We start from the raw sequence: 54,830 nt of genomic DNA, 5'->3' as shown, positions 1-54,830 counted from the left end.
AAGGCCGAGAAGATCGTCAAGGACGAGCTTCTGAAGGCTCGCCCGACCTACGGCTTCCTCGGCGAGGAAAGCGAAGAGATCAAAGGCACCGACGGCGCGCATCGCTGGATCGTCGATCCGCTCGATGGCACCACCAACTTCCTGCACGGCATTCCGATGTTTGCCGTTTCGATCGCTCTTGAGCGCAACGGCGAAATCGTCGCAGGCGTGGTCTTCAATCCGGCGACCGACGAACTCTACACCGCCGAGCGTGGCGGTGGCGCATTCCTCAACGATCGCCGCCTGCGCGTCGGCGCCCGCCGCGTCCTGTCGGATGCCGTCGTTGCCTGTGGCGTGCCGCATCTCGGCCGCGGCAATCACGGCAAGTTCCTCGTCGAGTTGCGCCATGTGATGGGCGAAGTTGCCGGCGTGCGCCGCATGGGTTCGGCCTCGCTCGATCTCGCCTACGTCGCTGCCGGCCGGTTCGACGGCTTCTGGGAAAACGGTCTCTCGGCCTGGGATATCGCTGCCGGCATCCTGCTGATCCGCGAAGCCGGCGGCTACGCAACCGATTGGGATGGTGGAGCAAACGTCGTTGAAGGTGGCGCAGTGGTTGCCGGCAACGAGTACATCCACAAAGCGCTTATGGAAGTCATCAAGCGCCCTATCCCTTCGAAGTAGGACCTCATCAAAACCGACTGTTGTAAACACACGGTTTTCTGTCCCGGCATACTTCAATTCGGCACAATGTTGCTCTAGTCTCCCGATGCTAGCAATCCGGAGGCTGCGAGACCATGGAAAATGTGAATGCGGCGGAGTTCGGCTCGACCGAAAAACCGAGCGGTACCTATACGTACAAACTCTCCAGCCCGATGTCCTTCCTCTGGACGATGCTCCTGTTTCTGGTGATCGTCGGCTTCATCGCCGCGATCCTTTTCAGGCAGACGCAGACGGCGTTCATGCACAATCCCGGCCTCAACGGACTGATCCTCGGCGTTCTCGCCGTCGGCATCATTCTGGTTTTCAATCATGTTCTGGCGTTGCGCCCGGAAGTGCGCTGGTTCAATTCGTTCCGCGCCGCAGGCAGCGCCGACAAGGTGAACCGCAATCCGCGGCTGCTGGCGCCGATGCGGGCGCTGATCGGTAACCGCAAATCCACGGCGACGCTGTCGACGACGGCGCTGCGCTCGATCCTCGATTCGATCGCCACACGCCTCGATGAATCCCGTGACACCTCGCGCTATCTCATCGGCCTGCTCGTCTTCCTCGGTCTGCTCGGCACCTTCTGGGGCCTGATCGGCACGATCGGCTCGATCAGCAACGTCATTCAGTCGCTGGATGCCGGATCGAACGGATCGGGCGATGTTCTCGCCACCCTGAAGGAAGGCCTGTCGACTCCGCTGTCGGGCATGGGCCAGGCCTTCTCGTCCTCGTTGCTCGGCCTTTCCGGCTCGCTGATCCTCGGCTTCCTCGACCTGCAGGCCGGCCGCGCGCAGAACCGCTTCTACATGGAGCTGGAAAACGCACTGTCGTCGGTCACCGACGTCGGCTCCGATGTTCCCGTTGCCGCCGCGCTCGATGCACCCGCCGGATCGTCCGAAGATGTCCGTGCGCTTTCCGATTATCTGAAGAAGGTTTCGGAAGAAGGGGGCGCGGGCAATCAGCGCTCGGTCGCCGCGATGGCGAGCCTCGCCGAAGGCATTCAGGGCCTCGTCAAGAACATGCGCAACGAGCAGCAGATGCTGCGCGACTGGATAGAGGCGCAGCAGGACGAGGCGAAGGCGATGCGCCGCACGCTCGACAGGCTTGCCGAGCGTATCGGCGGCCAGGAGCGCACCAGCTACCGCAGCAGCCAGACCGAAAAGAGCGAGGGCAAATAAGCCATGGCTCTTGCCAAGAACCGCCGCCGCGAGCGTACGGTCGACTATTGGCCGGGTTTCGTCGACGCGCTGTCGACGCTGCTGATCGCCATCATGTTCCTGCTGACGGTCTTCGTCGTCGGCCAGTTCATTCTCAGCCGCGAGATTTCCGGCCGTGACGAGGTGCTGAACCGCCTCAACAGCCAGATCAACGAGCTGACGCAGCTTCTGGCGCTCGAGAAGGGCAGCAAGCAGGATCTCGAAGATTCCGTTGCCAATCTGCAGGCTTCGCTTGCGGGAGCCGAGAGTGAACGCTCGCGGCTGCAGGCGCTGCTCGACGCCGGTTCCGGCGGGCAGGACGCCGCGCAGCAGAAGATCGGCGGCCTGACCAAGGAGCTCGACGAGCAGAAACAGGTCAGCGAACGGGCGATGAGCCAGGTGGAGCTGCTCAACCAGCAGATTTCGGCACTGCGCAGCCAGATCGCCGCCGTCGAAGCGGCGCTGCAGGCATCCGAGCAGAAGGACCAGACCTCGCAGACCAAGATTGCCGATCTCGGCCGCCGCCTGAACGTCGCGCTGGCACAGCGCGTGCAGGAACTCAACCGCTATCGTTCGGACTTCTTCGGCCGTCTGCGCGAAATTCTCTCCGACCGCGAAAACATTCGCATCGTCGGCGACCGTTTCGTGTTCCAGTCGGAAGTGCTGTTCCCATCGGGCAGCTCGGATCTGAACCCCGACGGCACGGCCGAGATGGGCAAGCTCGCCGCCGCACTTCTCGATCTCGCCAAGGAAATTCCGCCGGAAATCAACTGGGTGCTGCGCGTCGATGGCCACACGGATAATGTCGCGCTCTCCGGCAGCGGCCGCTACCGCGACAACTGGGAGCTCTCCTCGGCGCGCGCGATCTCCGTCGTCAAATACCTGATCTCGCAGGGTGTTCCTGCCGACCGCCTGGTGGCCGCCGGCTTCGGCGAGTTCCAGCCGATCGCGCCGGGTGATACGCCGGAAGCCCGGGCGACGAACCGCCGTATCGAGCTCAAGCTCACCGAGAAGTAAGTGTGGGGTGGCGTTTCGCCGCCCTGCCATCGCCCCAAATTTCAGAGAGTGAAATCCAGCAGTTGCGGCTGACGCCACCACTGCATAACCTTGGATTCGTGAATGCGGGGGAGGCGTTCGGGATGGAATGTGATGTGCTCGTCATCGGCGCAGGCCTGGCGGGATTGGTGGCGGCGGCCGAGGCTGCCGATCGTGGACACAAGGTTTGCATCGTCGATCAGGAAGGGGAGCAGAGCCTCGGGGGGCAGGCTTTCTGGTCTCTCGGTGGGCTGTTCTTCGTCAACAGTCCCGAGCAGCGTCGGCTGGGCATCCGCGACAATATCGATCTGGCGCGGCAGGACTGGTCCGGATCTGCAGGTTTCGACCGGCCGGAGGATTACTGGCCGCGGCTTTGGGCCGAAGCCTATCTCGAATTTGCCGCGGGCGAAAAGCGGTCCTGGCTGCATCAGCAGGGCATGCGCTGGTTTCCCGTCGTCGGCTGGGCCGAGCGCGGCGGCGGCATGGCGCATGGTCACGGCAATTCGGTGCCGCGCTTTCACCTGACCTGGGGAACGGGACCGGCGGTTCTGGAGCCGTTCATTCGCCGTGTGCGCGCGGCAGAGGAAGAAGGAAAGATCACCTTCGCCTTCCGCCATCGCGTCGACGACCTGATCGTCGAGAACGGCACAGTCGTCGGCGCCTTCGGCACCGTGCTGGTGCCCGACAATGCCCCGCGCGGCAAGCCGACAGCGCGGATGATCTCCGGCACCTTCCAGATCCGGACCGGTGCGATCATCGTCACCTCCGGCGGTATCGGCGGCAATCACGATCTCGTCCGGCGCAACTGGCCGCAGCAGCGGCTCGGACCTCCACCGGCTTCCATGGTCGCGGGCGTGCCCGCGCATGTCGACGGCCGCATGCTGGAGATCGGTGAGCGGGCGGGCGCCCGTGTCATCAATGGCGATCGCATGTGGCACTACACAGAGGGCTTGAAGAACTGGGATCCGGTCTGGCTGAACCACGGGATCCGCATCCTGCCCGGGCCGTCGTCCTTCTGGTGCGATGCGCGCGGCAACCGGTTTGCCGCCCCTGCCATGCCGGGTTTCGATACGTTGGGAACGCTGAAAGCGATCAGACAGACCGGCTACGACTACAGCTGGTTCATCCTCACCAAGGCGATCATCAAGAAAGAATTCGCGCTATCCGGCTCCGAGCAGAACCCGGATCTGACGGGCAAGGATATCAAGCTTCTGCTGCAGCGCCTCGGCAGCGAGCCGCCGGGGCCGGTGAAGGCCTTCATGGACAAGGGCGAGGATTTCATCGTCCGCAACACGCTGGAGCAGCTGGTCGATGGCATGAATGCGCTGACCGGCGAGCGGCTGCTCGACGTGTCGCATATCCGCCATCAGATCGAGGCGCGCGACCGCGAGATAGGAAACAGCTTCTCCAAGGATGCGCAGGTGACGGCGATCCGCGGCGCTCGCGGCTATATCGGCGACAAGCTGCTCAGAACCGCGCGGCCGCACAGGTTGCTCGATCCTGCCAAGGGTCCGCTGATTGCTGTCAAGCTGCACATCCTGACGCGCAAGTCGCTCGGTGGGCTGGAAACGGATTTGTCGGCCCGGGTAATCGGTCCTGATGGAAATGCGGTGCCTGGTCTCTATGCAGCGGGCGAGGTCGCCGGCTTCGGCGGTGGCGGCATGCATGGTTACAACGCGCTGGAAGGGACCTTCCTCGGCGGTTGTATTTTTTCCGGCCGCGTGGCCGGGCGAGCGGTATGAGAAAAGGCGGCAACCTTATCGGGTGCCGCCTTTGTCAGGATCAAGCCGTGGGCTTGGTCTGATCGTCAACTGTTGCGCCGGGCGCATTCTTCTTGATGGATTCAATGGCGCTCAGCGCGGATGCCTTGGCCTTGTAACCTTCCGAGCCGAACATCTGCTCGCCGTTAGACGCCTTGAAGCGGAAACGGAATTCGCCGGCCTTGTCTTTGTACACTTCAAACTTATACATCGAATGTCTCCCAAAATCAGGAAGTTGCCCCGGTAACAGCCGATAATCTAGAGCAAAAGTTGAGACTATTCCATCTGGATATTTGCGCCTTTTACGATTGGCTCCCACTTCGCCAATTCGGCCTTCACATGGGCGCCAAGCTCGTCCGGCGTCGAGCCGACGATGGTGGCGCTGAACTCCTTCATGCGGCCTGCGACGGCCGGATCCTTCAGCGCCTTGTTGGCTGACTCGTTCAGCTTGGCGACGACATCTGCGGGCGTATTGGCCGGGGCGAAAAGCGCGTTCCAGGTATAGGTCTCGTAGCCCGGAACACCTGATTCAGCGACCGTCGGAATGTCAGGGAAAGAGGGCGCGCGCTGGGCCGTCGTGACCGCCAGCGCCCGAAGCTTGCCGCTCTTGATATGGCCGGACGAGGAGGGGAGGTTGTCGAACATGATCGACACCTGATTGCCGAGAAGATCGGTCAGCGCCGGTCCGGCACCCTTGTAGGGGATGTGCTGCATCTTGGTGCCGGCCATGGCGTTAAAGAGCTCGCCGGAGAGATGCAGCGGCGTGCCGTTACCCGAAGAGGCGTAGCTCCACTTGTCCGGCTCGGCCTTCAAAAGCGCGATCAGTTCCTGCACGTTCTTGGCGGGCAGCTCCGGATTGACGACCAGCACGTTTGGCACGATGACGAGAAGCGAGACCGGCGAGAAATCCTTCTGCGGGTCGTAGGGCGTCGATTTCAGGATCAGCGGGTTCAGCGCGTGGGTGGCGACTGTGCCCATCAGGATGGTGTAGCCATCCGGTTCGGCGCGGGCGACATTATCGGCGCCAAGATTGCCGCCGGCACCGGCGACGTTCTGCACGATCACCTGCTGGCCGAGGTCCTCCGACATCTTCTCGGCGATGATGCGGGCCACCACGTCGGTCGATCCGCCGGCCGCGAAAGGCACGACCATCGTGATCGTACGATCCGGAAAGCCTTCCGCCATCGCCGTGCCGGCGCTGAGCGTGGCAAACAGCCCAAGGCCGAGCGCCAGGCTTGCCCGGCGGGTGAAATTGAAAAGCGCCATTCGATTCTCCTCCCAGAATTCAACAGCTATGCACCCGGCCGCGTCTGACCGGGCAGGAGGAGGTTAGGGCAGCGGGCTTTAAAGGCAACCACGGATGGTGCCGAAGCGAATTCGACTTTAGTCGCCTTGGAATGGGGGATTGATATTACATTTGCTCCTCCGATAACCATCTAGGGATAAAGCAAGTCTTCTGCCGCTCGCCCCGCGGGTGGCCCTCATGAGGTTTTGATATGCATCCGTCCCCCGATGCTCTTTCCATCTCCACTGCTGCCGAAGACGGCGCCTGGCCGCTGCGCCGCCGCCGTATCCTCGACTGGCTCGTCAACGAAACCCGCAGCGAACGCTTCATCGACAATATCTTCGTCGAGATGAACGAGCGGCTGATCGAGGCGGGCGTGCCGCTCGGCCGGGCTACGCTGCACTTCCGTACGCTGCATCCGCAATGGATGGGTGCGCGGGTTCTGTGGCGGCCGGGCATGAAGGACGCGAAGATCACCACCTTCGGCTATGGTGTCGAAAACACGCCGCAGTTTCTCAGCAGCCCGATGAACGAGATCTTCAGCGGCGCTTCGGAAGTGCGTCAGGACCTCGAAGGCGAGATCCGCAGCGACTATGCGCTCTACGAGGAACTGCGCGGCGAGGGGCTGACAGATTACATCGCCTGGCCGTTGGAGCACACGCTCGGCAAGCGGCATGTGGTGACCTTCTCCAGCAATGTAGCCGGTGGCTTCACCGCCGATCAGATCGCTTTCCTGCGCGATCTTCTTCCGGCGCTGACGCTGGTCAGCGAAATCCGGGTGAAGAATATCCTGGCGCGCACCCTGCTGCAGACCTATGTCGGCCCGCATGCGAGCGAGCAGATCCTGGCCGGCGCGACCACCCGTGGCAGCGGCAGCACCGTAGGCGCCGCGATCCTGATCTGCGATCTGCGCGACTTCACGACGATCTCGGACATGTGGCCGCGCGACGACGTGATCGAGCTGCTCAACGCCTATTTCGACGCGATGTCGGAGCCGATCGAGCGGCATGGCGGCGAGATCCTGAAATTCATGGGCGACGGGCTGTTGGCGATCTTTCCGCTCAGCAATCCCGATGCCTGCCGCAATTTGCTGACGTCGCTGAAGGAAGCCCGCAAGGCGATCAACGACCTCAACACGTTCAACGCCGAACGCGGCGTCGTCGAGCTCCGCTACGGCGTCGGCGTCCATGTCGGCGATGTCATGTACGGCAATATCGGCTCGCGCAAACGCCTCGACTTCACCGTCATCGGCCCGGCCGTCAACGTCGCCTCGCGGCTGGAAACCCTGACCAAGGACGTCGGCCAGCCGGTGTTGATCTCGAAAGCCTTCGTCGACATGGCCAAATGCGGCGCCGAACTGAAACCCGTCGGCACCTTCCCGCTGCGCGGTCTCGGCGAGCCGGTCGATGTCTTCACGTTTCCGGAGGGGTAGCTTACTTCGCCGCCGCCAGAAACTCTTCAGCCCCTGCATCGAATTGCAGCTTGGCGAGCTTGGCGTAGATGCCGCCGTGGCGGATGAGGGTTTGGTGGGTGCCTTCCTCGACGACGCGGCCCTGGTCCATGACGAGGATGCGGTCGGCCTTGAGGACGGTTGCGAGGCGGTGGGCGATCACCAGCGTCGTGCGGCCCTGCATCAGGCCGTCGAGTGCCTTCTGGACCAGCGTTTCGCTTTCGGCATCGAGGGCCGATGTCGCTTCGTCGAGGAGCAGGATCGGGGCGTTCTTCAGGATGGCGCGGGCAATGGCGATGCGCTGGCGCTGGCCGCCTGAGAGCGTGATGCCGCGTTCGCCGACCTCGGTGTCGTAACCGTTCGAAAGGCGGGCGATGAATTCGTCGGCCTGTGCGGCGATCGCCGCGGCGCGCACCTCTTCACGGCTGGCGCCGGGGCGGCCGAAGGCGATGTTGTTGTGGATCGAAGCGGCGAAGATCGTCACGTCCTGCGGCACGATCGCCATGCGCTCGCGCAGATCGTCAGGCGAGACGCTGCGGGCATCGAGACCATCGACGGAGATGCCGCCGAGTTGCGGATCGTAGAAGCGCAGCAGCAGCGAGAAGACCGTGCTCTTGCCGGCGCCGGAGGGGCCGACGATCGCTACGGTTTCACCGGGCACGACGTTAAAGGTCAGGCCGTGCAGGGCGGATTTGTCCGGCCGCGAGGGATAGGCGAAATGGACATCGGTGAATTCGACCCTGCCACGGGCGGGCATCGGCAGCGTTTCGGGCTTGGCCGGGGCTGAGATCGGGGAGACTTCGTCCAGCAGCTCGGTCAGGCGGTCGGCGGCGCCGGCGGCCTGCGAGAGCTCGCCCCAGACTTCCGAGAGCGCGCCGAGCGAGCCGGCGGCGATCACCGAATAGAGCAGGAACTGGCCGAGCGTGCCGGCAGACAGCGTGCCGGTCAGAACGTTGTGGGCGCCGACCCAGAGAACGGCAACGACGCTGCCGAAGATCAGGGTGATGGCGATGCCGGTCAGGAGCGCCCGCGAACGGATGGCGGAACGCGCGGCCTGATAGGCGGATTCGACGGCGGAAGCATAGCGGCTGGAAGCGGCATCCTCGCCGTTGAAGGCCTGTACGGTGCGGGTGGCGGCGATCGTCTCGTTGGCGAAGGCGGAGGCTTGCGCCAGCGTGTCCTGCGCAGCACGCGAGCGTTTGCGCACCGAGCGGCCGAAGGCGACGAGCGGGAAGACGATCAGCGGAATGGCGCCGAGCGCCAGGCTTGCGAGCTTCGGCGATGTCACGACCATCATGCCCATGGCGCCGAAACAGAGGATCAGGTTGCGCAGCGCCACCGAGGCGGTCGCGCCGACGGCGGACTTGATCTGCGTCGTATCGGCCGTCAGCCGCGAGACGATCTCGCCGGACTGGTTGACGTCGAAGAAGGAGGGGGAGAGGCGGGTGACATGCGCGAACACATCCTGGCGCAGATCCGAGACAATGCGCTCGCCGAGCGTGATGACGAAATAGTAGCGCAGCGCGCTGGCGATCGCGAGCACGACGGCCATCCCCATCAGCATGGCGAAGTAGCTGTTGATGAAGGTGCCGTCAGGCTGGGTGAAGCCGTGATCGATCATCCGGCGGACGGCGAGCGGTAGGGCGAGCGAGGTGACGGCGGCGAGTGCGAGCGCGACGAGAGCTCCGGCGACCATGCCGCGATAGCGCATGATATAAGGCGTCAACCGTCCGAGAGGCTTCAGCGACCGCGACTTCTTTTCCCCGCCCTGCACTGCGTCTGTCAAATCATCTCCAATCGCCTTCAAACCGTTGATCACCAGCTTGTTGGCACTTGTTATCCGGATGGCCTTCATGTATAGGCACCGCATCCGAATGGGAAGCCGTAGCCTTCGCGACTGCGGCTTCATTTATTCAATCGGTTCTCTTGCCGCAATGACATGCGTCAAATTGGACCCTGGCATCGCAGGAAGATTGTTATGAAGGCTGATATCCATCCCGACTACCACGTCATCAAGGTGGTCATGACTGACGGTACCGAATACGAAACCCGCTCGACCTGGGGTTCGGAAGGCGCCGTCATGAACCTCGAAATCGATTCCAAGTCCCATCCGGCATGGACGGGCGGCAACCAGCAGCTCATGGACCGCGGTGGCCGCGTTTCCAAGTTCAACAAGCGCTTCGGCGGCCTCGGCCTCTAATCGCTTCTGCGGTACTACGGAATTTGAAAAGAGCCCGGTTTCGACCGGGCTTTTTTATTGTCCGGATTCTGGATTAGAGCGTTTCCTGGTCATATTGAAGCATTCTGTTGGCTCAAACGGAGTCGGATGGTCGACCGGCTGGCGCGCGTCGTAGCCGGATCTAGGAAACGCTCTAGCCCGGAAATGAAAAGGCCGACTGTGCAGGGAACACAGCCGGCCGGTCTTTAAAGTATGGCAGTAGAAACTTAGTTGTTACCGAACGCCGTCTGCAGCAGGCTGAGCTGCGCCTGGACGCTGTTCTGGTTGTCGTGCACGATCGGTGCTTCCGACGGACGGTAGATTTCGCGGTCGAGCAGGGCGATGCGGTTCTGCAGGCGCAGCGAGCGCTCGACGAGATCGCGGAAGGATTCCGGCAGGTCGCCCCAGCCCGGAGCGTTGCGGTCGACGTTGAAGCCGTCGAGGCGAACCTTGTTCTTTTCAGCGAGAACCTGATCGCGGGACATCTCGCCGTTGTTGACGGCGCGCTGCAGGAGCAGCCAGGATGCCATCTGCATCAGGCGGGTGGTGAGGCGCATGGATTCTGCTGCGTAGAGGACGGATGCCATACGGGGCAGGACCTTCGAAGCGGCGCGGCCGTTACCATCGAGGTAGGCTGCGGTTTCTTCGACCAGCGACATGCCTTCTGCATAAAGCGTCTTGAACTGCGACGATGCGGCGGCGCGTCCTGCGAAGCTGATCGTATTCAAACCAAGTTCCGACATTCCAATGGTCCCTGTTGCACGCGTCTACATATGGTCAGGTAACGCCAGCCGGAAGTAAAAGTTTCAGCGGCGGGTCTTTATGTCTTTAAGATGGTATCATTACCCTAAATGCGCAAGGCGTTTCTTAAGAAAGGGTTAACTTCCACAGATTCGTGGTGAACGGCCGCGCAGGCAAAAAGAAGAGCCGCAAAAGCGGCTCTCAAGGTAAAACAGGGAGAAAAATCAGACCAATTCACCGCATGGAAAACTGTCTGAGATCCAGACGAAATCTGGATGTATTAAGTAATAGCTCGTAAAGCTTAATTGTATGTTAATACTGTTCTTGATTGAGACTTGCCGCGGCGCGTTTTGCGCTTGCCTGTGACTTTTTTCGGGCTTTTACGAGCGGAACAGGCCTTCGGCCGCAGCGCGCCCGGAAGCCTTCTTCGCCGACTCGGCTTCGAGTCTCGCGATCTCGCTTTTCAGGAGCTCGACGCGCTCCTTGAGTTCGCCGACGGACAGCAGCGACAGATCCTGGCCGATCTCGTGCGCTGTCTTCTTCTGTGGCCGTTCCTCGTCAAAGAAGCTCATGGGGCAATCCTCCTGCGTTGGCTTTTCAGCCGTACTTTACAGCAGGATCGCCGCTTTCGGGAGCCTTGCTGGAACCGCGGTCGGCAAGGGTCATGCTCTCGGGCGTGATCATCGGCGAGGTTGCCGTCGGGATCGTCGTATAGGCGTCGCGTTCGCTCGGATGGATGGCGGCGCGCAGGCGGCTGCGGATGATCGCGTAGGCGGCGATCAGGATATGCGCGATGGCGGTTACCAGGAACAGCGCGTGCGGGCTGACGACGGACATGACCGGGCCACCGATGGTCGGGCCGATCACCGTGCCGATGCCGTAGAGCAGCAGCAGACCGCCCGAGACCTTAACGAAATCCTCGGAGGAGGCGAAGTCGTTCGCATGGGCGACGGCGATCGGATAGAGCGTGTTGGCGACCGCGCCGTAGAAGACGACGAGGCCGATCACCCAGAAGGGGTCCGACGGACTGAAGACGACGATGAGGATGCCGGCGAGGGCGGCAAGCGCGGACATGGCGGCCAGCACATAGCGGCGGTCGATACGGTCGGAGAGGCGGCCGGCCGGGAACTGCATGACGGCACCGGCGAAGATCGTGGCGCTCATCATGATGGCGATGCTGGTATCGGAAAGGCCGGCACCGGCGCCGAAAACTGCGCCCAGCGTACCATAGGCACCATTGGCGATGCCGACGAGCAGGATGCCGAGGCAGGAAACGGGCGAATTGCGGTAGAGCGCCGGGAGGTCGAGCCTGACCGCCTTCAGCGGCTGCGGCGAGGCTGCGGTCGAGAGCGTGGTCGGCAGCATGGCAACGCAATAGAAGACGCCGCAGATCATGAAGAGGATGGGCGTGCGCACATCTTCGAGCGGGATCATCATCTGGCCGCCGACGACGCCGAAAAGGGTGATGGCGATATAGAGCGAGAAGATCGCGCCGCGGCTTTCATTGGTCGCCCGCTCGTTCAGCCAGCTTTCGATGATCATCGAGGTGCCGGCGGTGGAGAAGCCGGTGACGGCGCGCAGCGCGATCCACCAGAAGGGATCGATGATGATGCCGCTGAACAGGGCGGAGATGGCGATGATCGAGATGAAGCCGGAGAAGGCGCGCACATGGCCGACGCGGCGCACCATATTCGGCGCCACCAGGCAACCGACGACGAAGCCTGCCGCCCAGGATGTGCCGAGCAGGCCGAGCGTGGTTGTGGCATAGCCCTCGAGATTGCCGCGGACGGGAAGCAGGATGCCCTGCAGGCCGTTGCCCATGAAGAGGAAAAGCGTTCCGAAAAGCAGCGCGGCGACGGACAGCAGATTTCTTCTCATATCCCCACTCTCGAAGAGTTCTGTGTTGAAAAGACATAAGACGAGACGCTGTCCCGCCTAGCCCCTATGGTGTTGATTGTGCCCCGGAATGCCGTTACGGCATGAAGAAATCTTGTGTTCGCGCGGAATAATGTCCGTCCTGTGACATTCTGATAATGTTGGAAAAATAAAACCATGACCAAGCTGCTCGCATTGCTGCTCATCCTTGGCATGGTCATACACATCATCAAGCCGCTGGGGCTGCCCGGTTTGCGACGCCGGATGGACTTCTGGAAGATTGCGCTCTTCGCTTTCGCGATCTGGACGGTGGCGCTTCTCGGCCGCGAGTTCGTCGGCTAGGCGAGGATCTCGCCGCGCATCACGAACACACAGCTGCCGGATATCCGGACGCCGGCGACCGTGCCGCCGGTTTTCGTCACATCAACCTCGATGATGCTGCGGCGGCCCATCTCGACGCCTTGTTCGATGGTGACGCGTTGCTGGCCGTCGGTTCCGGGCGCGCGGGAAACCAGATAGGCCGAGAGGGCAGCCGAGGCGCTGCCGGTCGCCGGGTCCTCGGCGACGTTGTCGAGCGGTGCAAACATGCGCGCGCGAAGATGCCACGGGTTCTCCTTCGAGCGCACATAGAGGAACAGCGAGAAGTCGTGATTGTTTTCGCTGCGGTTGCCAGCGGCTTCACGGAACAAGGCAGGGTTCGGCACCGCTGCGGCAAGCGCCTCCAGGCTGTCGAGCTCGGCAACAGCAAATTCCAGGCCGACGGAGACGAAGAGCGGGCGGTGGAGCGCGGTGGCGATCTGGTCCGGCCGGATGGCGATGCAGCGGGCGATATCGGCTTCCGGGATCGTTGCGCCCGTCTGCAGTGGCTTCGGTGCGCGGATGGTCGCGGCGGTCACCTGCCCGTTGCTGCGGCGCAGATCGACGTCGACGATCCCCGCGGCCTCCTCGAAGCGCAGGCGATCGCCGACGGGCTTGCCGAAGATCTCGCTCTGCTGGCCGATGAAATAGGCGGTGCCGACATTCGGGTGGCCGGCGAAGGGCACTTCCATGGTCGGCGTGAAGATGCGGACATGCGCGGTGTTGGCCGGATTTTTCGGCGGCAGGACGAAGGTGATTTCGGAATAGCCGAACTCGGCGGCGATCTTCTGCATCGTGCCGGTATCGAGCGCTTCGGCGCCGGTGATGACGGCGAGCGGATTGCCTTCGAAACGCGTGGAGGTGAAGACGTCGAGTGTTGTGTAGGAGAGATTGGGCACGGCTGGCTCCCGTTCGGCTTTCCCAGATGTTTAGCCGGGAGCGCCTGTGACAGAAGGGGCAAACTTGTCGCCGTGACAAAGAAAAATGGGCGGCCTGGGCCGCCCATTGCTGGTCAGACGAGGGCGCTCTCGCGCGCCGGAGACTTGTCGACGCTTGCCGCATAGATCTGGGCGATCGTTGCGGTCAGGCTCGCGTCGAATTCCGCGTCGCTCATCGAAACGCGCAGATTTTCCGCCAGTGCGCGTGAGAAGCTCGCGATCATGCCATGATTATGGCTGAGCTTTTCGCAGGCGTCCTCGGTGTTGTATCCGCCGGAAAGGGCGACGACGCGGATCACCGACTTGTGGGCGATCAACGGCGCATAGAAATCGGCAACCGTCGGGATCGTCAGCTTGATCATGACGTTGTCGCCTGCGGGAAGCTTGTCCAGTTCCTTGAGGATCTCGTCGCGCAGGATGGCTTCTGCTTCCTGCTTCGTCGGGCTGTCGATCGAGACTTCCGGCTCGATGATCGGGACGAGGCCGTGGCCGATGATCTGACGCGCGACTTCGAACTGCTGCTTCACGACGGCGGCGATGCCTGCCTTGTCGGCATGGGCGATGACCGAGCGCATCTTCGTGCCGAATATTCCCTTTTCCCGGGCGCGGATCAGCAGCGCGTCGAGATCCGGCATCGGCTTCATCACCTGAGCGCCGTTTGCCTCAGCCTCAAGACCCTTGTCGACCTTCAGGAAGGGGACGACGCCGCGCTTTTCCCAGAGGTAGGACGGAACCGGCTGGCCGTTGACATCGCCATCCATGGTGCGCTCGAAAAGGATCGCGCCGATGACCTTGTCGCCCGAAAAGCTGGGCGCGCTCATGATGCGGACGCGCATGGCATGCACCAGGCGAAACATCTCGTCGTCGCCGGAGTAATCGGATTCATTCACGCCATAGAGACGCAATGCCTTGGGCGTCGAGCCACCGCTCTGGTCCAGCGCTGCAATGAAGCCCGGTGCAGAGCTCATCTTATTCAACATCTTCGCGTCTACCATACTGCTCCTATCCCCAAAGTTTGCGCACTACGCGCCTCAAGGCTCGCTGGCCGTCATTCGCGGATAACAGATGTTTATGGACGGGAGAATGGAAGGCTAAATCATTGAAACGATTGAATTCGTTTCAATCGTTTGAAAGTTTGGGCAGTTTTAGTCACGCTGAGCAAAAGACCGCGGAAGCGATGTGCCTCCGCGGTCCTATCCACATGTAAAAATTGTCAAATCAGCGTTTGCTGATTACTTGGCGGTGAGCACGGCAACGCCCGGAAGCACCTTGCCTTCCATCCATTCCAGGAAGGCGCCGCCTGCCGTCGAGACGTAGCTGAAATCGTCGGCAACGCCGGCGTGGTTCAGTGCCGAAACGGTGTCGCCACCGCCGGCAACGGAGGTCAGCTTGCCGGCCTTGGTGCGCTCGGCAGCGTATTTCGCAGCCGCTACGGTCGCCTTGTCGAAGGGCTCGATTTCGAAGGCGCCGAGCGGGCCGTTCCAGACCAGCGTCTGGGCGCGTTCGATCCAGGACTTGACGGCTTCGACCGACTTCGGGCCGACGTCGAGAACCATGGCATCGGCGGGGATCGCGTCGATGGCGACGATCTCGTTGGCCGCACCTGCCTTGAATTCGCGGGCGACGACGCCGTCCTCAGGCAGGATGATGGCGCAGCCGGCAGCGGCGGCTTCGATCATGATCTGCTTTGCGGTCTCGGCGAGGTCGTGCTCGCAGAGCGACTTGCCGACATTGGTGCCGCGGGCGGCGATGAAGGTGTTGGCCATGCCGCCGCCGATGACGAGGGCGTCGACCTTCTTCACGAGGTTCATCAACAGGTCGATCTTGGTCGAGACCTTGGCACCGCCGACGATGGCAACGACCGGACGGGCCGGATTGCCGAGGCCCTTTTCCAGCGCTTCCAGCTCGGCCTGCATGGTACGGCCGGCATAGGCGGGCAGGACCTGGGCGAGGCCCTCGGTGGAGGAATGGGCGCGGTGGGCGGCCGAGAAGGCGTCGTTGACGAAGATGTCGCCGTTGGCGGCAAGCGCCTTGGTGTGATCGGCGTCGTTCTTCTCTTCGCCCTTGTAGAAGCGGGTGTTCTCGAGAAGCAGGATGTCGCCGTCCTTCATCTTGGCAACGGCAGCGGCAGCGTCGTCGCCGATGGAGTCGGTCGCGGTCGCGACCGGCTTGCCGAGCACCTTGGAAACGTCAGGGGCGATCAGCGACAGCGACAGGTCCGCCGAGGGGCCGTCCTTCGGGCGGCCGAAATGGGCGAGCAGGATGACCTTTGCACCCTTTTCGGAAAGTTCGAGGATCGTCGGAGCCACACGTTCGATACGGGTCGCGTCGGTGACCTTGCCGTCCTTGACGGGAACGTTGAGGTCGACGCGGACGAGGACGCGCTTGCCGGCAATGCCGTTGAGGTCGTCGAGGGTCTTGAAAGCTGGCATGGGACTATCCGTTCGTTAGTGCCTTGGAAGGTGGCCGACCATAGCAAGGTCGCCCCGCGACGCAAGGTGTTCAGCCGTGCTTTTCGCGTGCGTTTTCGTCGCTGTCGGCGGTCGATCCGCCATGCGCGGCAACGGCCATGTGACGGCCCTTCAGCCGGTCGCGAACACGCTGGATGATATCGCGCATATTGATGAAGATCGGCAGGGTGATCGCCGGTTCGACGGCTTCCAGCGACATGCCGACCGAGCTGATATGATCCTGGTCATCGAGGTCGCGAACGATGAGGATGATCGAGCCGAGACGGACGCGATCGGCATAATCCGCCTTGCCGCCAAGACGCTGCCGCATCAGTTCGGCGATCGTCAGACCCTTCTCGGATTCGTTCAGCAACCCGGGTCCGTAGGCGGCGTCGAGATCGGCCGCCGGCCGCACGGGAGAGAGCGCGAAGGCGCCGAAGAAGTCTGCATCGTCCTCGTCGACCGGCGCCTTGCTGGCGAAGAGACGGTCGAGCAGGCGGGCGTAGCTCGGCACGATGAAGAGATAGACGAGGTCATTCTCGCGCAGGCGCCCCGCATATTGATAGCGCAGCGACTTGCCGTCGCGAATGACGAGCGAGGGCGTTGCCCAGCGCGGGATGCGCTCGCCGCGCAGAACCGGGCTGTCCTTGATGACGCGGTAGGCGAGCAGCTCGTGATTGGCGCTGCCGGGCAGATCGATCTCGACCTTGTCGACGGCGCCCATGCGCGGGGGAATGATGAGACCGAGTTTCTTCGCCACCGGCTTGATCGTCCAACCCTGCACCAGCAGCGAGACGAGCACGATGATGAAGGCGACGTTGAAATAGACGTGGCCGTTCGGCAGGCCGCCGAGGATCGGCATGATGGCGAGCAGGATCGAGACGGCGCCGCGCAGGCCGACCCAAGCGACGAAGCCGATCTCCTGCTGCGTGTAGTCGAAGGGCAGCAGCGACAGCCAGATCGCCAGCGGGCGGGCGATGAAGATCAGGAACAGTGCGAGCGCCACTGCAGGCAGGATGATGGCCGGGAACTGCGAGGGGGTGGCCAGCAGGCCGAGCACCAGGAACATGATGATCTGCGCCAGCCAGGTCATGCCGTCCTGAAAGCGCTTGATGGCGGCAAGGCCCGGAAGCTTGCGGTTACCGGCATAGATGCCGGCGACATAGACGGCGAGGAAGCCGCTGCCGCCGACGGCGCCGGTGAAGGCAAAGACCAGCATGGCGAGACCGAGGACGAAGATCGGGGTGAGGCCACGGTCGGTGTCGAGGCGGCTCACCACCTGGGCGATCATCATGCCGCCGAGCATGCCGAGAATGACGCCGAGCCCCATTTCCTCGATGAAGAGGGCGAGCATGGAGAGGTTGATGCCGGAATAGCCTTCGCCGCTGGCCAGCAGCTCGACGAGCACGATCGTCAGGAAGATCGCCATTGGGTCGTTGGTGCCGGATTCGACTTCCAGCGTCGAGCGCACCTTGTCGCGGATATTGATGCCGCCGATGCGCAGCAGGAAGAAGACGGCGGCGGCATCGGTCGAGGCGACGATCGAGCCGAGCAGCATGCCTTCCAGCCAGCTGAAGTTCAGCAGCCAGGTGGCGGCAAAGCCGACGAGTGCGGCGGTCATCAGGACACCGACGGAAGCCAGCGTCAGCGACGGGATGGCGGCGAGCTTGAAGGCCTGGATCGGCGTGCCGAAACCGGAATCGAAGAGGATGACCGCGAGCGCGATGGAGCCGAGGATATAGGCGAGATAGTTGTTGCTGAACTCGATGCCGAGGCCATCGACGCCGGCGAGCAGGCCGATCGCCAGGAAGAGCAGCAGCAGGGGTGCGCCGAAGCGGAAGGCGAGCAGGCTGGAGAAGGCCGCAAGAAGCACCAGCGCCGTTGAAACCAGCACGACGATATAGAATGCTTCCACGTCCATCCCCTTTCACATCCGCGCTGCGATCCGCCCCCGGAAATCGCAGCCATCTCTCAAACCTCGTCCGTTGCTTGCCTTCAGCCAGTAAACGGCAAAACAGGCCGGAAGGGTAGGCCTTGCGGCTTAACCTTGCTTACCTGCGGCGTCATGCTGCTGAACGATGAACCGGACGGATCACCGCGCTGAATGCTACGGGAGAGATTCTCTATAAAGAATGTATAGGCAAATCGGGCGAGAGCAGGGCAGGAGCAAATAAGCTTGCCGTTTTTGTCAAAGAAGTGCGGGCACTTACGCTGAGGCGACCCGATAGCGCTTGTTGATGCGGTCGACTGGCGTCCCATCGCGCAGCGGCACATCCTTCGTGGTGCTGTAGGTCTCGAAGCCCATTTTGCCGTAATAGGCGAGACCGCCGGTATTGTCGGCGCGGATCGTCGCGTTGATGAACTCTATATCGAGCGCCCGGGCTGCCGTAAGCGTTGCCGCAAACAGCGCGGTGCCGACGCCGGGGATCTTCGGGTGCATGCGGGAAAACGTGCCGATATCGGCCCATCCCTCGGGAAGGTCTCCGTAGCGGCTGATCTCCTGGAAACCGGCAAGGCGGCCGCCAGCTTCGGCGACATGGCAGGCAAAGACGGATGGTCCGTCGATGAACCATTCCCTGAATTCTGCGGGCGAAAGGGCAACCTCCATGGCGGTCGTGCCGCCAGCGGCGATGATCTCGTTGAGGAGCAGGGTGAGTTCATCGGCGTCTGCCGCGCGCGCTTCTCGAATTCTGAGATCCACCATGATGCCACTCTCCCTTTTCTGCTGCCGTCTAAAACAAAACGGCCCGGTTTCCCGGGCCGTTCTCTCGATCTGCTTTTCGCGAAAGCGAAGCTTAGATGAGCTTGGCGAAGGCGACTGCGGTGTCCGACATGCGGCTCGAGAAGCCCCATTCGTTGTCGTACCAGGACAGGACGCGCACGAAGTTGCCTTCCATGACCTTGGTCTGGTCGGTCGCGAAGATCGACGAATGGCTGTCATGGTTGAAGTCGCGGGAAACCAGCGGCTCGTCGGTGTAGCCGAGAATGCCCTTAAGCTTGCCGTTCGACGCAGCCTTGATGGCTTCGTTGATTTCGCCGACGGTCGTTGCCTTCTTGGAAACGAACTTGAAGTCGACGACCGAGACGTTCGGGGTCGGGACGCGGATCGACGTGCCGTCGAGCTTGCCCTTGAGGTGCGGCATGACGAGGCCGACGGCCTTGGCAGCGCCCGTGGACGTCGGGATCATGGACAGGGCTGCAGCGCGGGCGCGGTACAGGTCCTTGTGCATGGTGTCGAGCGTCGGCTGGTCACCCGTGTAGGAGTGGATGGTCGTCATGAAGCCGTGATCGATGCCGACGGCGTCGTCGAGAACCTTCACGACCGGCACGAGGCAGTTCGTCGTGCAGGAAGCGTTGGAGATGACCAGGTGTTCCTTGGTCAGCTGGTCGTGGTTGACGCCGAAGACGACGGTCAGGTCGGCACCGTCGGCAGGAGCCGAAACGATGACGCGCTTGGCGCCGGCCGTCAGGTGGGCAGCGGCCTTGTCGCGGGCGGTGAAGATGCCGGTGCATTCCATCGCGATGTCGACGCCGAGTTCCTTGTGCGGCAGCTGTGCCGGATCACGAACGGCGGTCACCTTGATCGGCTTGCCGCCGCCAACGGTGATCGTGTCGCCTTCGACCTTCACTTCGGCCGGGAACTTGCCGTGGATGGAATCGTAGCGCAGCAGGTGAGCGTTGGTCTCGACCGGGCCGAGGTCGTTGATCGCGACGACTTCGATGTCGGTGCGGCCGGATTCGACGATAGCGCGGAGAACGTTGCGGCCGATGCGGCCGAAGCCGTTGATGGCAACCTTTACAGTCATGTGCATTCACTCCCTAGAGATGGGGCTTGCGGATAGAGTGGAGAGCGCTTGCGCGCTCCCCTTAGAGCTTGGCTTCTGCAGCTGCGACGACGGCGTCGGCCGTGATGCCGAAATGCTTGAAGACGTCCTTGGCCGGGCCGGAAGCGCCGAAGCTCTTCATGCCGATGAAGGTGCCTTCCGGACCGATGAACGCATCCCAGCCTTCGCGAACGGCGGCTTCGACGGCGATCTTGACCGGCGAGTTGCCGAGCACTTCCTTGCGGTATGCGTCCGGCTGCTCGAAGAACAGCTCGGTGCAGGGGACCGAAACGACGCGGACGGAAACGCCCTTGGCTTCCAGCGTGGCGCGGGCAGCAACGGCGAGTTCGACTTCAGAGCCCGATGCGAAGATCGTGACCTTGGCGTCGGCCTTGCCGGCCAGCGTGTAGGCGCCCTTGGTCGTCAGGTTCTCTTCCGAATATTCGGTACGAACCGTCGTCAGGTTCTGACGGGTCAGCGCCAGAGCGGTCGGGCGGTTCTTGGTCTTCAGCGCGATCTGCCAGGCTTCCGCCGTCTCGGTGACGTCTGCCGGACGGAAGACCAGCAGGTTCGGTACGGCGCGCAGGCTCGGGACCTGTTCGACCGGCTGGTGGGTCGGGCCGTCTTCGCCGACACCGATCGAGTCATGCGTCAGCACGTGGACGACACGGATGCCCATCAGGGCGGCGAGGCGGATCGGCGGACGGCAATAGTCCGAGAAGATCATGAAGCCGCCGCCGTAGGGGATCAGACCGCCGTGCAGGGCGATACCATTCATGGCAGAGGCCATGCCGTGCTCGCGGATACCCCAGTGCATGTAGCGGCCGGCGAAATCCGTCGGGGTGATCGAGACCATCTGGCTGGTCTTGGTGTTGTTCGAAGGCGTCAGGTCGGCGGAGCCGCCGAGCGTTTCCGGCAGCAGGCCGTTGATGACTTCGAGTACGTCCTCGGACGCCTTGCGGGTGGCGACGGTCGGCTTGGTCTCGGCGATCTTCTTCTTCAGGTCGCTGATCGCAGCGTCGAAGCCTTCCGGCAGGTCGCCGGCGAAGCGGCGGCTGAACTCGGCCTTGTGGGCCGACTTAGCGAGGCCAGCTTCCCAGGACTTGACCAGATCGACCGAGCGGGCACCGGCGGTGCGCCATGCGTCGAGAACGTCAGACGGAATGACGAAGGGTTCGGCTTCCCAGTTCAGTGCCTTGCGGGTAGCAGCGATTTCTTCGGCGCCGAGCGGCGAACCGTGAACCTTGTGGCTGCCGGCCTTGTTCGGAGCGCCGAAGCCGATGACGGTCTTGCAGGCGATGAAGGTCGGGCGGTCGGACTTGTGGGCTTCTTCGATCGCAGCGGCGATCGCAGCCTGGTCGTGACCGTCGACTTCGATCGTGTTCCAGTGAACCGCCTTGAAGCGCATGATCTGGTCGGTCGAGTCCGACAGCGAAACGGCGCCGTCGATGGTGATCGAGTTGTTGTCCCAGAAGAGGATCAGCTTGTTCAGCTTCAGGTGACCGGCAAGAGCGATCGCCTCATGGCTGATGCCTTCCATCAGGCAGCCGTCGCCGTTGATGACGTAGGTGTAGTGGTCCTGCAGGTCGGAACCGAATTCCTCGCGCAGCTTGCGCTCGGCGATCGCCATGCCAACGGCATTGGCAATGCCCTGGCCGAGCGGGCCGGTGGTCGTTTCGATGCCGGTTGCGTGGCCGTATTCCGGGTGGCCGGCGGTCTTGGAGCCGAGCTGGCGGAACTGCTTCAGGTCCTCGATCGACATGTCCGGGTAACCGGTCAAATAGAGGAGCGAGTAGAGGAGCATCGAGCCGTGGCCGGCGGAGAGGACGAAACGGTCGCGGTTCGGCCAATGCGGCTTCTTCGGGTCGAAGCGGAGATACTTGCTGAAGAGGACGGTGGCGACATCAGCCATGCCCATCGGCATACCCGGATGGCCGGAATTGGCCTTTTCGACTGCATCCATGGCGAGGAAGCGGATCGCATTTGCCATCCGGTCGTGTTGTTCAGGAGAGGTCATGGCTATTCCACGGGTTCCGGGTGTCGGGGGATGGCCTCGAGCCTTCTGAAGACCATCGATGAGAGCGGGGTGACACATAGCAGTTGGAACGGCCAAGTCAATAAATTGCGGGCCGAATCCGGGCCGGGTGCGACGATTTTTAACATTTGACCATCAAATTTTACAAAAGACCAATCCGTTGGGAAGACTGCTTCAATTTCGGTCATCCACAGAATAGGCCGTGTATCCCCATATCCCGTTTATTGACGGGCAGTTGGCTAGCTGCATATCCTCTTGAAAACACTGAACCGGCACCCTTTGCCGATTCGCCAGGTCTTCTGCGGGAACACCGGACTTAAGACATGACGCCCACAGGCACTGCCATGGAAACCGCGCTGAGCGAGCTCAAACAGGCCATCTCCGGCCTGGAGAATGCCGTCGACATGCGCATCGAACGCCAGCGCGAGCAGGGCGACATCGAGAGCGAAGTGCGCCGGGTTCATGCCGACCGTTCGAAGCTGGCGCAGGAGCTGGATCAGGCGGAATTCCGTGCGAACCGCCTGGAAGAGGTCAACCGCGAGGTCTCCCGCCGTCTGGTAACGGCGATGGAAACCATCCGCGCGGTTCTGGACCGATAAAGGAAGCAGCGATATGGCGCAGGTGACGGTAACGATCGACGGCAAGGCCTATCGCATGGCCTGCGAGGAAGGCCAGGAAGGCCATCTGACGGATCTCGCCAACCGCTTCGACGGCTATGTCGGCCACCTCAAGGGCCAATTCGGCGAAATCGGCGATCTCCGGATCACGGTCATGGCCGGTATCATGGTGATGGACGAGATTGCCGAGCTGACGCGCCGGGTGGCGGGTCTCGAGGCCGAGCTCGAAGGTCTGCGCAGCAATCGAGACACCGTGGTTGCTGCGACGGCGCGCACCGAGGAAACGCTGGCGCAGGCGCTCGGCGAGGTGACGAACCACATCCGCATCATCACCGAAAAGCTCAACAACCGGGCACCGGCCGAGCTGAATTAATTCGCCGGGACAGCACGCACTGCCACTGGCGCAGTCCTCAGAACGTCCTTATATATTGCCTGCGATCTGCGCCTCTCGACAGGAACCACAATCCCTGGGGCCATACTCGATCCAAAGGGAGCTGTCCCTGACCAGGCCCGTGGGCCTGGACATATGGCGCCCACCTACGTTTGTAGGCACCCAGGATCGTAAACATCCATCGGTTGCCGCGGATCGCACTTCATTTTCCGGCGCGGGGCGAGGTATCGCCGATGCCGATGTCTTCCTTCAAGTGATTGCTCAGTCCCAGCGCCTTTTGCGGTGCCGGCGCCTGTTTGCCTGCGGGTACATATGCGGCGATGGCGGATTTGATCCAGGCATTCAGAATGTTCATCGATAGCGTCATGGCTCTTCTCCCATGAAGCCAGTTTATGCAGGCGTCTTGTCGGCGTACAATGAAACTCGCTCTGACATTTCATGAGAGATTTTCATGTCAAACCGGCCGCTGCCACCGCTATCGACCCTGCAGGCCTTCTGCGCCATCGCCGAAACCAGCGGCTTCGGGCGGGCCGCAGAAAGGCTGGGGCTGACGCAAACTGCCGTCAGCCACCAGATCGCCCAGCTCGAGGGATGGCTCGGCGAGCGGCTTTTCGAGCGCGGGCGGCGCGGTGCGCGGCTGTCACCGGCGGGTTTGAAGCTGCACCCGGATATTGCTGCGGCGCTGCAGAGCCTTGAGACGTCGCTGCATCAGGCGCGAGCGGCAAGTGCCAGTCCGTCGCTTGCGATCACGACGACACCGGAATTCTCCAGCCAGTGGCTGGCGCCGAGGCTCGAGAGCTTCTGCCGCCGCTATCCGAAGATCGAGGTGCAGATCGCGGTCAGCTATAAGCGCCCAGATTTTGCCAATGCCGATCTGGCGATCTGGCTTGGCCGCGGTGGGCCGGAGGTGGTGACGGAACCGTTGCTGCTCGACGACGAATTCGTGGTCTGCGCCCCCGAAGTCTCTGCCCGGCTTCCGAAGAGAGGCGCGATCCGCGCGGCGCCGCTGCTTGTCTATCGCGGCATGCGCCATACCGTGCTCGACTGGCAGCTCTGGTTCGAGCAGATCGGCGGCGATCCCGACGCGCCGGAGCTCGCCGGCTACGACATCACTGAAGCGGTTCGTGAGGCGAAGGTCTTCGATACGTTCGAGGAGATGCTGGAGGCATGCGGGCGCGGGGAGGGCTTTGCGCTGGTGCGCAGTTCGCTTGCCGGTGCGGGTCTTGCTTCAGGCACCCTGAAGCGCTGCTTCATCGAGCAGCAGCCGGCGGCGTTGAACTATGCGATGCTCTACCCGGCGGGAGCGCTGGAGAAATCCTCCGTCGCGCTGTTCCGCCAGTGGCTGCTTGAAGAGACCGCTTCCGCCGGCTGACGGTCTATTCGGCGGCTGCCAGATAAACCGTGTTCTCCGAGGCTGAAGCCAGCGCCTGGACGCGGGCTTCGGCCTTGGCGATCAGCTGGTAGAACTCTTCCTGGGCATCGACATCCAGCTGGATGACGGCATTCACGTCATCGGGCGTATCGCAGATGCAGGCAACCGCCGAGATCGGGCAGATGCCGCCGGGATAGCGCTTTCCGGTGCCGGTATAGGCGCGGCGGCCCCAGCGTTCGGAATAAACGGTCTCTTCGCGGTCGAGATGCAGGATGGTGCCCTTGCATTCGGTCACGATCGCCGCCTTGCCATAGGCGAACCAGTGATAGTTCAGTTTGCGCAGGATATATTTTCCGGTGATGTCTTCGCCGGCCAATTCCGCAGGGTCTTGAATCATTCGGATCATCAACGGGTCCTCGAAAGTGTATGCAATATCCGTTATGTATCTCTGCGCCGCAAGTCGGAAAATTCCTGCCTTTGCAACGGTTTAGTCACAATGTGTTTCCGATTCTTACAAACTGCGCATTCTTGATAGCTGCGAATTAATGCCGTTTGATGAATTGAATTCACAAGTGTTGGGCGCTGCCGCCCGATTATGCCGGGCGCCGCCATCATCCATATGGAGATCCGAACAAGAAAGGCTGCCCGTTTTATCCGGGCGCCACAGCTATCGGATCTCTCATCATGCCCCTTGCTCTTTTTGCGCTCACGGTCGCGGCCTATGCGATCGGAACAACGGAATTCGTGATCGTCGGCCTGCTGCCGACCGTTGCGCAGGACCTTCACATCACCCTGCCGCTCGCCGGCCTGATCGTCAGCGTCTATGCACTCGGCGTGACCTTCGGTGCGCCCATTCTGACGGCGCTGACCGGGCGTATCGAGCGCAAGCCGCTGCTGCTCGGCCTGATGGCGCTCTTCATCGTCGGTAACACGCTGGCGGCGCTCAGCCCCGGCTACGCGCCGCTGCTCGTTGCCCGCGTGCTCTCTGCCTTTGCCCATGGCGTGTTCTTCTCGGTGGGTTCGACGATCGCTGCCGATCTCGTGCCGGAGAACCGCCGTGCATCGGCAATCGCCATGATGTTCATGGGCCTGACGGTAGCGATCGTCACGGGCGTTCCGCTCGGCACCTTTATTGGCCAGACTTTCGGCTGGCGCGCCACCTTTGCCGCCGTTGCCGGTCTCGGCGTCATCGCCTTTGCTGCGATCGCCGTTCTCTTGCCGTCGACGCTCAGCAAGGCCGAACCGGCGACCCTGCGCCAGCAGGCCGGCGTGCTCGGCAGCGGCAGGCTGCTGATCGTCTTTGCTATGACCGCGCTCGGCTATGGCGGTACCTTCGTCGCCTTCACCTTCCTCGCGTCGATCCTGCAGGACGTCACCGGCTTCTCGGCTTCCTCGGTAAGCCTCATCCTAGTGCTCTATGGTCTAGCGATCGCGGCCGGCAATATTGTCGGCGGCCGGATTGCCAATCGCGACCCGGTGGCGGCGCTGACCTGGCTGTTCGTGGCGCAGGCCGCCGTGCTCCTGCTCTTCAGCTTCACGGCTGTGTCGCCCTGGCTGACGATCCCGACGCTTGCTGCCCTCGGCTTCCTGTCCTTCGCCAATGTTCCCGGCCTGCAGCTCTATGTCGTCCAGCTCGCCAAGCAGGTTCGCCCGGCCGCCGTCGACGTCGCTTCGGCCATGAACATCGCGGCCTTCAATCTCGGTATCGCCCTTGGTGCCTGGATCGGCGGTCTGGTCGTCGAGTCTAGCCTTGGCCTACAGGCAACGCCGTGGGTCGGCGCGATCCTTGTTGCCGGTGCGTTGCTCCTGACGCTGCGGAGCGCCGCTCTCGATCGCCGCGAGGCGCAACCGGTTGTGGAGCCGCTGCGGAAGGCAGCGTGATCTGCGAGAAATGGAATGATGAGACGGGCGCTTCGGCGCCCGTTTTCGTCAGTCCTCGAGATCGGTCCTGAGGCGATCGATGATCGAGAGCGAGTGGCCGGCATAGGCGCTGATCCAGCGGTCGTAGATCTGCTTGATCGGCAGGCTGTTGAGATGGTTCCAGCGCTCGCGGCCTTCTTTCTTGGCCATCACCAGATCAGCCTCTTCCAGAACCTTCAGGTGCTGCATCACGGTGCAGCGGTCCATTTCGGGAAAGCTCTCGCAGAGCATGCCCGTCGTGCGCGGGCCATCCTTCAACAGATCCAGAATCTCGCGGCGGCGATGATGGGCAAGGGCCTTGAAAACCGGGTCGTTTTGCGATTCGCTTGACATGTTATGTTTTTATAACATAATGACGGTATTGGCAATGAGAGAGGAGTAAGTGTCATGTCCCTCGCAATTCGTGTCGGTGGCCGCGTTGGCCGCCCTGCGGCTGAGGTGTTCGATGCCGTCGTCAATCCCAAGAAGCTTTCGAGCTACTTCACGACGGTTGGTGGAGCGAGCGCGCCGCTGGTGAAGGGTACGACGGTGACCTGGTGGAAGGATGCGCCCGTCGAGGTCATCGATCTCGTGCAGGACGAGCTGATCGTGTTGCGCTGGGACGGCGGCACCGATGCCGACAATGTCCGCTACAAGACGACCGTCGAAATGAAGTTCGATGCGCTCGACGATGGCGGCACGATGGTGACGATTTCCGAGAACGGCTGGCGGGAGGACGATCCCGGCCGGCGCGGCACCTATCTCAACTGTGAAGGCTGGAGCAACATGCTCTGCTGCATGAAGGCCTTCGTCGAATACGGTATCAACCTGCGCGACGGCATGTTCCTCAGCGAAATGCGAGGCGTGCCGGCTGAAGCGCCAGATTATGAGAAGCTGTCATGAGCGAGCTTTTGTATGGAGGCGTGGATGTCGCCATGAAGGTACCGACGCGTCAATATGCCGAGGTGCTGGATTTCTACCGCGATGTCGTGAAGCTGAAGGAGATCGGCAATGACGGCACGCGCGGCTTCGAGCTCGGGCCGATCCGGCTCTGGATCGACGAGGCGCCGGGAATGAGCCAGGCCGAAGTCTGGCTTGAGCTTTTCACGCCCGATTTCGACAAGGCTGCCGATCACCTGCAGCGGTCCGGCATCCGGCGGTGCGACGCGATCGAGCCGCTCGGCGAGAGCTTCCGTGGCGGCTGGATCCTCAACCCCGCGAACATCGTTCACATGGTTCGCGAGGAGAGCACCTGGGAGCCGCCGGCTGCCTGACAGGCGACTATTCGGCGGCCGGCGGCATGAGCCCGCGGGCGGGTGCAGGCAGCGCCTTTGCGCCACCGGCAATCACGCCGCCCGGTGACGGTCTCCAGCGCGAACGGCGGACGGCAACGGTATTGGCTGCCGTTCGCGTCTTTCCGGCATAGGCCGATGGCTTCTGGAACATCCGGTTGAACAGGGCGCCCATGGCGGCCAGCGGATAGGCGCGGCCGGGCATCGCCTCCGGCATCTCGCTATAGAGCCGCTGGATCATCTTGCGCCGCACGATTGCCGGATGCGCATGGATTTCCTCGCTCTCGCGCCGTTCCTTCACTGCAACGATCGAGACGGCAAAGACCGAGCGGTTCTGATCGACGCGCTCGATGCGGCCTGCGACATCGAAGCCCGGGAAGGGCGAGAACAGCAGCAGGTCGCCGATGCGGCTGTCGGCGGTCATCCGCTTCTGCTGCAGGCTGATCTCGGCCTGCGTCAGCGACATCGTATCGACGGTGCAGGGGAACGCCTGGCCGTTGCAGGTCATCGCCGTCTTGCGGCCGAGCGGGAAGCGGATGGCATCCAGCGGTTCGCGTGGCAGCTCGATGCAGACGAGCATCGAGACGAATGCATAGACCATGACCACCATGCCCCAGGCGACGCTGAAGCTGTCCAGGCCGCTGTAATTGCTCAGCAGCGGGCCGTTCAGCATGCCGGTGAAGGTCAGGATGATGATCAGCGCGAAGGTGGTGGCGATCGGATAGAGAATGTCGACACGGGTGCGGTCCTCGCCCTTGGCGGTCACCTTGAACGGCCGCCCGAAGGGATGGGCGATCGCGTGGCAGATGGCGATGGTGATCGGGATCGCCGAGACCATCTGCGAGACCTCGGTGAACAGCGGCAGGCTGCGCCAGCCGGAGACCCAGGCATGGAAGGTCCACATGGCGCCGACCATCGGCAGCGCGTAGAGGAAGAAGGCTTCGGGTTCCATCAGGATGGCGGGCAGGCCGAGGAAGTAGAAGAGGATCGGCGCCGCCATCAAGAGCAGCATGAACGGCCGGCAGAACCAGAAGAGCAGCCCGTGGAAATAATGCAGCCGTTGCATCGCCGTGTAGCCGCGGCCGAAGAACGGGCCGTCGCGCAGCAGCGCCACCTGAATGGTGCCGAGGCACCAGCGGCAGCGCTGGGTGATGTAGCCGGAAAGGCTTTCCGCCGATAGGCCGACGCTGAGGCGCTCGTTCAGCCAGCGGGTGCGCAGGCCTTTCTGCATCAGGCGGTAGGTGAGGTGGATGTCCTCGGTCACCGTCTCCTCCGGCATGCCGCCGATCAGCTCCAGCGCATCGCGGCGCACGACGCAGGAGGTGCCGACGCAGAAGGCCGCACCCCAGCCGTCCTTCGACGGCTGCATGACGTCGAAGAAGATGCGCTGGTCGTCGACCCAGGCCTTGGAGGCCAGGAGGTTATGCTGCACCGGATCGGCATTGTAATAGAACTGTGGGGTCTGGATCAGGCCAATTTCGGGATCGACGAACTGGCCGATGATGCGCTTCAGGATGGCGCGCTGCGGCGCAAAGTCGGCGTCGAGGATCAGGATGAAGGGGGCGTTTGTGATCTGCTTCGACCAGCGGATGGCATTGTTGATATTGCCGCCCTTGGCGCCCTTGTTGTCGTCACGGGTCAGATAGCGGACGCCGAGCTCGGCGCAGTAATCGCGCAGCCACTGTCGGCGGCCGTCGTCGAGGATCCAGATGGTGAAGTTGCCGTAGTCGATCGCCTTGGCGGCGAGGATCGTCCGCTCCAGAATGGTGACGTCCTCATTATAGGTGCAGATGAAGATGTCGACGGCCGGCGGCTTTCCCATTGCCGAGATCATCGCCTCGCTGGCGTCGGCAGCACCGCTATGATCGGTGCGGCGGAAGAAGAAGACGATCGACAGCAGCGTATAGAGGATGACGACCGCCTCGAAGGCGAGGTAGATGCGCGGCCAGAGCGCATAAGCGCTCCAGTCGAAATCCGGCAGCGTCGTCGTCACGCGGAAATAGACGTAGTTTGCCAGCATCAGGATCAGGATGGTGCCGAAGAGCACGCGGTCCTTGCCCTTGCGGCTGTCGAGCAGCAGGGCGCAGCAGAGGATCAGCGCCAGCGTGATCAGTGAGAACAGGATGGCATCCGAAAGCGTGACTACTTCTGGGGACATGGCTTTTCCTCGTTCTTTGCCGCAAAGGAATCTGCACTAAAGGGATTGATGCCGAGCGCCGCGAGCACGGCCCATCCTGTCGCCCCGACATGGGGCAGGCGGTAGTATTTGAAGTCGCCGGGCTCGGAATTCGGTCCGACCTGCAGCCCGGTCGTCAGCTGTTCGTCGACGGTGGCGTAGATCAGTTTCTCCGGCGAGATTTGCGTCGATATCGTCTGGAACAGCGGTTCGGCCTTCTGCGGTTCGCCGACCACCTGATAGACGAGGGCGGCCTGCGCCGTTCCCTCGAGCCAGATGCCGTCGCGATCGTTGTTGAAGTCGAAGCCGCCGGGGACGCCGTGATTGGCTTCTGTCCACTCGAGCACCTGCGGCGCCTTGGCTTTGAAGTCCTCGACGGCGATCAGCGGCCAGAGTTCGGCGTCGAGACCGGACATGTTGACGTTGGGCGCGTTGCTGTCGGGAACGCTGCCGATATAGAAGCGGCCCTCGGCCTTGTTCCACATGGCATCGAGGAAGTCTTTGGCGCTCTCGCCGTCATGCTCCCAGTCGCCGGCTTCGTCGATCGTCGCCAGCCAGTGATCCGCGGCATAGATATCGAGATTGTGCTCCGTCGATTTCCAGGTCATGCGATCGGGTGTCGGTTCGTGGCCGAAGAAGCCGCCGAAATAGCCGGGGTTCTTGGGGTCGGCGGTCGAGCGGTGGATGAAGTCCATGATCTTGCGGGCGCCATCGAGATAGGCGGTCTGGCCGGTCTCGGAATAGGCGGCGAGCAGCCCGAGCGCGCCCCAGGCGATGCTGCCGGTGGCGCTGCCGACCTGATAGCCGTCCTCGATCCAGGAATTGCTGGCCGTGCTCCAGTAGCCGGGAAGCAGCATGCCGTCCTTGCCTGGGATGACCGGGCCGGAGCGATAGGCATTTCGCAGCCGTCCGTCGTGGTAGTGGCGGTCGGTCTCCAGCGCCAGAACCAGCGCATCGGCGACGCGCTTTGCCTCCCTGGCGCGGCCGCAGCCGTAGAGCGCCATCATCGCCAGTGCGTTGTCATAGGTGAAGCCGGTATTGTCGAGCGCCGGGTGCAGTTTCGATCCGCCGTTTGCCGGTTCGAAGCTGCGGAAGACGAAGGCCTGTTCGGGTTCGCCGGTCATCAGCGCGGCAAGGCCATCGCAGAGGGTGCAGGCGAGTTCGGCGCGTTTGGCGTCTGCCATGGCCGCAGTGCTGAAGGCAGGTGCCGCGATAGCGAGCACCGCCGCAATCATGAGTGAACGCAAAACCATATCCAGGTCTTCCCTGTTATCGCGGTCGATAAAGCGAAACGAAAGTGCTCAGTTATTGCTGGAGGCTCGCCAATCTGTGGCCCTTGTCAAAAAGCGCCGACGCGGAGAGCAGGCCGTCCGCCGCTGCCAATTTGTCGACGGCCATTTTCGAGTAGCGGGTAAGGCGCGCGACGACGGTCTCTCCAAGCGAGACAATCACGTCCTCACCGACATGGCATCCAAAGAACTTGTCGTTGTTGGGCTGTCCGGCAGCGGTCAGTTCGACGGGATCGTCGTCGACCTTGACGAGGACATAGACCTCGTCGCCTTCGGCTTTCGGGAACTTGGCGAAGTAGCGGTTCTGCTGGCCGCTGTCGAAATAACGGACGATCTTGTAGACGTGGCCGCTTTTCTTGACGCCGAGCGAGCGGAAATTGACCATGGCGGGCGTGCCGATATCGAGCGAGGAGACATCCCGGCTGCGATAGACGGCAGCGGCAAAAGCCTCGTTGCAATCGAGCGACTTGGCAACCGCCTGGCCCTGCATGACGAAATCGCCGAAGGAGGCGTCGACGCTGACGACCTGGCCGTGATGATCGGCGACGACTTCGGCCGCACCCGACTTGCCGAGCCGGCCTTCCTCGCGGTTGATCAGCTTTTCGACCTGCGCCTTGCGCTCCGTCATCTGGTTGATCTCGATATTGTCCTCGGCGATATCGCCGGCGAGCTTGGTGCGCTGCATCTCCAGCGTCAGCAGGTTGGCGGCGACCGTGCCGCCCGTGTAGATGTCACGGCTGACAAGCGACTGGACGATCTCGTTGCGCTTCAGCTCGCCGCGGGCGGCATCGAGCTCGCCCTGGGCGGCATTGCGCTTCTGGCGCTGCGGCTCGACGCTGGCCTCGGAGGTCAGCCCCTTCTTCAGCATTGTGGTGGCGCGCTGCAGCAGCGCATCCTGCTCGGCGAGCCGCGCTTCGTAGATCTCGACATTCGACTGGGCGTTGCCGATCACGGCGCCGAGCTCGCTCAGGACACCGTCCTTGACGTCTGCGATCTGCGCCTTGACCTTGCTCAGCTGGTCGTTGCGCTCGGCGACGACATTGATCGTGTTGTTGAGCTTCTCCGTCAGGTCGAGCTTCTCGAGCCTGAGGCCGGTCAGCGATGTCTGGTCCTGGTTCGGATTGGAAACGGTGGCGGTGACATCGCCGAGATTGACCACCTGGCCGACCTGCAGGTCGATCTTGTCGACGCGGCCATAGATCGGTGATGCGATCATCTGCACAGGGGCGTTGATCACAGCTTTCGGCGAGACGACGAAGAACTGGTTTGGCACCATCGACATGCCGATGGTGAAGAGTAGCAAGAATGCGAACAAATACCCTGCAATCCGCGAAGCGGACAGTATTCGTACGTCTTTTGGGTGAATGTTTATTGGTGTGGCCTTCATATTCTTCAATCCTGAACTGACAAATCATAGATCGAAATTGAAGGGCACTTCCCCCGTCGTTTTTTTTATTTAGTTGTTAATGAAAAAGTACCATCCGACCTCCAGCAAGGCAACTGCTTCTCAAGTGCAAAATTTTGCGGGACAGTGTTGTGACAAAGATGGTCTCCAAGTTAAGAATATGAAAAGAAACGAATTAATCGGCTTTATTTCCGGCATAGAAAATTTTCGTGACTGCAGGAATTGACCGTTTGAAAGCATCCGGCGGTAACTGCCAGGCCTCCGGATGCAACTGCCGAATGCCTTCTGCGGCCCGCCGGGGCAGCGGCTTTTACTGAGTTTTTCACTCCGATTTTAGCACCGGCTACATCTCCTGAGCGAAATGCGGGCCATGCCCCGCGACCGAACGAAGCATTTGCATCTCTGGAATGTGACAGAGACTTCGCTTGCCTGCTGCGGCGTGAGTGCTAGTTTCCGGAATCATATCGATTAGATTCCCAGGAGAATGTGTGATGCAGCTTGGCATGGTTGGTTTGGGCCGTATGGGCAGCTACATGGTCCAGCGCTTGATGCGGGATGGCCATGAATGCGTGGTCTATGATGCGAAAGCAGAAAGCGTTGCCGACCTTACGGGCAAGGGCGCTGTCGGCAGCAGCTCGCTCGAAGAATTCGTTTCGAAGCTGTCGCGGCCGCGTGCCATCTGGCTGATGCTGCCGGCCGCCATCACCGACAAGGTGATCGCCCAGCTCGTGCCGCTGTTGCACGATGACGACATCATCATCGACGGCGGCAATTCCTACTATCACGACGATATCCGCCGCGGCGCCGAGCTGATCACCAAGGGCATCCATTATGTCGACGTCGGCACCAGCGGCGGCGTCTTCGGCCTTGAGCGCGGCTATTGCCTGATGATCGGCGGCGAGAAGGGCATCGTCCAGTCGCTGTCGCCGATCTTCGCTTCGCTGGCCCCTGGGGTCGGCGACGTGAAGCCGTCGGAAAACCGTACCGCAGCCGAGCACAGCACGGCCGAGCAGGGCTACCTGCATTGCGGCCCGCATGGCGCCGGCCACTTCGTCAAGATGGTCCATAACGGTATCGAATACGGCCTGATGGCCGCCTATGCCGAAGGCTTCAACATCCTGAAGAACGCCAATATCGGCGCTGCCACCCATGAGGCGGATGCCGAAACGGCGCCGCTCGCCCATCCGGAATATTACCGCTACGACTTCAATCTGCAGGACGTCGCGGAAGTCTGGCGCCGCGGCAGCGTCATCACCTCCTGGCTGCTCGACCTGACGTCGGATGCGCTGCATGCCGATCCGGCGCTGGCCAAATATGCCGGCCGCGTCTCGGACTCTGGCGAAGGCCGCTGGACGATCATGGCGGCGATCGACGAAAGCGTGCCGACGCCGGTGCTCAGTGCCGCGCTTTACGGCCGCTTCTCCTCGCGCGATCAGGACGAGTTCGCCAACAAGGTGCTCTCGGCGATGCGCGCCGGCTTCGGCGGTCACGTCGAAAAGCCGAAGGGCTGATAGACCCATACTCTCGTTTAAGAGCCCGCGCTTTCCAGGCGCGGGCTTTTTCGTGCCCATTGCCTAAAGCATTGCACACGATATGGTTGACATCAGTCATACCGGAGGGCGTCGGGTGTTTGGTTCAAGGTTCGTCAGACTGCTGTTTTGGCTCGCGCTTCTGACGCTCGGGCCAATCGCCACGCAGGCCCAAAGCCCCGCGCAGCCGCCAGCCGCGCCCACCCCCATGCCGCCGGACAAGGTGCGGCAGATGATGGAGCTGATGCAGGCGCCCGAAGTGCAGAGCTGGATGGCGTCGCAGATGAAGACGGCACCGGCGGGGACTGCGGCGGCAGACGACGGGCAGATGTCGGTTCTCTCGGGCCTGCTCGGCCATGCGCGCCGCCATGTCGAGATGGTCTCGCATGCGGCGATGGAGCTGCCGGCGGAAATCGAAACGGCCGATGGCATCGTCGATCGCGAGGTCGAGCCGGCCGGCGCCGGTTGGGTCGTCGTCGAGGTGCTGACGCTGCTTCTCGCCGGTACGCTTGCCGAACTGCTGTTCCGGGCGGTGACGCCGCGGCCGCGGGTGCGCCGGGCCGATACGGAAGAACCGGCGGCACTGCATCATGCGGGCGCCAATATTTTCTACCGGGTCATTCCGGCGATCGTCTTTGCCATCGCAACGATGATCCCGCTGCTCGCCTTCAACTGGCCGCCGGTCAGCCAGTCGATGGCGATCGCCGTTGCCGTCGCGCTGATCGCGGCGCGGTTCACCATCTCGATCGGCCGCATGCTGGTCGTGCTGGTGACACTGGCGCGGGCCGACGGCGAGCGGGACGTCTCGCGGGCGAAGGCGCTATTCTGGTTCCGCCGCGCTGCCGTGTTCGGCATCTATTTCGCCTTCGGCTGGGCCGTCATTCAGGTGATGGAGCCGCTCGGCTTCTCGCCGGGCTCGCGCTATTTCGTCGCCTATATCCTCGGCATCGGCCTGTTCCTGATCGCTGTCGAAGCGGTCTGGTCGCGCCCGTCGGATGGGTCCCGCCACAGCACGGCGGTGGCCTGGGCTCTGACGATCTACTTCCTGGCGCTCTGGGTTCTCTGGGTAACCGGGTTCAACTGGCTGCTCTGGCTCGGCATCTATGCGCTGCTGCTGCCGAAGGTGCTTTCAGTCGCGACGGCTGCCGTGCGCGCGCTGCACCAGGCCGAAGCCGGTTTCCTTGCCAATCGCCGCATCGCCACCGTGCTGCTCGATCGCGGCGTGCGTGCGTTGATCATTGCCGCGGCGGCGATCTGGATCGGCAAGGTCATGGGCGTCGGCGCCGATACGATGGCGGCCGGCGAAACGATGACCGACCGGATCGCCCGCGGCGTCATCGGCGGCATCGTCGTGCTGCTTGCGGCCGATCTGCTCTGGCATCTGGTCAAGGCCTATATCGACGGCAAGCTTCTCGATCAGCCGCTGGATGGCGCTGCATCGGATGAGGAGAAGGCCAGACGCGCACGTCTGCAGACGCTGCTGCCGATCTTCCGCAACATCATCGCCGTCGTCATTGCCGTCATCGCCATCCTGATGGTGCTGTCGGGGCTTGGTATCGAGATCGCGCCGTTGATTGCCGGTGCCGGTGTCGTCGGCGTCGCCGTCGGCTTCGGGGCGCAGACGATCGTCAAGGATGTCATCAGCGGCATGTTCTATCTGTGGGACGATGCCTTCCGCGTCGGCGAATATATCGAGAGCGGCAGCCACAAGGGCGTCGTCGAGGCCTTCAGCCTGCGCTCGGTGAAGCTGCGCCATCATCGCGGGCCGCTGACCACCGTGCCCTTCGGCGAACTCGGCGCCGTCAAGAACCTCAACCGCGATTGGACGATCGACAAGATCAGCCTGAACGTCACCTATGACACCGATCTGGTGAAGGCCAAGAAGGTGATCAAGCAGATCGGCCAGTCGCTGCTCGAAAACCCGGAATTCGGGCCGCATATCATCGAGACCCTGAAGATGAAGGGCGTCGAGCAGTTCGGCGAGTTCGCGATCGAGATCCGGCTTTCGATGATGACGAAGCCCGGCGAACAGTTCGTCATCCGCCGCAATGCGCTGGCGATGATCCGCAACGCCTTCAAGGAAAACGGCATCGAATTCGCCGTTCCGACCGTGCAGGTGGCGGGCGAGGGGCGCGATCCGGAAGCGATGGCCGCCGCCGCACGCTATGCGGCGCAGGCCCGCGCCGGAGGCGAGCCGGCTGCCTGAGCGGCCGCCGGGGTGCGACGGAATGTTACAAAAACGCAATGCCGCCTTGCGTTTGGCGGCGCTAATTTTGCCCCAATTCAAGCCGATGAGGCGCGCTCGGCGGCGGTTGGGTAGAGCTTGCGGGGGCTGATAGAGCTTGCCTGCAGCATATGCTAGTGCTTTGCCGAACGATTCACGCCACGCTGGCGATCGGCAGGGGTAACATGGCGAGTCAGAACAGTCTGGAAGAGATGGAAAGCGAAGAGGCCGGTGGGTTTCGCGGCTTTCTCCGGCGATATCGCACGCAGCTCGTGGCAGCCGCGACGCTGGTCCTGTTCTGCATGGTCGGCTATGCCATCATGCAGCTTACGGATGAAGTACGCTATGACGACGTCGTCGAAGCGCTTGCCGATACTCGTGTCAGCTCGATCCTTCTCGCGCTTCTCTTCACCGGTCTCAGCTTCTTCGCGCTGATCTTCTATGATTTGAACGCCATCGACTATATCGGCAAGAAGCTGCCCTTTCCGCATGTGGCGCTGACGGCGTTCAGCGCCTATGCGGTTGGCAATACCGCCGGTTTCGGCGCACTCAGCGGCGGCGCGATCCGTTACCGCGCCTATTCGCGCCTCGGCCTCACGCCTGAAGATATTGGCCGGGTCATCGCCTTCGTGACGCTGTCCTTCGGTCTCGGTCTGGCCAGTGTCGCGGCGATCGCGCTGATGATCATCGCCGACGAAATCGGGCCGCTGATCAATACCAATGCGCTGCTTTTGCGGATTATCGCCGGTGCGATCCTGGCGGGGCTCGGGTTCGTCGTCTATCTCGGGCGTGATGGCCGGGCCGTTAATCTTGGCCCGATCGCTGTCCGCCTGCCGGATTCGCGCACTTGGTCGCGCCAGTTCCTCGTCACCGCCTTCGATATCGCGGCGTCGGCGACCGTTCTCTACGTTCTCCTGCCGCAGACGGCGATCAGCTGGCCGGTTTTCCTGGCGGTCTATGCGATCGCCGTCGGTCTCGGTGTTCTCAGCCACGTTCCGGCCGGTCTCGGCGTTTTCGAGACTGTCATCATCGCCTCGCTCGGCAGCGCGGTGAATATCGATGCCGTTCTCGGCTCGCTGGTTCTCTACCGTCTGATCTATCACGTCCTGCCGCTGCTGATCGCGGTGCTTGCGGTATCGCTGACCGAGCTTCGCCGCTTCGTCGATCATCCGGCCGCATCGAGCATCCGTCGCATCGGCGGACGCCTGACGCCGCAGCTGTTATCGGCCTTCGCACTGATCCTCGGCGTCATGCTGATCTTCTCGAGCGTCACGCCGACGCCAGACGAAAACCTCGAATTCCTGGCCAATTACCTGCCGCTGCCGATCGTCGAAGGCGCGCATTTCCTGTCGAGCCTGTTCGGCCTGGCGCTCGTTGTCGCCGCCCGCGGTCTTGGCCAACGTCTCGACGGCGCCTGGCTGGTCTCGGTGGTCTCGGCCGTGCTGGCGCTGGCGCTGTCGCTCCTGAAGGCGATCGCGCTTGTCGAGGCGATCTTCCTGGCGATCCTGATCTTCAGCCTGTTCGTCAGCCGCCGGCTCTTCACCCGCCATGCCTCGCTTCTCAACCAGACGCTGACGGCGGCCTGGCTGATGGCGATTGCCGTCATCTGTGTCGGCGCGGTCGTCATCCTGCTGTTCGTCTATCGCGACGTGGAGTACAGCAACGAGCTCTGGTGGCAGTTCGAATTTGCCGCCGAAGCGCCGCGCGGCCTGCGCGCCGTGCTCGGCATCACCATCATCTCCTCGGCGATCGCGATCTTCAGCCTGCTGCGCCCGGCGACCTTCCGGCCGGAACCGGCGACAGAAGAGGCGCTGCAGCGCGCCGTCGATATCGTCAAGGCGCAGGACTATGCCGACGCCAATCTCGTTCGCATGGCCGACAAGAGCATCATGTTCTCCGAGAAGGGCGATGCTTTCATCATGTACGGCCGCCAGGGCCGCTCCTGGATCGCGCTGTTCGATCCGGTCGGCGAGCGGCATGCGATCCCGGAACTCGTCTGGAGCTTTGTGGAGGCGGCGCGCGCCGCGGGCTGCCGCGCGGTGTTCTACCAGATCTCTCCGGGGCTGCTGTCGCACTGCGCCGATGCGGGCCTGCGGGCCTTCAAGCTCGGCGAGCTCGCCGTTGCCGATCTCGGCGCCTTCGAGATGAAGGGCGGCAAGTGGGCGAACCTTCGCCAGACGGCAAGCCGCGCCCAGCGCGATGGCCTGAGCTTCGAAGTCATTCCCGCCGACGGCGTACCGGCCATTCTCGGTGATCTCTCGGTGGTCTCCAGCTCCTGGCTCGAAGACCACAATGCCAAGGAGAAGGGCTTCTCGCTCGGCGCTTTCGAGCCCGACTATGTCAATTCGCAGCCGGTCGGCGTGTTGAAGAAGGACGGTAAGATCGTTGCCTTCGCCAATATCCTCGTTACCGAAACCAAGTCCGAGGGCACGATCGACCTGATGCGCTTCTCGCCGGAAGCGCCGAAGGGCTCGATGGACTTCCTCTTCGTACAGATCATGGAATATCTCAGAGCCGAGGGCTACAAGCACTTCAACCTCGGCATGGCACCGCTTTCGGGCATGTCGAAGCGCGAAACGGCCCCGGTATGGGACCGTATCGGCAGCACCGTCTTCGAACACGGCGAGCGCTTCTACAATTTCAAAGGCCTTCGGGCATTCAAATCAAAGTTTCATCCGCACTGGCAACCGCGCTATCTTGCGGTTTCAGGAGGGGGCAATCCGATGATCGCGTTGATGGACGCGACCTTTCTCATCGGGGGCGGATTGAAGGGAGTCGTCAGGAAATGATCAGAAAATATCTCCTCGCAGCTGCTTGCGCCACGGCGCTGGCATTCCCGGCATTTGCCGCGGATGAAACCAACCAGGATTTCGAGACCGGCCTCATTCCGTCGCCGCACATCTTCCTGCCGAAGGGCGATGTGAAGGGTGCCGTGATGCTGATTTCGGACGGCGCAGGCTGGGGCGACAACGAAAAGGCCGAGGCTGACAAGCTGGTGGACGCCGGCGCTGTCGTGATCGGCGTCGATTTCACCTCCTACATTGATGCGCTGCGCAAATACGATGTCAGCGACAACGATGGCTGCATCTATCTCGTCTCGGATATCGAGTCGCTCAGCCAGCAGGTTCAGCGCGCCGCCGGTAACAGCGCCTATCATCTGCCTATCATTGCCGGTATCGGCGAGGGCGGAGCGCTGGCGCTGGCGATTGCCGCGCAGACCCCGGATGCGACGATCGGTCAGACGCTGGCGATCGATCCGGTTGCCGGTATCCCGCTGACCCAGCAGCTTTGCACCCCGGCCAGCAAGAAGACGGTCGGCGACCGGATGATCTACGGCCTCTCCGACGGCAGCCTGCCCGACCCGATCATCGCCGCCTTCACATCGGCAGCGCCGAAGGACGGCCGCGAACATGTGGAAGAGCTGAAGAAGATCCATCCGAAGATCGATATCCGCGACGCGGACGACGATGCGCAGACGACGCTCTCGGATACGCTGGACCAACTGATGGACGAAGCCGGAAGCTCCGACAATCCGCTCGGCCTGCCGCTTTCGGTTCTCGACGCCAAGCCGGCGATGGATACGATGGCGGTCATCTATTCCGGTGACGGCGGCTGGCGCGATATCGACAAGGAAGTCGGCAGCAAGCTGCAGAAGGAAGGCATCCCGGTCGTCGGTATCGACTCGCTGCATTATTTCTGGTCGGAGCGGAAGCCGCAAGAGACGGCCGACGATCTCGGCAAGATCATTGACCTCTACCGCAAGCAGTGGAACGTCAAGCATGTGCTGCTGATCGGCTATTCCTTCGGCGCCGACGTGGTGCCCGCCACCTACAAGCTGCTGAAGCCGGCCGAGAAATCTTCGATCGTGCAGATCTCGCTGCTGTCGCTTTCGCATGAGGTCGATTACGTGATCTCGGTCATGGGCTGGCTCGGCCAGAAGACTGAGGGCGCCGGTGGCGACCCCGTTGCCGATCTCAAGGATGTCGATCCGAAGCTCGTGCAGTGCATCTACGGCAATGACGATGACGACGAGGTGGCCTGCCCCGATCTGAAGGACAGCGGTGCCTCCGTGGTCGAGTTGCCGGGCGACCATCACTTCGATGAGAACTACGACCTGCTGACCAAGACGATCGTCGATGCGCTGAAGTCGCGTCTCAACGATTAACGCATCAACTTCTCTTCGCTCCAGCCGAGGGCGGCGATCTCGCCGCCCCGGAAGCGGGCGTCGTCATCGACGATGAATTCATCGAGCTGCGGTGGCTTGACGCTGGAGCCCGCCAGCATGGCGTGGACCTGGCCCCTGTGATGGGTCTGGTGCTGGAAGAGATGGCTCAGCACATCGTCTGCCCGCTCTTCCTGAATGCGCCCTGTCCGGTGGAGCTGCACAGTGGCAGCCAAGGCGTCCGGCGTCAGCTTTTCGCAGAGAATGACGAGGCGCCCGTCGACCTTGCGCTGTTCCGCAATCAGCGCTTCCAGCGCCGTGAACGGCTCTTCCACTTCCCAGGCCTTTGGCCCCAGCGTGCCGCCCTCCAGCGTGTCGACATAGAACCAGTCGACCGTGAGGATATGGTTCATGGTCATCCGGATCGATGGGAAGAAGCTGGTACGATGCGCCTCGAATTCACCGGGCTGCAGCAGCAGACAGGCGTTGCTCAGCCGCAGATTGGCGAGCGCATTGTTATAGGCAAGCTTTCGGAACATCCGGCAGGGGTCGAAACCGGTCATGGCATGTCCTCCTAATGGCTGGATCATGCGGGCGCGCCGCCGTCAGCCGTGTCTATGCAGCTCGGAATGGCTTTTCAGCACCCGGCCGCCATCCTCCTGTTCGATCAGGTAGGCCGGCTCCTCCGGGCTCGCCTTCCTCTTGATGACGGCGCCTTCGATGGTCCGCTCGACGTCATCGGTAAAGCTCTGCCTGATCTTTCCGGTTCCCGTGCCCGTGCCCCACTTCCATTCGACGCTCGCGCCAGTCCGGTATTTTTGCATGGCGATCTCCTTTCGGAGTGGCAATGCGCAAGGCGGTGCGGGGTTCCCTCAGATGTCGCGATCGAGATCGCCGTCGCGCCAGACAACGTGCCGCGTCGTTGCCGGCAGATGCTCGATCTCGTCGGCGATGAAATAGGGAGGAATGTCGAGAGCCTTCAGCGCTTCCTTGGTCGCGGGTACCCACTTGAATTCGAGGACGTCCTTGCCGTCTTCGAGCTGGTGGACGATGTCGTGGGGACGGAAGGGGAAGCTCTCGGGAACCTCCATCAGGTAATAGAAGCCCAGCTCGTGCCAGTCGCGCTTTTCATAATGGAAGAAGTTCTCGATGATCCAGAGAAGGCGCCCGACCTCGACGGAAACGCCGAGCTCCTCGACCATCTCACGCTTCAGCGTCTCCTCGGACGTCTCGCCGATCTCGGCGCGGCCGCCGGGAAAGGTCCAGAACGGCTCATGGACGGCGCGATGCACCAGCACATGGCCCTCGCGAAAGGCGAGCCCGGCAATGCGGTAGTTGAAACGCCCGGCAGGTCCATTCAGCCGGATCATCGTTCTCTTGGGCATGGTGCTCTCACTCATCGCCCTGGAAGAGGCGGAATTGCGCCGCTTCGAGATCCTTCGGCGGCTGCATGCCCAGGTGCTTCCAGGCCGTAGCCGTGAGGACGCGGCCGCGCGGCGTGCGCTGGATGAAGCCCTGCTGGATCATGTAGGGCTCGATGATGTCCTCGATCGCATCGCGCGGCTCGGAGAGACCGGCGGCGATGGTTTCGATGCCGACCGGGCCGCCGCCGAAATTGACGGCGATCATGTTCAGATAGCGCTTGTCGAGCTGGTCGAGACCGACATTGTCGACGAGCAGGCGGGTGAGCGCCTCATCGGCGATCTCGCGGGTGACGGCTTCTGCCCTGGCGACCTCGGCGAAATCGCGCACGCGGCGCAGCAGGCGGCCGGCGATGCGCGGCGTGCCACGGGCGCGCCGGGCGATTTCGCGGGCGCCCTCATCGGTCATCGGCAGGTTCATCAGCCGCGCGCCGCGGCGCACGATCAGTTCCAGTTCCTCGACCGTATAGAAGGAGAGGCGAACCGGGATGCCGAAGCGATCGCGCAGCGGCGTCGTCAGCAGGCCGAGACGGGTTGTGGCGGCAACCAGCGTGAATTTCGACAGATCGATCTTCACCGAGCGGGCGGCGGGGCCTTCGCCGATGATCAGGTCGAGCTGGAAGTCCTCCATCGCCGGATAGAGGATTTCCTCGACGGCCGGGTTGAGGCGGTGGATTTCGTCGATGAAGAGCACGTCGCGCTCTTCGAGATTGGTGAGCAGCGCCGCAAGATCGCCGGCCTTGGCGATAACAGGACCAGAGGTCGAGCGGAAGTTGACGCCGAGTTCCTTCGCCATGATCTGCGCCAGCGTCGTCTTGCCGAGGCCGGGCGGGCCGACGAAGAGCACGTGATCCAGCGCCTCGCCACGGTTCTTGGCGGCCTCGATGAAGATTTTCAGATTGGCGCGCGCTTCCGCCTGGCCGGTAAATTCGTCCAACGACTGCGGGCGCAGCGTCACATCCAGGTCTTCGCCCCGCTTCTCCGGCGATATCAGGCGGGTTTCTTCACTCATGCAAGTAGTTCCATTCCGGGGACGCGCGATGCGGCCTTTTTATCGAAGGTCTTGATCGATTCACAGCCCGCTGCGAGCGAGCGGGCGGCAATGAGGGCATCGGCAAGGTCGGCGTTCTCGCTGGCGACCAGCCGGAGCGCCTTGACGACGAGTTCATGGTGCTCGACGACGAGGCCGCGGGTCTGCAGCAGCTTGCGAATGGCCAGGACCGCATCCTGCTTCTGAAAGCCAAGTCTGGCGCGGAGCGCCCAATCCAATTCGAGCACGGCGACCAGCGGCAGGAAACCTTCGAAATCCCGGCCCATGCCTTCGGCAAAGCGCAGGGCGGCGCGCCTCTGTTGCTCGTCGTCATTGGTCAAAAGCCGGATGACGATATTGGTGTCGAGCCCAATCTTCTTCATGCGGCGACGTCGGAGCTGTCAGTGTCTTTGGTGTCGGCGGCGTTGGTTCCCGCGGCCTTCAGGACGGCAGCGTCGATCTCATCCAGCGTTGCGGGACCGTTTGGCGGTGATCCCAGCAGGCCTGCGAGATCCTTGAAGTCGACGTTCTTCGGCGTGATGATCACCTCGCCGTCGACGACGCTATAGATGAGCTGGTCGCCGGGCCGCAGATCAAGCGCTTCCCGCATCTCCTTCGGGATCGTCACTTGCCCTTTTGCCGATATCGTCGCTTCCCAAACGGTCATCGTCCACTTCCATTCAAGTCGTCAGACAATACTCGAATTTTCTGCCAATATCAAAAATGTCGGAATTCATCGCGACAATTCCTTCAGCCCCAACCGGATCAGCTTGGCGCTGTCAGCGCCATCACCCGCCGTTTTCATTGCGGCCGCAACGGCGTTCGCCGCCTGATCGCGCGAGTAGCCGAGATTGGTGAGCGCCGAGACGGCGTCTGCGACCGGGGCGGAGGCGACGCCTTCGCCGATCTCCTGCTTGAGGCCCATGTTGATCGCCTCGCCGGCATAGGCGGGCGCCTTGTTCTTGAGCTCGGTGACGATGCGCACGGCCACCTTTGGGCCGACGCCCTGGGCGCGGGAGACGGCGGTCTTGTCCTGCAAGGCAATAGCGTTCGCGAGCTCGGCCGGCGTCAGGGTCGAAAGTACGGCCAGCGCCACCTTGGCGCCGACGCCCTGGACGCTCTGCAACAGGTTGAACCACTCGCGCTCGAGCACGCTCATGAAGCCGAATAGCTTCAGCTGGTCCTCGCGCACATAGGTCTCGATGAAGAGCACGCAGGCCTCGCCGACCGAGCCGATCTTCGAGAGCGTGCGGCCGGAGCAATAGGCGACGTAGCAGACGCCGTGCACATCGACGAGCACATAGTCGTCGCCGATTTCCTCAACAGTGCCTTTCAGCTTTCCGATCATGATACGTCCGTCAGGGATGGGTTTCGGGAGAAATGAGGTCGAGCGCCGGGAAGTAGGAACGGTAGCGCGCGCCGTCACGCGTCAGCAGCCGGTGGCGGCCCCATTCCGCATGGGCTCCGACCAGAAAATCAGGAAGGGTTCGATCCCGCTGTCCACCAGCATCGCGATAGCGCCGATGCGCCTTACCCGCGCGAAACGCCGCCTCGAAAGGCAGTTCCTGCCGCACGAGGCCCAGCCAGGACAGCGCCCTCAACAGCTTCTCTTCTGCTGCTGACGTCGCGGCCAGCTCGGCCCATACGATCGGTGTCAATATCAATGGGCCTTCACCGGCACATCGCTTGAGTGCCTTGATCGACCAGGGTCTGAGGGCGGTCTGCGGTCCGAGAACATCGATCAGGACGTTGGTATCAATGACGGTCGAGATCGTCACGCGGCCCCCTGATCCATTCCATATATTCGTCGGTCGTCATGCCTTCGAGATCAAGAGTGCCTTCGACATCGGCGGCCCACTCATCGAAGCCGCGCGTATCCGGTTCACTTCCCTTGACCTTGACGAGGGTGGCGGCATTGTCGCCGGCGATGAATTCGACCTCGGAGCCCGGGCTGATGCCCAGGTGGTCGCGAATGTCTTTCGGGATGGTCACCTGACCTTTTTCCGTCACGCGCATGGTAATACCTCTCAGGTAATACCTAGAGGCGTATGAGGAACAAGTCAAGAACAAATCATCCCGCCAGCGCCGCCATCCGCATCCGGGTGCCGCCGCGGTTGTGGGCGTGGCAGATGGCGATGGCGAGTGCGTCGGCGGCGTCGTTGCCCTTGAATTCCACCTTCGGCATCAGGATCTTCAGCATCATGTGGATCTGCTGTTTCTCGCCGTGGCCGACGCCGATGACGGCTTTCTTCACGGCGTTCGGGGCGTATTCGGCGACGGGCAGGCCGGCGCGGGCGGGAACCAGCATGGCGATGCCGCGGGCCTGACCGAGCTTCAGCGTGGCGACGGCGTCCTTGTTGACGAAGGTCTGTTCGACGGCGGCTTCGTCCGGCTTGTAGCTGTGGACGATTTCGGCGAGCCCGTCATGCAGCTGGCAGAGGCGTGAGGCGAGGTCCATGTCGCCGTCCGATGTGACCGTGCCGGAGGCGACGAAGCGCAGCGAATTGCCCAGCGTGTCGATAACACCCCATCCCGTGCGACGCAGGCCAGGATCGATGCCGATGATGCGAATCGTGTTTTGCATGGCTCACCATATTGCAGTTGCAAAATATCTGCCATCGATATGTGAACAAAACAAAAACATCTGAGGTTTTGCGTGGCGCTGTTTACTGCGAATTAAATCAGTTGTCTGAAATCTAATCCATCAAATGTGAGAGGGGCCGCTTTTTCGGAAGGTCAAGGCCCCCGATGTTCTGTTTTCGGTCAAGCCAGCTGCGAAAAGCCAGGCAAACCGCTCCGGAAGGGTTCTAGTTCATGGCGCAGAGATTTCAGTCTCTTTCCTTTAAAGTTATCGCGACATTCATTCTGCTCACGGCGCTTGCCGTCAGCACCATCAGCGTGCTCGGCTATTTTGCCAGCAGCCGCATTTCCGACGATCAGGCGCTGAAGGCGAAGGAGAGCGTGCTCATCTTCCGCGGCGACATGCTGCAGGATCAGTTGGAGCAGCTCGAAAACCAGGCGAATTCGATTGCGCGCATCGAGGCGCTGCAGATGTCGATCACCAGCCTGAAGAGCGGCTGGAAGACCATCGAGAAGTCCTCGGGCGATGCCCGCGCCGAGCTGAAGAAGGTCTTCATCACCAACAACCCGAACCCGGCCGACCAGCGCGAGAAGCTGCTGAAGCCTGAGGGTCCGAGCGGGTTCTATTATTCGAACCATGAGAAGACGCAGGGCGAAGTCGCCCGCGATCTCGAAAACACCGCCTTCAGCGATCTGCTGATCACCGACATGGATGGCTCCGTTCTCTATTCCTACAAGAAGGACGACAATTTCGCCGAAAACCTGAAGTCCGACGCCTGGAAGGCGACCGGCGCGGGTATTGCCTATGCGAAGGCCGTCGAGAATACCGCGAAGGCAACCGACGATTCCGCGCCGACGGCTTTCTCCGGCCTGCGGGTCGATGCCGGCAAGTCGGCGATCTTCTATGCCGTGCCGATCGTCAAGCTCGGCCAGGCCAAGGGCATCATTCTTTTCAAGGTGCGTGACGATATCGTCTCCAGCATCCTGTCGAAGGGCATCGTTTCCGGCAGCACGGCACAGGCCGCGATCATCTCGTCGGATGGTTCCGCGATCGGTCTCAATGCCGAGGGCAAGCTCGCGACACTCGACACCGCCGCCTTCACCTTCATTCCGGATGCGCTCGCCAACAGCCAGGGCATGACGGTCGATGATTTCGCCCGCAGCGACGGTACGGCGCGTGCCTATGTCCGCGGTATCGACTATCACGGCGACCGGTTCCTGGTGGTCGAGAGCGTCCGCCTCAGCGAGTTGAATGCCGGCTCCATCGAGATTGCCACGCTGCTGACGATGATCGGCCTCGGCGCACTCGTCGTCATGGCGATCGCCACCGGCCTGATCACCAAGCTCCTCTTCTCGCCGCTTGCCCGTCTCGCCGGCAATACCCGCGATGTCGCCGACGGCAAGCTCGATACCGAGATCGGCAGCCAGAACCGCCATGACGAGATCGGCACGATGGCCAAGGCGCTGGCGCGCTTCAAGCAGTCGCTGCTCGATAGCCGCGAGCTGGAAGCCGCAAGCGCGGAGACTCGTTCACTGGCGGAGCGCGAGCGTCAGGAAAACCTGATGCAGCGCGAAGCCGAGGCGAAGAGCCTGCAGGATGTCGTCCAGGCGCTCGACGAGGGCCTGCATCATCTGGCGCATGGCAATCTCGCTTATCAGATCGACACCCGTTTCCCGGGCGAGCTCGAAGGCCTGCGCGTCAATTTCAACGAGGCGCTCGCGACGCTCAGCGAAACGATGACGGCGATCGGCGGAAACTCGATGGCCGTCCGCTCCGGCTCGGAAGAGATGCGCAACGGCGCCGACGATCTTGCCGGCCGCACCGAGCGCCAGGCTGCCTCGATCACCGAGACCGCCAATGCGATCGATGCGATCACCCAGTCTGTCCGCATCCAGATCGAGCGTGCCGAACAGGCCGAGCGGATCGCCCGTGACGCCAAGAAGGAAACCTCGGGCTCCAGCGACATCATGCGCGAGACCATTGCGGCGATGGAAGCCATCCAGGCCTCATCGCGCCAGATCAACTCGATCATCTCGGTGATCGACGAGATCGCCTTCCAGACCAACCTCCTGGCGCTGAATGCCGGTGTCGAGGCTGCGCGCGCCGGTGAATCCGGCAAGGGCTTTGCCGTCGTCGCCATGGAAGTCCGCGAACTGGCGCAGCGCTCGTCGAGCGCGGCTAAGGAAATCGCCAGCCTGCTGCAGAAGTCGACGCATGAGGTCGAAAGCGGCGTGTCGCTGGTCGAGCGGGCGGGCGTCGCGCTCACCGGCATCGGCAGCCATGTCGAGGCGATCAACGGCCAGATCCACGAGATCATGGAATCGACCCGCGAAGAGGCCGATACACTGCGCCAGATCAACAGCGCGGTGGCCGAACTGGATTCGATGACGCAGCAGAATGCGGCGATGGTCGAGGAAAGCACGGCGGCGATCCATCGCCTCGCCAGCGAAGCGCTGGAGATGGACCGTCAGCTCGGCAACTTCACGCTGCCGCAGGGCCATCATCAGCAAAGCGCGGAAGTACATGTGCTCCGGCATCGCCGGGCTTCGTAACGCCTGCAAAGGTCAGGCGACTCCTGCCGCGAATGTGGATTTGGAGTCGCTTGCAGCGCCGGCATCAGGGAGCACCCGGTGCCGCGCACCTGATAATCAGAGGCTCAAGTCCAGACCGAGCTTCTTGCTCAGCACGAAGGCGGCGAGCCCTACGCCGATTACCGCTACCGCGAAGACTGCAGCCATCATGCCGCCCGTCCGCAGTACCGCACGCCTCTCGCCCTTCTCCGCTCGATCGTAATGCCACTTGATGGCAAAGAACATGGCCGTTCCGAGCGCAAGAACCTTGAACGTAACGAAGACTACCGGGACCCAATCCATACTAGAAACTCTTTGTGTATCAGCTGCGCTCCTTATGATCCCATATCGGGTAAGCGCCTACTTCCGATTATGCAAAGCAGATATGTAATAGTAGGTGGTGCTTACTTGGGCTGATCCGCGGTTTCACGGAGTGACCGCTTAGGGCCGATAGCAGACCCATCGCCCCATCATCGAACGGCAATGCGCGGTGCTGCCTGATAGCTCTTCGGCGGGCGGTTGACAAGAAATCAGCTGATGCGCAACCTCTGTGCGTTCCTCTCTTCGAGATTCTTATGCGATCGATTATCGTCAAATGTCTTGTTTTCACCGTAGCGATTCTTGCAACAGACCTCCCAGCCCAAGCTTTCGATTCCGATTACGATAGCGATGATCTTCGCTTCGTACACCGTTTCGTTCCCTCCGAGGATTTTCATCTTGGTATGACGAAGTTTGAAGTGGAGAGCCTAATCGCGAAGAACTTCAAGGAATGGAAGCGCGACGCCGTCCGTATCCCGTTGGACCCCGCTCAACCCGTAGACAAAGTTCCAGATGACCAAGCACAAAGCTTCGAAGGAGCTGTTTTCTTGGACAGATCTTACGCAGCGGGTGGATACGACAATTCCGAAAGTTACAGCCTGTATTTCACATCACCGGCAACTGGAGGAAAACTCTATGCCCTCCGAAGATCGACGCAATTTAAAGGCGACCTTATTCCGAACATCCGGAAGTGGAAGCGCACTATCCTCAAATACTGGGGAGAGCCGGAGGTTCTGGGAAAGGAAACCAGAAATATTCGCCTGATGCGCTATCACTTCGACGCCTCCGGCTCACTGGGATGGAATGCGACCGAGCAATGTGAGCGCGACGTAGTGGCTTACTCAAAAATGAAAGAGAACAACGTTAGAGAGCTCAGACGCCTCTCCGAGAGATTGGCGGCAGATCAATGTCAGGGTTATGCAGAGGCGGAGGCGAAGCCAGTCGACGAGGACCGCCTCAATAGATCTTCTGTGATGTATCTACGCGTGGACTATCAAATCGAAGATTTGATTCATCGGGCTGGGGGCGGCGTCAGCTCACGATCGACTGACTTCGACAACGATGCTTTCGGCGTGGTTCAGTAAATCCTGGATAGCAGATCGCCAATCGAGGCAGGCGACGCTCTGAACGCCGCTGATCGCGACTATACACCGATCCATCATCCGCAGGAGGAACCGGGTTGCCAATCGTTTATTCCGCAGAAGCAGATGCAATTCTCTCGGCAGGCGCGTGGCTGGGACCCGAGCACCACAACTGGGCCCTGACCAAGGAGCAGGCTATCACTGCTGTTGGCCAGCTTCGTGACGCAAACTACATCATTCTAGGCGGTGACGTCCTAAATGGGCCAGAAAAGTATTACAGCCACGCCTACGCCAACTGGTCCTATGATCCTTCGTCTCCGCCGTCCGCCGCCGATCTGTCATCCAGTGCATGCAAGGCATCTTCTTACATAAGCGACTATCCAGTCGAGGACGCCTATTTCGTGCTTGTGCCAACGAGCACGAACTCCTTGGCTCGATAGCGATGCCCCACCGTCCCATCATCGACTGCAATGGGCCGCCAGCAGACATGTGGGACCCTGATCTTGCTGACACCTCAGCGTCCTTGCTGACCAAGCAACCAATCCTTTTTCTTCGCCGCGGGGTTTGGATGCGGCGCCCTCACCACCTACATAGCCGGTAACCCCACATTCCCGACCGGCAGGTTTTCATGATTCCCTTTTCCATCCTCGATCTCTCGCCCGTTCCAGAAGGCACGACCGTCAGCCAATCTCTCGCCGGTTCTGCCCGGATGGCGCAGAAGGCGGAGGAATATGGATACAAACGCTTCTGGCTTGCCGAGCATCACGGCATGCCGGGTATCGCGAGTGCTGCGACAGCGGTTGTGATCGGCCATGTCGGCGCGGCGACGAAGACGATCCGCATCGGGTCGGGTGGCATCATGCTGCCGAACCATTCGCCGCTCGTCATTGCCGAGCAGTTCGGCACGCTGGCAGCGCTCTTCCCGGGCCGCGTCGATCTTGGCCTCGGGCGTGCGCCGGGCACGGATATGCGCACCGCCCAGGCGCTGCGGCGCAATCTCGATGCCGGTGCCCAGAGCTTCCCGCATGATGTCGTCGAGCTGCAGCAGCTGCTCGGCGAGCCGGTCGAGAACCAGGCGATCCTCGCCGTTCCCGGCAATCGCACGCATGTGCCGATCTGGCTGCTCGGTTCGAGCCTCTACAGCGCCCAGCTCGCGGCCATGCTCGGTCTGCCCTATGCTTTCGCATCGCATTTCGCGCCGGATTCGCTGCTCGATGCGATCGATATCTATCGCAGCAAGTTCCAGCCGTCGGCCGTTCTCGATCAGCCTTATGTGATGGCGGGTGTCATGGGATCGGTGGCGCCGACCGATGAGGAAGCCGAGTACCATTTCACCTCGGCGCAGCAGCAGTTCGTCAATCTGAGGCGCAATGTGCGCGGCCAGTTCCCGAAGCCGGTGAAGGATATGGAGAGCTTCTGGTCGCCGATGGAGAAGCTCAATGTCGAGCATACGCTGCGCTACGCCGTTGTCGGTTCGCCGCAGACGGCGGAGGCGAAGCTCAAGGAATTCCTCAAGGAGACCGAGGCCGACGAGCTGATCATCTCCATGCCGATCCACGATATCGAGGCCAGGCTGAAATCGGTCGAGCTGTTCGCCGGCCTCGGCAGCTTCATGAGCGCGGCCGCCTAATCGCCAATCGTCTCGCCGGGATAGACGCCCCAGAGGGATGCCTGTTCGATGAAGCCGGAAAGATCCTGGTGCGGCAGATCGATGGCGCACCAGCTTCCGTCGCAGCTCTTGATATGAACGAGGACGCGGGCCATCAGCTCGGCGGAGACCGCCGAGCTTTCGCGCGCCGCCTTATGCAGGCTGGCCGGCTGTTTCAGCCAGGGACCGATGACGGCGGTCCGGCGTGACGAGAGCAGTGCGCGGTGCATCCAGCCCGAGATGCCGTCGCTATCGCGCACTTGGCGCCAGTTGTCGTATTCGGCGGTGATCTCCAGCGGCAGTCCCGATTTCACATAGATCCACTTGGTGCCGTAATCGAGCGACGGGCCGATGCGCATGCGGGCATTGCCCGATTTCAGTGAGACGAAGCGGGGAACCGGCAGGCCGGTCTCCCGGCCTTTTGCTGCGGTGTCGGGGATCGCGGATGCCTCGCTGGCCATCAGCGGCACAAGGAGGCAGCAGGCGAGGGCTAGAAGCCGGCTGGTGCGGCAGAGACGCAAGGGATTGCCCACGTCAGTTGCACTTGCTGACCTGCTTCAGCGCGGCGGTGATGCCGTCGAGGGAATAGGTGTAGCTCGTATCGGTGCCGCGGCTGGAGGTCGCCTCCAGAACCATCTCGCTGCCGCCGCGCATGGCGCGGATCATCTCCGGCTCACGCTCCTCGTGCTGCATCCAGGCAGCGTTCTCGCGGGTGAACATCCAGAAGGTCTGGTCGCCGATGCGGACCTTGACGCGCGAACTGTCCTTCAGCTCGTAGCCCATGCGCGCCTGCGGCTCGAACTGGCCCGAGGCGCCAGGGCCGACCATGAAGAAGTTGTTGCCGTGGCTGACGTTTGCAGGCGTCTGCCCGGTCGGCACCGTCAGCAGGTAACAGACGGTCTGGCCGTTGGCCTTGTAGGAATAGACGCCCCAATCGTTGAAGCGCTTGACCATCGAAGGCTGCGCTTGCGCGGCGAAAGCGCCGAGCAACGAAAAGGAGAGAACGAGAGCAAGTTTCTTCATGGCATTTCCCCGCCGATGGTGTGAAGGACGCTGGCCTGAGACAGACCGGCTGGAGGCAGGGGCATTGAAGGGCGGCAGCGTTACCGCTTCCTTAAAAACAGGCGGCGGTTCACGGAGCTGTGAACCGCTTTGATCCAGATCACAGCAGCGCGGCAATCGGCGCCGCGCAGTTTCGCTTCAGCACTGCGTCGATCGACAGCGCGCCGGCACCCGATATTGCCAGCACGAACATGCCGCCGGCGATGGCGAAGTCCTTCTCGAAATGCAGCAATTCGTTCTGGCTGGCGAAATCCGTATGGAAAAGCAGGGCCGTCAGCAGGCAGAAGGTGCCGAGCGCTGCGGCACCCAGCCGCGTTGCCAATCCGGCTGCGACCGAGAAGCCGGCCGCAAGCTGCAGCAGGATGACGCCGATGGCGACGGGCAGTTCGAGACCGAGCCTGGCGAAGGCCTGGGCGGTGGCGTTGAAATTCAGCGCCAGCGTTGCGCCCTCATGCAGAAAGATCGCCGATAGCAGCAGGCGTCCGCCAAGCAGCACCGTACTTGCGCCGGCGGATCGGGGGAGGGAGTGTTCCATGATCATCTCCTTGGGTGAGCAGGGCGAGCGGCAGCGCCGCCCGCCCCGGGGCAATCGCCATCAGTTGCCGCCCCGTGCGGCGATTGCCTCTTGTAGGTCTTCGAGCTCCTCGCAGCCGGCCGGGCAAAGCTGCTTCAGCGACGCGAGCTGTTCGTTCGCCTTGTCCGGTTTGCCGGTCTGCAGGTAGAGCTCGCCGAGATATTCGTGTGCCGCCTTGTGATCCGGCTGCAGCTCGAGCGCCTTGGTGTAGTAGGTCAGCGACGTTTCGTAGTCGCCGGTCATGCGCAGTGTGTAGCCGAGCAGATTGTAGACGTCGGCCTGCTGGTTATCCTCGGCGAGGCCGCGGAGTTCCGTGAGTGCCGCCTGATAGTCCTTGGCGGCGATCTTGGCGCGGACGGAGGTGAGATCCGGGCCATCGCCGGTTTCCATGTTGTCGACCGCATAGGCGGGCATTGCCGTCAGCGCCGACATTGCGGAACCGGCTGCGGAAAGGGCGCAGAAGCCCATGACGCCGAGAACGGCGTAGCTGGTGAACGAGCGTTTCATGACCGTTATCTCCTCAGGCGTCAGGCCTGGCTTGTCGGTGTGAAGGCATAGGCGTTTCCGTCCTTGACGAAGCTGCCGGAGCCGGGGAAGGGGAAGTGCGAGCCGCAGATGGCGATCTTGTCGGCGATGACGCGATCGATCAGCTTGCGGCGGCTGGTGATGGCAAGCGGCCCGTCCTGATCGTAGCTGCCCTGCCATTCCGGATGCGGGGCGAGCAGTGCCGGCACATACATGATGTCGGCGGAAACCAGCAGCTGGCTGTTTCCCGAGTTGACCAGATAGGTCGAATGTCCCGGCGTATGGCCAGGCGCCGAAATCAGCTCGATGCCGGGTGCCACTTCCGCGCCGTCCTCGACCAGCTTCCAGTTCTTCCATTTCGGGAAGACTTCGGCGATCCGCTTTCCGGCGCCCTTGCGGCCCTCGGGAAGCTTGTCGACCCGGCCGGGATCGGTCCACCAGTTATACTCGGCGGAATGAACGACGAGCTCGGCATTCGGGAAAACAGGTGCGTTGGAACCCTTTTCCATCAAGCCCCAGACGTGGTCAGGGTGGAAATGCGAGATCATCACGGTGTCGATCTTCCGGTAGTCGATGCCTGCGGCCGCCATGTTGCCGGGCAGGTGGGTGGCATTGGCCTGCCACTGGCCGACACCGGAACCGGCATCCATCATGATCAGCCGGCCGCCGACCTTCAGCACGACGACCGTCAGCGGGATCGGCATGAAATCGGTCGGCAGATGGGCGGCGGCCAGCGCCTGCTTGGTCTCGTCGACCGAGACGTCCTTGATGAAGGCGGGATCGTGCGGCTTGCGCCAGATGCCGTCATAGATGGCGGTCACTTCGATATCGCCGACCTTATAGCGGTAGAAACCGGTGGCCGGTTCGTCTGCCGATGCGGCGAAGGCCGGGGGTACGAATTCGAGCTTCGACGCGAGGCCGAATGCGGCTGCCGCGGCGGCCGAACCGAGCAGCGTACGGCGTGACATTTCGAACATGGGGATGCCTCCTCTGGCTTGTCCGTTGTCTCAGCGGGATCGGGATAGGTTCGACGTCCCCGCTGCAGAACTAGACCTGAGTGGCTGCACGCTTATTCCCTGATGCCAGGAACCTTCTCATCAAGCCGTTGAAAGAAATCGGCTATTTTTATCGCGGCGGAAATTGCGCGAAAAAATACAGCCGGGAGGGAATAAAACGGCGCCCTCATCGATCTAGTCGATAAAGGGTCGCGTTGCCTGCAGGGCGCCCTGAGGATTAGAGTCGGCTGGGCTGCAGCCGCAGGGGACGTGATGACCCAAGTCAGTATTGCCGACCCCATTCCATTCGATGACCAGCTGGCCGAGGCCGTCCTGCGGTGGCGGCGCCGCTCGCGTTCGCTGGCCGGGCTTGTCAGCCGGCTGTTTGTCGAGGCCGCGTCGGTCCTCGTCGGCTATATGGAGATGGCCCGCGATCAGGGGCGCGCCCGGGCTGCCCAGCCGCTGCAGGCCGACCAGACGCTGCGCTTCCAGCAGAGCATCCTGCCGCACATGGATGCCGCCTATAATTTCGCGCGTTTCCTCAGCCGGGACCAGGATGCGGCGCAGGATATCGTGCAGGATGCGTTCCTGCGGGCCTATCGCAGTTTTGAGACATATCGGGGCGGCGATCCCAGGGCCTGGGTGTTTTCGATCGTCCGCAATTGCCATCTCGCCTGGCAGCAGCAGGGGCGGCGCAAGGCGCGTTTCGAGACGCCGCTCGATGGCAATGCCGGGAGCGAAAGTCCGGCGCACGAGATTGCTGCCGATGACGATACGGCGGAGACGGCGATGATCCGCGAGAGCGAGTCCTCACGCGTACGCC

General features: G+C 62.2%; 56 protein-coding genes and 1 other RNA gene (2 of these 57 cut by a window edge). 22 read left to right on the top strand and 35 right to left on the bottom strand.

Annotated features, from left to right (window positions below):
• The 4 genes from ACQZ5H_RS13170 to ACQZ5H_RS13155 form a co-directional block, all read left to right on the top strand.
• Positions 1-660, top strand: partial view of an inositol monophosphatase family protein gene (locus ACQZ5H_RS13170; RefSeq protein WP_112719886.1) — the 3' portion only. 141 nt of this gene lie to the left of the window's left edge; 660 of the gene's 801 nt are visible here — the last part of the coding sequence; its start codon lies beyond the left edge, outside the window; the stop codon is at positions 658-660.
• A 113-nt stretch (positions 661-773) separates the two neighbouring features.
• The gene (locus ACQZ5H_RS13165) at positions 774-1,859 is read left to right on the top strand and encodes a MotA/TolQ/ExbB proton channel family protein (protein ID WP_112719885.1); all 1,086 of its coding nucleotides are present in this window, start codon (positions 774-776) and stop codon (positions 1,857-1,859) included.
• A 3-nt stretch (positions 1,860-1,862) separates the two neighbouring features.
• Complete coding sequence (locus ACQZ5H_RS13160) at positions 1,863-2,894, top strand: peptidoglycan -binding protein (RefSeq protein WP_112719884.1); 1,032 nt, start codon at positions 1,863-1,865, stop codon at positions 2,892-2,894.
• Between the two features lie 122 nt (positions 2,895-3,016).
• Complete coding sequence (locus ACQZ5H_RS13155; protein ID WP_449097973.1) at positions 3,017-4,654, top strand: FAD-binding dehydrogenase; 1,638 nt, start codon at positions 3,017-3,019, stop codon at positions 4,652-4,654.
• Between the two features lie 40 nt (positions 4,655-4,694).
• Here the strand turns inward: ACQZ5H_RS13155 and ACQZ5H_RS13150 are convergent, their stop codons facing one another.
• Both ACQZ5H_RS13150 and ACQZ5H_RS13145 read right to left on the bottom strand, forming a co-directional pair.
• Entirely contained in the window at positions 4,695-4,883 is a 189-nt protein-coding gene (locus ACQZ5H_RS13150; protein ID WP_112385480.1) for a YegP family protein, read from the bottom strand.
• 65 nt (positions 4,884-4,948) lie between these two features.
• Positions 4,949-5,938, bottom strand: coding sequence for a Bug family tripartite tricarboxylate transporter substrate binding protein (locus ACQZ5H_RS13145; RefSeq protein ID WP_449097972.1), 990 nt, complete (start codon positions 5,936-5,938; stop codon positions 4,949-4,951).
• A gap of 230 nt (positions 5,939-6,168) precedes the next feature.
• Here ACQZ5H_RS13145 and ACQZ5H_RS13140 point away from each other — a divergent pair, with 230 nt between their 5' ends.
• On the top strand, positions 6,169-7,389 hold the full coding sequence (locus ACQZ5H_RS13140; RefSeq protein WP_413710229.1) for an adenylate/guanylate cyclase domain-containing protein: 1,221 nt from the start codon (positions 6,169-6,171) through the stop codon (positions 7,387-7,389).
• 1 nt (position 7,390) lies between these two features.
• On the opposite strand, the gene ACQZ5H_RS13135 is transcribed toward ACQZ5H_RS13140, so the two are convergent.
• Positions 7,391-9,262: an ABC transporter transmembrane domain-containing protein gene (locus ACQZ5H_RS13135; RefSeq protein WP_449097971.1), complete on the bottom strand. Its 1,872-nt coding sequence runs from the start codon at positions 9,260-9,262 to the stop codon at positions 7,391-7,393.
• Between the two features lie 123 nt (positions 9,263-9,385).
• Between ACQZ5H_RS13135 and rpmE the strand changes: the two genes are divergently transcribed.
• The gene (gene rpmE / locus ACQZ5H_RS13130) at positions 9,386-9,607 is read left to right on the top strand and encodes a 50S ribosomal protein L31 (RefSeq protein WP_027508080.1); all 222 of its coding nucleotides are present in this window, start codon (positions 9,386-9,388) and stop codon (positions 9,605-9,607) included.
• Positions 9,608-9,852: 245 nt separating this feature from the next.
• Here rpmE and rcdA read toward each other — a convergent pair whose 3' ends face one another.
• The 3 genes from rcdA to ACQZ5H_RS13115 form a co-directional block, all read right to left on the bottom strand.
• On the bottom strand, positions 9,853-10,368 hold the full coding sequence (rcdA, locus tag ACQZ5H_RS13125; protein ID WP_112719877.1) for a protease adaptor protein RcdA: 516 nt from the start codon (positions 10,366-10,368) through the stop codon (positions 9,853-9,855).
• Between the two features lie 378 nt (positions 10,369-10,746).
• Entirely contained in the window at positions 10,747-10,938 is a 192-nt protein-coding gene (locus ACQZ5H_RS13120; protein ID WP_112719876.1) for a DUF1192 domain-containing protein, read from the bottom strand.
• A 25-nt stretch (positions 10,939-10,963) separates the two neighbouring features.
• Positions 10,964-12,244, bottom strand: coding sequence for an MFS transporter (locus ACQZ5H_RS13115; RefSeq protein WP_112719875.1), 1,281 nt, complete (start codon positions 12,242-12,244; stop codon positions 10,964-10,966).
• A gap of 174 nt (positions 12,245-12,418) precedes the next feature.
• On the opposite strand from ACQZ5H_RS13115, the gene ACQZ5H_RS13110 reads away from it, so the two are divergent.
• On the top strand, positions 12,419-12,583 hold the full coding sequence (locus tag ACQZ5H_RS13110; RefSeq protein ID WP_449097970.1) for a hypothetical protein: 165 nt from the start codon (positions 12,419-12,421) through the stop codon (positions 12,581-12,583).
• Here ACQZ5H_RS13110 and ACQZ5H_RS13105 read toward each other — a convergent pair.
• The 7 genes from ACQZ5H_RS13105 to tkt all read right to left on the bottom strand — a co-directional run bounded on the left by ACQZ5H_RS13105 (position 12,580) and on the right by tkt (position 21,827).
• A complete protein-coding gene (locus tag ACQZ5H_RS13105) occupies positions 12,580-13,497 on the bottom strand; it encodes a PhzF family phenazine biosynthesis protein (RefSeq protein ID WP_449097969.1) in 918 nt (305 codons plus the stop codon). The two genes, ACQZ5H_RS13110 and ACQZ5H_RS13105, sit on opposite strands and share 4 nt — an antisense overlap.
• Positions 13,498-13,610: 113 nt before the next feature.
• Positions 13,611-14,531, bottom strand: a complete 921-nt coding sequence (locus ACQZ5H_RS13100) for a fructose bisphosphate aldolase (RefSeq protein WP_199629047.1) — start codon at positions 14,529-14,531, stop codon at positions 13,611-13,613.
• Positions 14,532-14,768: 237 nt separating this feature from the next.
• The gene (locus ACQZ5H_RS13095) at positions 14,769-15,968 is read right to left on the bottom strand and encodes a phosphoglycerate kinase (protein WP_130282023.1); all 1,200 of its coding nucleotides are present in this window, start codon (positions 15,966-15,968) and stop codon (positions 14,769-14,771) included.
• 70 nt (positions 15,969-16,038) lie between these two features.
• A complete protein-coding gene (locus tag ACQZ5H_RS13090; RefSeq protein ID WP_199629048.1) occupies positions 16,039-17,907 on the bottom strand; it encodes a potassium/proton antiporter in 1,869 nt (622 codons plus the stop codon).
• A gap of 285 nt (positions 17,908-18,192) precedes the next feature.
• The gene (locus tag ACQZ5H_RS13085; RefSeq protein ID WP_449097968.1) at positions 18,193-18,690 is read right to left on the bottom strand and encodes an N-acetyltransferase family protein; all 498 of its coding nucleotides are present in this window, start codon (positions 18,688-18,690) and stop codon (positions 18,193-18,195) included.
• 91 nt (positions 18,691-18,781) lie between these two features.
• Entirely contained in the window at positions 18,782-19,792 is a 1,011-nt protein-coding gene (gene gap, locus ACQZ5H_RS13080) for a type I glyceraldehyde-3-phosphate dehydrogenase (RefSeq protein ID WP_112719870.1), read from the bottom strand.
• A 61-nt stretch (positions 19,793-19,853) separates the two neighbouring features.
• Positions 19,854-21,827, bottom strand: a complete 1,974-nt coding sequence (gene tkt / locus ACQZ5H_RS13075) for a transketolase (RefSeq protein WP_449097967.1) — start codon at positions 21,825-21,827, stop codon at positions 19,854-19,856.
• A gap of 341 nt (positions 21,828-22,168) precedes the next feature.
• Between tkt and ACQZ5H_RS13070 the strand changes: the two genes are divergently transcribed.
• The 3 genes from ACQZ5H_RS13070 (at position 22,169) to ssrS (ending at position 23,054) form a co-directional block, all read left to right on the top strand.
• Positions 22,169-22,444: a DUF4164 domain-containing protein gene (locus tag ACQZ5H_RS13070; RefSeq protein ID WP_112719868.1), complete on the top strand. Its 276-nt coding sequence runs from the start codon at positions 22,169-22,171 to the stop codon at positions 22,442-22,444.
• A gap of 13 nt (positions 22,445-22,457) precedes the next feature.
• Positions 22,458-22,835 carry a cell division protein ZapA gene (locus ACQZ5H_RS13065; protein ID WP_112719867.1) on the top strand — a complete coding sequence of 126 codons (378 nt, stop codon included), beginning with the start codon at positions 22,458-22,460 and terminating at the stop codon, positions 22,833-22,835.
• Between the two features lie 60 nt (positions 22,836-22,895).
• A non-coding RNA gene (gene ssrS / locus ACQZ5H_RS13060) (6S RNA) lies at positions 22,896-23,054 on the top strand.
• Between the two features lies 1 nt (position 23,055).
• Here the strand turns inward: ssrS and ACQZ5H_RS13055 are convergent.
• Positions 23,056-23,220, bottom strand: coding sequence for a hypothetical protein (locus ACQZ5H_RS13055; protein WP_449097966.1), 165 nt, complete (start codon positions 23,218-23,220; stop codon positions 23,056-23,058).
• A gap of 84 nt (positions 23,221-23,304) precedes the next feature.
• On the opposite strand from ACQZ5H_RS13055, the gene ACQZ5H_RS13050 reads away from it, so the two are divergent.
• Entirely contained in the window at positions 23,305-24,225 is a 921-nt protein-coding gene (locus tag ACQZ5H_RS13050) for a LysR family transcriptional regulator (RefSeq protein ID WP_449097965.1), read from the top strand.
• Positions 24,226-24,229: 4 nt separating this feature from the next.
• Here the strand turns inward: ACQZ5H_RS13050 and ACQZ5H_RS13045 are convergent, their stop codons facing one another.
• Complete coding sequence (locus tag ACQZ5H_RS13045; protein ID WP_449097964.1) at positions 24,230-24,631, bottom strand: hypothetical protein; 402 nt, start codon at positions 24,629-24,631, stop codon at positions 24,230-24,232.
• A gap of 278 nt (positions 24,632-24,909) precedes the next feature.
• Here ACQZ5H_RS13045 and ACQZ5H_RS13040 point away from each other — a divergent pair, with 278 nt between their 5' ends.
• Positions 24,910-26,106 (top strand): MFS transporter, encoded by a 1,197-nt coding sequence (locus ACQZ5H_RS13040; protein ID WP_449097963.1) that lies wholly within the window; start codon positions 24,910-24,912, stop codon positions 26,104-26,106.
• A gap of 48 nt (positions 26,107-26,154) precedes the next feature.
• On the opposite strand, the gene ACQZ5H_RS13035 is transcribed toward ACQZ5H_RS13040, so the two are convergent.
• Positions 26,155-26,478, bottom strand: coding sequence for an ArsR/SmtB family transcription factor (locus ACQZ5H_RS13035; protein ID WP_130282013.1), 324 nt, complete (start codon positions 26,476-26,478; stop codon positions 26,155-26,157).
• 54 nt (positions 26,479-26,532) lie between these two features.
• Here ACQZ5H_RS13035 and ACQZ5H_RS13030 point away from each other — a divergent pair, with 54 nt between their 5' ends.
• A complete protein-coding gene (locus ACQZ5H_RS13030) occupies positions 26,533-27,027 on the top strand; it encodes an SRPBCC domain-containing protein (protein ID WP_199629053.1) in 495 nt (164 codons plus the stop codon).
• The gene (locus tag ACQZ5H_RS13025) at positions 27,024-27,398 is read left to right on the top strand and encodes a hypothetical protein (protein WP_449097962.1); all 375 of its coding nucleotides are present in this window, start codon (positions 27,024-27,026) and stop codon (positions 27,396-27,398) included. Before ACQZ5H_RS13030 ends, ACQZ5H_RS13025 begins: the two co-directional genes overlap by 4 nt.
• A gap of 7 nt (positions 27,399-27,405) precedes the next feature.
• On the opposite strand, the gene ACQZ5H_RS13020 is transcribed toward ACQZ5H_RS13025, so the two are convergent.
• From ACQZ5H_RS13020 to ACQZ5H_RS13010, 3 genes are read right to left on the bottom strand one after another with little or no spacing between them, the layout of a single operon-like run.
• On the bottom strand, positions 27,406-29,574 hold the full coding sequence (locus tag ACQZ5H_RS13020; RefSeq protein WP_449097961.1) for a glycosyltransferase family 2 protein: 2,169 nt from the start codon (positions 29,572-29,574) through the stop codon (positions 27,406-27,408).
• Positions 29,559-30,845, bottom strand: a complete 1,287-nt coding sequence (locus ACQZ5H_RS13015; RefSeq protein ID WP_449097960.1) for a hypothetical protein — start codon at positions 30,843-30,845, stop codon at positions 29,559-29,561. The genes ACQZ5H_RS13020 and ACQZ5H_RS13015 overlap by 16 nt, the downstream gene beginning before the upstream one ends.
• A gap of 52 nt (positions 30,846-30,897) precedes the next feature.
• A complete protein-coding gene (locus tag ACQZ5H_RS13010) occupies positions 30,898-32,196 on the bottom strand; it encodes an HlyD family secretion protein (protein WP_246777439.1) in 1,299 nt (432 codons plus the stop codon).
• A gap of 581 nt (positions 32,197-32,777) precedes the next feature.
• Here ACQZ5H_RS13010 and gnd point away from each other — a divergent pair.
• The 4 genes from gnd (at position 32,778) to ACQZ5H_RS12990 (ending at position 40,204) form a co-directional block, all read left to right on the top strand.
• Positions 32,778-33,797 carry a phosphogluconate dehydrogenase (NAD(+)-dependent, decarboxylating) gene (gene gnd, locus ACQZ5H_RS13005; protein WP_199629056.1) on the top strand — a complete coding sequence of 340 codons (1,020 nt, stop codon included), beginning with the start codon at positions 32,778-32,780 and terminating at the stop codon, positions 33,795-33,797.
• An 82-nt stretch (positions 33,798-33,879) separates the two neighbouring features.
• Positions 33,880-36,021: a mechanosensitive ion channel family protein gene (locus ACQZ5H_RS13000; RefSeq protein WP_449097959.1), complete on the top strand. Its 2,142-nt coding sequence runs from the start codon at positions 33,880-33,882 to the stop codon at positions 36,019-36,021.
• A gap of 203 nt (positions 36,022-36,224) precedes the next feature.
• Positions 36,225-38,828: a bifunctional lysylphosphatidylglycerol flippase/synthetase MprF gene (gene mprF, locus ACQZ5H_RS12995; RefSeq protein ID WP_449097958.1), complete on the top strand. Its 2,604-nt coding sequence runs from the start codon at positions 36,225-36,227 to the stop codon at positions 38,826-38,828.
• On the top strand, positions 38,825-40,204 hold the full coding sequence (locus tag ACQZ5H_RS12990) for a virulence factor family protein (protein ID WP_025555438.1): 1,380 nt from the start codon (positions 38,825-38,827) through the stop codon (positions 40,202-40,204). Before mprF ends, ACQZ5H_RS12990 begins: the two co-directional genes overlap by 4 nt.
• On the opposite strand, the gene ACQZ5H_RS12985 is transcribed toward ACQZ5H_RS12990, so the two are convergent.
• The 10 genes from ACQZ5H_RS12985 to ruvC form a co-directional block, all read right to left on the bottom strand.
• The gene (locus tag ACQZ5H_RS12985) at positions 40,201-40,764 is read right to left on the bottom strand and encodes a DinB family protein (protein WP_449097957.1); all 564 of its coding nucleotides are present in this window, start codon (positions 40,762-40,764) and stop codon (positions 40,201-40,203) included. The two genes, ACQZ5H_RS12990 and ACQZ5H_RS12985, sit on opposite strands and share 4 nt — an antisense overlap.
• A gap of 42 nt (positions 40,765-40,806) precedes the next feature.
• Entirely contained in the window at positions 40,807-41,025 is a 219-nt protein-coding gene (locus ACQZ5H_RS12980; RefSeq protein WP_413710213.1) for a hypervirulence associated TUDOR domain-containing protein, read from the bottom strand.
• Between the two features lie 48 nt (positions 41,026-41,073).
• Positions 41,074-41,586, bottom strand: coding sequence for an NUDIX hydrolase (locus ACQZ5H_RS12975; RefSeq protein WP_449097956.1), 513 nt, complete (start codon positions 41,584-41,586; stop codon positions 41,074-41,076).
• 7 nt (positions 41,587-41,593) lie between these two features.
• Entirely contained in the window at positions 41,594-42,634 is a 1,041-nt protein-coding gene (gene ruvB, locus ACQZ5H_RS12970) for a Holliday junction branch migration DNA helicase RuvB (RefSeq protein WP_025555435.1), read from the bottom strand.
• On the bottom strand, positions 42,631-43,035 hold the full coding sequence (locus tag ACQZ5H_RS12965) for a PIN domain-containing protein (RefSeq protein WP_199629912.1): 405 nt from the start codon (positions 43,033-43,035) through the stop codon (positions 42,631-42,633). The genes ruvB and ACQZ5H_RS12965 overlap by 4 nt, the downstream gene beginning before the upstream one ends.
• Positions 43,032-43,319, bottom strand: a complete 288-nt coding sequence (locus tag ACQZ5H_RS12960) for an AbrB/MazE/SpoVT family DNA-binding domain-containing protein (protein WP_413710211.1) — start codon at positions 43,317-43,319, stop codon at positions 43,032-43,034. Before ACQZ5H_RS12960 ends, ACQZ5H_RS12965 begins: the two co-directional genes overlap by 4 nt.
• 66 nt (positions 43,320-43,385) lie before the next feature.
• Complete coding sequence (gene ruvA / locus ACQZ5H_RS12955) at positions 43,386-44,000, bottom strand: Holliday junction branch migration protein RuvA (protein ID WP_449097955.1); 615 nt, start codon at positions 43,998-44,000, stop codon at positions 43,386-43,388.
• Between the two features lie 10 nt (positions 44,001-44,010).
• Positions 44,011-44,430 (bottom strand): type II toxin-antitoxin system VapC family toxin, encoded by a 420-nt coding sequence (locus tag ACQZ5H_RS12950; protein ID WP_203428086.1) that lies wholly within the window; start codon positions 44,428-44,430, stop codon positions 44,011-44,013.
• On the bottom strand, positions 44,408-44,668 hold the full coding sequence (locus ACQZ5H_RS12945; protein WP_449097954.1) for an AbrB/MazE/SpoVT family DNA-binding domain-containing protein: 261 nt from the start codon (positions 44,666-44,668) through the stop codon (positions 44,408-44,410). Before ACQZ5H_RS12945 ends, ACQZ5H_RS12950 begins: the two co-directional genes overlap by 23 nt.
• Before the next feature lie 55 nt (positions 44,669-44,723).
• Positions 44,724-45,236: a crossover junction endodeoxyribonuclease RuvC gene (ruvC, locus tag ACQZ5H_RS12940; RefSeq protein ID WP_025555429.1), complete on the bottom strand. Its 513-nt coding sequence runs from the start codon at positions 45,234-45,236 to the stop codon at positions 44,724-44,726.
• A 230-nt stretch (positions 45,237-45,466) separates the two neighbouring features.
• Between ruvC and ACQZ5H_RS12935 the strand changes: the two genes are divergently transcribed.
• Positions 45,467-47,785, top strand: a complete 2,319-nt coding sequence (locus ACQZ5H_RS12935; RefSeq protein ID WP_449097953.1) for a methyl-accepting chemotaxis protein — start codon at positions 45,467-45,469, stop codon at positions 47,783-47,785.
• A gap of 96 nt (positions 47,786-47,881) precedes the next feature.
• On the opposite strand, the gene ACQZ5H_RS12930 is transcribed toward ACQZ5H_RS12935, so the two are convergent.
• Entirely contained in the window at positions 47,882-48,106 is a 225-nt protein-coding gene (locus ACQZ5H_RS12930; RefSeq protein WP_130281979.1) for a hypothetical protein, read from the bottom strand.
• 272 nt (positions 48,107-48,378) lie between these two features.
• On the opposite strand from ACQZ5H_RS12930, the gene ACQZ5H_RS12925 reads away from it, so the two are divergent.
• Both ACQZ5H_RS12925 and ACQZ5H_RS12920 read left to right on the top strand, forming a co-directional pair.
• Complete coding sequence (locus ACQZ5H_RS12925) at positions 48,379-49,206, top strand: hypothetical protein (RefSeq protein ID WP_199629918.1); 828 nt, start codon at positions 48,379-48,381, stop codon at positions 49,204-49,206.
• Between the two features lie 625 nt (positions 49,207-49,831).
• On the top strand, positions 49,832-50,833 hold the full coding sequence (locus ACQZ5H_RS12920) for an LLM class flavin-dependent oxidoreductase (protein WP_449097952.1): 1,002 nt from the start codon (positions 49,832-49,834) through the stop codon (positions 50,831-50,833).
• On the opposite strand, the gene ACQZ5H_RS12915 is transcribed toward ACQZ5H_RS12920, so the two are convergent.
• The 5 genes from ACQZ5H_RS12915 to ACQZ5H_RS12895 all read right to left on the bottom strand — a co-directional run bounded on the left by ACQZ5H_RS12915 (position 50,830) and on the right by ACQZ5H_RS12895 (position 53,989).
• A complete protein-coding gene (locus ACQZ5H_RS12915) occupies positions 50,830-51,312 on the bottom strand; it encodes an SH3 domain-containing protein (RefSeq protein ID WP_449097951.1) in 483 nt (160 codons plus the stop codon). The two genes, ACQZ5H_RS12920 and ACQZ5H_RS12915, sit on opposite strands and share 4 nt — an antisense overlap.
• 73 nt (positions 51,313-51,385) lie before the next feature.
• Positions 51,386-51,874: an invasion associated locus B family protein gene (locus ACQZ5H_RS12910; RefSeq protein ID WP_130281973.1), complete on the bottom strand. Its 489-nt coding sequence runs from the start codon at positions 51,872-51,874 to the stop codon at positions 51,386-51,388.
• Between the two features lie 139 nt (positions 51,875-52,013).
• Positions 52,014-52,448 carry a DoxX family protein gene (locus ACQZ5H_RS12905; protein ID WP_449097950.1) on the bottom strand — a complete coding sequence of 145 codons (435 nt, stop codon included), beginning with the start codon at positions 52,446-52,448 and terminating at the stop codon, positions 52,014-52,016.
• A gap of 60 nt (positions 52,449-52,508) precedes the next feature.
• Positions 52,509-52,994, bottom strand: a complete 486-nt coding sequence (locus ACQZ5H_RS12900; protein ID WP_112718849.1) for a tetratricopeptide repeat protein — start codon at positions 52,992-52,994, stop codon at positions 52,509-52,511.
• Positions 52,995-53,014: 20 nt separating this feature from the next.
• Positions 53,015-53,989: an MBL fold metallo-hydrolase gene (locus ACQZ5H_RS12895; RefSeq protein ID WP_203428091.1), complete on the bottom strand. Its 975-nt coding sequence runs from the start codon at positions 53,987-53,989 to the stop codon at positions 53,015-53,017.
• Positions 53,990-54,280: 291 nt separating this feature from the next.
• Between ACQZ5H_RS12895 and ACQZ5H_RS12890 the strand changes: the two genes are divergently transcribed.
• On the top strand, positions 54,281-54,830 hold the 5' portion of the coding sequence (locus ACQZ5H_RS12890; RefSeq protein ID WP_449097949.1) for a sigma-70 family RNA polymerase sigma factor. Its footprint extends 191 nt past the window's final position; 550 of the gene's 741 nt are visible here — the first part of the coding sequence; it begins with the start codon at positions 54,281-54,283; its stop codon lies off the right edge, out of view.

It is taken from the genome of Rhizobium sp. 21-4511-3d (assembly GCF_053522545.1).
This window is presented reverse-complemented; position numbering and strand designations above follow the sequence as displayed.

Coding starts and splice junctions, on each gene's coding strand:
- ACQZ5H_RS13165 (WP_112719885.1), top strand. CDS start 774: ATGGAAAATGTGAATGCGGCGGAGTTCGGCTCGACCGAAAAACCGAGC.
- ACQZ5H_RS13160 (WP_112719884.1), top strand. CDS start 1,863: ATGGCTCTTGCCAAGAACCGCCGCCGCGAGCGTACGGTCGACTATTGG.
- ACQZ5H_RS13155 (WP_449097973.1), top strand. CDS start 3,017: ATGGAATGTGATGTGCTCGTCATCGGCGCAGGCCTGGCGGGATTGGTG.
- ACQZ5H_RS13150 (WP_112385480.1), bottom strand. CDS start 4,883: ATGTATAAGTTTGAAGTGTACAAAGACAAGGCCGGCGAATTCCGTTTC.
- ACQZ5H_RS13145 (WP_449097972.1), bottom strand. CDS start 5,938: ATGGCGCTTTTCAATTTCACCCGCCGGGCAAGCCTGGCGCTCGGCCTT.
- ACQZ5H_RS13140 (WP_413710229.1), top strand. CDS start 6,169: ATGCATCCGTCCCCCGATGCTCTTTCCATCTCCACTGCTGCCGAAGAC.
- ACQZ5H_RS13135 (WP_449097971.1), bottom strand. CDS start 9,262: ATGAAGGCCATCCGGATAACAAGTGCCAACAAGCTGGTGATCAACGGT.
- rpmE (WP_027508080.1), top strand. CDS start 9,386: ATGAAGGCTGATATCCATCCCGACTACCACGTCATCAAGGTGGTCATG.
- rcdA (WP_112719877.1), bottom strand. CDS start 10,368: ATGTCGGAACTTGGTTTGAATACGATCAGCTTCGCAGGACGCGCCGCC.
- ACQZ5H_RS13120 (WP_112719876.1), bottom strand. CDS start 10,938: ATGAGCTTCTTTGACGAGGAACGGCCACAGAAGAAGACAGCGCACGAG.
- ACQZ5H_RS13115 (WP_112719875.1), bottom strand. CDS start 12,244: ATGAGAAGAAATCTGCTGTCCGTCGCCGCGCTGCTTTTCGGAACGCTT.
- ACQZ5H_RS13110 (WP_449097970.1), top strand. CDS start 12,419: ATGACCAAGCTGCTCGCATTGCTGCTCATCCTTGGCATGGTCATACAC.
- ACQZ5H_RS13100 (WP_199629047.1), bottom strand. CDS start 14,531: ATGGTAGACGCGAAGATGTTGAATAAGATGAGCTCTGCACCGGGCTTC.
- ACQZ5H_RS13095 (WP_130282023.1), bottom strand. CDS start 15,968: ATGCCAGCTTTCAAGACCCTCGACGACCTCAACGGCATTGCCGGCAAG.
- ACQZ5H_RS13090 (WP_199629048.1), bottom strand. CDS start 17,907: ATGGACGTGGAAGCATTCTATATCGTCGTGCTGGTTTCAACGGCGCTG.
- ACQZ5H_RS13085 (WP_449097968.1), bottom strand. CDS start 18,690: ATGGTGGATCTCAGAATTCGAGAAGCGCGCGCGGCAGACGCCGATGAA.
- gap (WP_112719870.1), bottom strand. CDS start 19,792: ATGACTGTAAAGGTTGCCATCAACGGCTTCGGCCGCATCGGCCGCAAC.
- tkt (WP_449097967.1), bottom strand. CDS start 21,827: ATGACCTCTCCTGAACAACACGACCGGATGGCAAATGCGATCCGCTTC.
- ACQZ5H_RS13070 (WP_112719868.1), top strand. CDS start 22,169: ATGACGCCCACAGGCACTGCCATGGAAACCGCGCTGAGCGAGCTCAAA.
- ACQZ5H_RS13065 (WP_112719867.1), top strand. CDS start 22,458: ATGGCGCAGGTGACGGTAACGATCGACGGCAAGGCCTATCGCATGGCC.
- ACQZ5H_RS13055 (WP_449097966.1), bottom strand. CDS start 23,220: ATGACGCTATCGATGAACATTCTGAATGCCTGGATCAAATCCGCCATC.
- ACQZ5H_RS13050 (WP_449097965.1), top strand. CDS start 23,305: ATGTCAAACCGGCCGCTGCCACCGCTATCGACCCTGCAGGCCTTCTGC.
- ACQZ5H_RS13045 (WP_449097964.1), bottom strand. CDS start 24,631: ATGATCCGAATGATTCAAGACCCTGCGGAATTGGCCGGCGAAGACATC.
- ACQZ5H_RS13040 (WP_449097963.1), top strand. CDS start 24,910: ATGCCCCTTGCTCTTTTTGCGCTCACGGTCGCGGCCTATGCGATCGGA.
- ACQZ5H_RS13035 (WP_130282013.1), bottom strand. CDS start 26,478: ATGTCAAGCGAATCGCAAAACGACCCGGTTTTCAAGGCCCTTGCCCAT.
- ACQZ5H_RS13030 (WP_199629053.1), top strand. CDS start 26,533: ATGTCCCTCGCAATTCGTGTCGGTGGCCGCGTTGGCCGCCCTGCGGCT.
- ACQZ5H_RS13025 (WP_449097962.1), top strand. CDS start 27,024: ATGAGCGAGCTTTTGTATGGAGGCGTGGATGTCGCCATGAAGGTACCG.
- ACQZ5H_RS13020 (WP_449097961.1), bottom strand. CDS start 29,574: ATGTCCCCAGAAGTAGTCACGCTTTCGGATGCCATCCTGTTCTCACTG.
- ACQZ5H_RS13015 (WP_449097960.1), bottom strand. CDS start 30,845: ATGGTTTTGCGTTCACTCATGATTGCGGCGGTGCTCGCTATCGCGGCA.
- gnd (WP_199629056.1), top strand. CDS start 32,778: ATGCAGCTTGGCATGGTTGGTTTGGGCCGTATGGGCAGCTACATGGTC.
- ACQZ5H_RS13000 (WP_449097959.1), top strand. CDS start 33,880: ATGGTTGACATCAGTCATACCGGAGGGCGTCGGGTGTTTGGTTCAAGG.
- mprF (WP_449097958.1), top strand. CDS start 36,225: ATGGCGAGTCAGAACAGTCTGGAAGAGATGGAAAGCGAAGAGGCCGGT.
- ACQZ5H_RS12990 (WP_025555438.1), top strand. CDS start 38,825: ATGATCAGAAAATATCTCCTCGCAGCTGCTTGCGCCACGGCGCTGGCA.
- ACQZ5H_RS12985 (WP_449097957.1), bottom strand. CDS start 40,764: ATGACCGGTTTCGACCCCTGCCGGATGTTCCGAAAGCTTGCCTATAAC.
- ACQZ5H_RS12980 (WP_413710213.1), bottom strand. CDS start 41,025: ATGCAAAAATACCGGACTGGCGCGAGCGTCGAATGGAAGTGGGGCACG.
- ACQZ5H_RS12975 (WP_449097956.1), bottom strand. CDS start 41,586: ATGCCCAAGAGAACGATGATCCGGCTGAATGGACCTGCCGGGCGTTTC.
- ruvB (WP_025555435.1), bottom strand. CDS start 42,634: ATGAGTGAAGAAACCCGCCTGATATCGCCGGAGAAGCGGGGCGAAGAC.
- ACQZ5H_RS12965 (WP_199629912.1), bottom strand. CDS start 43,035: ATGAAGAAGATTGGGCTCGACACCAATATCGTCATCCGGCTTTTGACC.
- ACQZ5H_RS12960 (WP_413710211.1), bottom strand. CDS start 43,319: ATGACCGTTTGGGAAGCGACGATATCGGCAAAAGGGCAAGTGACGATC.
- ruvA (WP_449097955.1), bottom strand. CDS start 44,000: ATGATCGGAAAGCTGAAAGGCACTGTTGAGGAAATCGGCGACGACTAT.
- ACQZ5H_RS12945 (WP_449097954.1), bottom strand. CDS start 44,668: ATGCGCGTGACGGAAAAAGGTCAGGTGACCATCCCGAAAGACATTCGC.
- ruvC (WP_025555429.1), bottom strand. CDS start 45,236: ATGCAAAACACGATTCGCATCATCGGCATCGATCCTGGCCTGCGTCGC.
- ACQZ5H_RS12935 (WP_449097953.1), top strand. CDS start 45,467: ATGGCGCAGAGATTTCAGTCTCTTTCCTTTAAAGTTATCGCGACATTC.
- ACQZ5H_RS12930 (WP_130281979.1), bottom strand. CDS start 48,106: ATGGATTGGGTCCCGGTAGTCTTCGTTACGTTCAAGGTTCTTGCGCTC.
- ACQZ5H_RS12925 (WP_199629918.1), top strand. CDS start 48,379: ATGCGATCGATTATCGTCAAATGTCTTGTTTTCACCGTAGCGATTCTT.
- ACQZ5H_RS12920 (WP_449097952.1), top strand. CDS start 49,832: ATGATTCCCTTTTCCATCCTCGATCTCTCGCCCGTTCCAGAAGGCACG.
- ACQZ5H_RS12915 (WP_449097951.1), bottom strand. CDS start 51,312: ATGGCCAGCGAGGCATCCGCGATCCCCGACACCGCAGCAAAAGGCCGG.
- ACQZ5H_RS12910 (WP_130281973.1), bottom strand. CDS start 51,874: ATGAAGAAACTTGCTCTCGTTCTCTCCTTTTCGTTGCTCGGCGCTTTC.
- ACQZ5H_RS12905 (WP_449097950.1), bottom strand. CDS start 52,448: ATGGAACACTCCCTCCCCCGATCCGCCGGCGCAAGTACGGTGCTGCTT.
- ACQZ5H_RS12900 (WP_112718849.1), bottom strand. CDS start 52,994: ATGAAACGCTCGTTCACCAGCTACGCCGTTCTCGGCGTCATGGGCTTC.
- ACQZ5H_RS12895 (WP_203428091.1), bottom strand. CDS start 53,989: ATGTTCGAAATGTCACGCCGTACGCTGCTCGGTTCGGCCGCCGCGGCA.